At 65.9% G+C, this 42053-nt stretch carries 33 protein-coding genes (1 of these 33 only partly in view); 25 read left to right on the plus strand and 8 right to left on the minus strand.

The features are described from left to right. The 4 genes from QYL93_RS18840 to QYL93_RS18855 form a co-directional block, all read left to right on the plus strand. Positions 1-1472 carry the 3' portion of a class I SAM-dependent methyltransferase gene (locus tag QYL93_RS18840; protein ID WP_305745075.1) on the plus strand. 64 nt of this gene lie to the left of the window's left edge, so only the last 1472 of its 1536 coding nucleotides appear in the window; the start codon falls outside the window, past its left edge; its stop codon occupies positions 1470-1472. 256 nt (positions 1473-1728) lie between these two features. Then, positions 1729-3291: a hypothetical protein gene (locus QYL93_RS18845; protein WP_305745076.1), complete on the plus strand. Its 1563-nt coding sequence runs from the start codon at positions 1729-1731 to the stop codon at positions 3289-3291. Between the two features lie 273 nt (positions 3292-3564). Then, a complete protein-coding gene (locus QYL93_RS18850; protein WP_305745077.1) occupies positions 3565-5235 on the plus strand; it encodes a bluetail domain-containing putative surface protein in 1671 nt (556 codons plus the stop codon). Between the two features lie 129 nt (positions 5236-5364). Next, positions 5365-5910 carry a hypothetical protein gene (locus QYL93_RS18855; RefSeq protein ID WP_305745078.1) on the plus strand — a complete coding sequence of 182 codons (546 nt, stop codon included), beginning with the start codon at positions 5365-5367 and terminating at the stop codon, positions 5908-5910. Between the two features lie 55 nt (positions 5911-5965). On the opposite strand, the gene QYL93_RS18860 is transcribed toward QYL93_RS18855, so the two are convergent. The 8 genes from QYL93_RS18860 to QYL93_RS18895 are packed head-to-tail and all read right to left on the minus strand — an operon-like array spanning position 5966 to position 15347. Next, on the minus strand, positions 5966-6856 hold the full coding sequence (locus QYL93_RS18860; RefSeq protein ID WP_305745079.1) for a 3-keto-5-aminohexanoate cleavage protein: 891 nt from the start codon (positions 6854-6856) through the stop codon (positions 5966-5968). Between the two features lie 13 nt (positions 6857-6869). Continuing rightward, on the minus strand, positions 6870-8042 hold the full coding sequence (locus tag QYL93_RS18865; RefSeq protein ID WP_305745080.1) for an acyl-CoA dehydrogenase family protein: 1173 nt from the start codon (positions 8040-8042) through the stop codon (positions 6870-6872). A gap of 4 nt (positions 8043-8046) precedes the next feature. Beyond that, positions 8047-10032 (minus strand): biotin carboxylase N-terminal domain-containing protein, encoded by a 1986-nt coding sequence (locus QYL93_RS18870; RefSeq protein ID WP_305745081.1) that lies wholly within the window; start codon positions 10030-10032, stop codon positions 8047-8049. Beyond that, positions 10029-10844, minus strand: a complete 816-nt coding sequence (locus tag QYL93_RS18875) for an enoyl-CoA hydratase/isomerase family protein (protein ID WP_305745082.1) — start codon at positions 10842-10844, stop codon at positions 10029-10031. Before QYL93_RS18875 ends, QYL93_RS18870 begins: the two co-directional genes overlap by 4 nt. Before the next feature lie 14 nt (positions 10845-10858). After that, positions 10859-12040 (minus strand): acyl-CoA dehydrogenase family protein, encoded by a 1182-nt coding sequence (locus QYL93_RS18880; protein WP_305745083.1) that lies wholly within the window; start codon positions 12038-12040, stop codon positions 10859-10861. A gap of 53 nt (positions 12041-12093) precedes the next feature. Then, entirely contained in the window at positions 12094-13707 is a 1614-nt protein-coding gene (locus QYL93_RS18885) for an acyl-CoA carboxylase subunit beta (RefSeq protein ID WP_305745084.1), read from the minus strand. After that, positions 13704-14615: an SDR family oxidoreductase gene (locus QYL93_RS18890; RefSeq protein ID WP_305745085.1), complete on the minus strand. Its 912-nt coding sequence runs from the start codon at positions 14613-14615 to the stop codon at positions 13704-13706. The genes QYL93_RS18885 and QYL93_RS18890 overlap by 4 nt, the downstream gene beginning before the upstream one ends. A 3-nt stretch (positions 14616-14618) precedes the next feature. Beyond that, the gene (locus QYL93_RS18895; protein WP_305745086.1) at positions 14619-15347 is read right to left on the minus strand and encodes a TetR family transcriptional regulator; all 729 of its coding nucleotides are present in this window, start codon (positions 15345-15347) and stop codon (positions 14619-14621) included. A gap of 313 nt (positions 15348-15660) precedes the next feature. Between QYL93_RS18895 and QYL93_RS18900 the strand changes: the two genes are divergently transcribed. The 21 genes from QYL93_RS18900 to QYL93_RS19000 all read left to right on the plus strand — a co-directional run bounded on the left by QYL93_RS18900 (position 15661) and on the right by QYL93_RS19000 (position 41822). Next, positions 15661-16770: a carboxypeptidase regulatory-like domain-containing protein gene (locus tag QYL93_RS18900; protein ID WP_305745087.1), complete on the plus strand. Its 1110-nt coding sequence runs from the start codon at positions 15661-15663 to the stop codon at positions 16768-16770. Positions 16771-17509: 739 nt separating this feature from the next. Beyond that, the gene (locus QYL93_RS18905) at positions 17510-18826 is read left to right on the plus strand and encodes a M12 family metallo-peptidase (RefSeq protein WP_305745088.1); all 1317 of its coding nucleotides are present in this window, start codon (positions 17510-17512) and stop codon (positions 18824-18826) included. 165 nt (positions 18827-18991) lie between these two features. Beyond that, a complete protein-coding gene (locus tag QYL93_RS18910; protein WP_305745089.1) occupies positions 18992-19600 on the plus strand; it encodes a hypothetical protein in 609 nt (202 codons plus the stop codon). Further along, positions 19597-21369 carry a type I secretion system permease/ATPase gene (locus QYL93_RS18915; RefSeq protein ID WP_305745090.1) on the plus strand — a complete coding sequence of 591 codons (1773 nt, stop codon included), beginning with the start codon at positions 19597-19599 and terminating at the stop codon, positions 21367-21369. Before QYL93_RS18910 ends, QYL93_RS18915 begins: the two co-directional genes overlap by 4 nt. Before the next feature lie 19 nt (positions 21370-21388). Next, the gene (locus QYL93_RS18920) at positions 21389-23143 is read left to right on the plus strand and encodes a type I secretion system permease/ATPase (protein ID WP_305745091.1); all 1755 of its coding nucleotides are present in this window, start codon (positions 21389-21391) and stop codon (positions 23141-23143) included. 57 nt (positions 23144-23200) lie between these two features. Beyond that, positions 23201-24562 carry an HlyD family type I secretion periplasmic adaptor subunit gene (locus tag QYL93_RS18925; protein WP_305745092.1) on the plus strand — a complete coding sequence of 454 codons (1362 nt, stop codon included), beginning with the start codon at positions 23201-23203 and terminating at the stop codon, positions 24560-24562. Between the two features lie 4 nt (positions 24563-24566). Continuing rightward, complete coding sequence (locus tag QYL93_RS18930) at positions 24567-25952, plus strand: TolC family outer membrane protein (RefSeq protein WP_305745093.1); 1386 nt, start codon at positions 24567-24569, stop codon at positions 25950-25952. 196 nt (positions 25953-26148) lie between these two features. Continuing rightward, positions 26149-27249, plus strand: a complete 1101-nt coding sequence (locus QYL93_RS18935) for a glycosyltransferase (RefSeq protein ID WP_305745094.1) — start codon at positions 26149-26151, stop codon at positions 27247-27249. 318 nt (positions 27250-27567) lie between these two features. After that, positions 27568-28458 carry an acetylglutamate kinase gene (gene argB / locus QYL93_RS18940; protein ID WP_057200069.1) on the plus strand — a complete coding sequence of 297 codons (891 nt, stop codon included), beginning with the start codon at positions 27568-27570 and terminating at the stop codon, positions 28456-28458. Positions 28459-28474: 16 nt separating this feature from the next. Continuing rightward, the gene (locus QYL93_RS18945; RefSeq protein ID WP_057200070.1) at positions 28475-29167 is read left to right on the plus strand and encodes a response regulator transcription factor; all 693 of its coding nucleotides are present in this window, start codon (positions 28475-28477) and stop codon (positions 29165-29167) included. A gap of 74 nt (positions 29168-29241) precedes the next feature. Beyond that, positions 29242-30693 (plus strand): sensor histidine kinase, encoded by a 1452-nt coding sequence (locus QYL93_RS18950; protein ID WP_305745095.1) that lies wholly within the window; start codon positions 29242-29244, stop codon positions 30691-30693. A gap of 178 nt (positions 30694-30871) precedes the next feature. After that, the gene (gene slmA, locus QYL93_RS18955) at positions 30872-31540 is read left to right on the plus strand and encodes a nucleoid occlusion factor SlmA (RefSeq protein WP_305745096.1); all 669 of its coding nucleotides are present in this window, start codon (positions 30872-30874) and stop codon (positions 31538-31540) included. A 136-nt stretch (positions 31541-31676) separates the two neighbouring features. After that, entirely contained in the window at positions 31677-32411 is a 735-nt protein-coding gene (locus QYL93_RS18960) for a TetR/AcrR family transcriptional regulator (protein ID WP_305745097.1), read from the plus strand. A gap of 5 nt (positions 32412-32416) precedes the next feature. Continuing rightward, the gene (locus QYL93_RS18965) at positions 32417-34213 is read left to right on the plus strand and encodes an acyl-CoA dehydrogenase C-terminal domain-containing protein (protein WP_305745098.1); all 1797 of its coding nucleotides are present in this window, start codon (positions 32417-32419) and stop codon (positions 34211-34213) included. 47 nt (positions 34214-34260) lie between these two features. After that, positions 34261-34701: a DUF2147 domain-containing protein gene (locus QYL93_RS18970; protein WP_305745099.1), complete on the plus strand. Its 441-nt coding sequence runs from the start codon at positions 34261-34263 to the stop codon at positions 34699-34701. 90 nt (positions 34702-34791) lie between these two features. Then, complete coding sequence (locus QYL93_RS18975; protein WP_305745100.1) at positions 34792-37212, plus strand: 3-hydroxyacyl-CoA dehydrogenase/enoyl-CoA hydratase family protein; 2421 nt, start codon at positions 34792-34794, stop codon at positions 37210-37212. A 12-nt stretch (positions 37213-37224) separates the two neighbouring features. After that, positions 37225-37743 (plus strand): DUF4442 domain-containing protein, encoded by a 519-nt coding sequence (locus QYL93_RS18980; RefSeq protein ID WP_305745101.1) that lies wholly within the window; start codon positions 37225-37227, stop codon positions 37741-37743. A 15-nt stretch (positions 37744-37758) separates the two neighbouring features. After that, entirely contained in the window at positions 37759-38958 is a 1200-nt protein-coding gene (locus tag QYL93_RS18985; RefSeq protein WP_305745102.1) for an acetyl-CoA C-acyltransferase, read from the plus strand. Positions 38959-39162: 204 nt separating this feature from the next. Then, positions 39163-40047, plus strand: a complete 885-nt coding sequence (locus QYL93_RS18990; protein WP_305745103.1) for an alpha/beta fold hydrolase — start codon at positions 39163-39165, stop codon at positions 40045-40047. Between the two features lie 27 nt (positions 40048-40074). After that, positions 40075-40956: an acyl-CoA thioesterase II gene (locus QYL93_RS18995; RefSeq protein ID WP_305745104.1), complete on the plus strand. Its 882-nt coding sequence runs from the start codon at positions 40075-40077 to the stop codon at positions 40954-40956. A gap of 89 nt (positions 40957-41045) precedes the next feature. Beyond that, positions 41046-41822: an enoyl-CoA hydratase gene (locus QYL93_RS19000; RefSeq protein ID WP_305745105.1), complete on the plus strand. Its 777-nt coding sequence runs from the start codon at positions 41046-41048 to the stop codon at positions 41820-41822. Positions 41823-42053 lie beyond the last annotated feature (231 nt).

Consider the following 42053-nt stretch of genomic DNA (forward strand, 5'->3'; position numbering starts at 1 on the left):
TCAACCCGCTGCGGGTCAAACTGGCATTTCTGAACCAGGGCCTGGTGTTTCCCGAAGTGGGCACAGCCTGCGAGCTCGGCTTTGGCCAGGGCCTGAGCGTGGCGATGCATGCGGCGGCCAGCGTGGTCGAGTGGCATGGCACGGACTTCAACCCCGCGCAAGCCGGTTATGCCCAGCAGCTGGCCGCCGTGTCCGGCTCGGGGCCGCGCCTGTACGACCAGGCCTTTGACGAATTTGCTCGCCGCACCGACCTGCCGCAGTTCGATTACATCGGCCTGCACGGCATCTGGAGCTGGATCAGCGACGAGAACCGGGCCGTGATCGTGGAGTTCATCCGCACGCGGCTCAAGGTGGGCGGTGTGCTGTACATCAGCTACAACACCTTGCCCGGCTGGGCGGCCTTTGCACCCATGCGCCACCTGCTGTCGCAGCATGCGGCCGTGATGGGTGCCGAGGGCAATGGCACCCTGAACCGCATCGACGGCGCAGTGGATTTTGCCGAGAAGCTGCTGGCCACCAACCCGCTCTACAGCCGGGTGAATACGAGCATCGCAGACCGCATGACCCGTCTGAAGACCATGCCCAAGCAGTACCTTGCGCATGAGTATTTCAACCGCGACTGGGTGCCCATGCACTTTGCCACCATGGCCGAGTGGCTGGAACCCGCCAAGCTGCAATTTGCCTGCACGGCCCACCCGTCGGAGCAGGTCGACGCGCTCAACCTTAACGCCGAGCAGCAGCAGTTTTTGAAGAGTATTCCCGATGCCAACCTGCGCGAGAGCACGCGGGATTTCATCGTCAACCAGCAGTTTCGGCGTGACTACTGGGTCAAGGGCGCGCGCAAGCTCAATGCCATTGACCAGGCCGAAGCGCTTCGCCTGATCAAGGTGGTGCTGGTGGCCTACCGCCCGGATGTGTCCCTCAAGATGACCGGCGGGGTGGGCGAGGTCACGCTGACTGAAGTGATCTATGCCCCCCTGCTCGACCTGCTGGCCGACCACAAGCCGCGCACGCTGGGGCAAATTGAGCAGGCGCTGCAGGGCAAGGGCATCAGTTTTGCGCAAATTCAGCAGGGCGTGACGGTGCTGGCCGGCGCCGGGCATCTGGCCCCCGCGCAGGACGACGCGGTGGCGCCCAAGCTGCGCAAGGCCACCGACAAGCTCAACACCTGGCTGGCCAACCAGTCGCGGGGCAGCAACGATGTGGGCTTTCTGGCCAGCCCGGTGACGGGCGGTGGCATTGCGGTCAGCCGCACGCACCAGTTCTTTTTGCTCGCGCTGGCCCAGGGCAAGAAGCAACCGGCCGAGTGGGCCCAACTGGCGTGGCAGATTCTGAGCCTGCAAGGGCAGAAGTTGGTCAAGTCCGGCCAGGCGCTGGAAACCCCGGAAGAAAACCTGGCCGAGCTGACGGAAATGGCCAATGCCTTCGCACAGAAGCAGGTGCCCATGCTGAAGGCTCTGCAGGTGATCTGACCGAGACGCGGTGGCAGGGGGTAGCCGACCCGGGGGCGATCACCTAGGCCACCGCATCATCGGCGCAGCATGGAGCACGCCCAGAGGGGCGTCGGCGCGGCTACGCGTCTGCCACGCATGGCGTTTAGAAAAATCGCGCCTTGGGCCCGGTGCCGCATATATGCCCCTCCTTTCACCGCAACGCGCCGTCGCGGACATTGCCTTACGGGCGGTGTGCCCGGATTGCGGGCAATGCCCTGGAAAGGAAATGTGCAGCATGGGACGTCATCTCGTATCGGGTGTGGATGCGCAAAGCCAGGTGGTAACGGTCATGGCCGAAACGGCAGTGGCCGCCGGCGACTATGCCAAGCTGGGATCGGGTGGGTTTGTGCGGCGCGCCGCCGACGGTGTGCCGCTGGCCTTGCAAAACTCTGCCAGCGGCGTGACTGCGCTGGTGCCACCAGCGGCTGTGGAGGCCAGCGGCACCGCATGGGGGCGCAGCGGTTTCAACGCGCAGATATTCCGCTCGATAGTCGCCCTGGACAATGGCAATTTCGCGGTGGCATATAGTGGAAATGGCACCCAGTCGGACACGGGGGTGAACCTGCGTATCTACGGCCCCCTCCGTGTGCCTTTGTCATCTCGGGTGGTGGTCGCGGCGGCGACTGGGGTGGTGGGAACTCGCTTGGCGCGAGCAGGCGCCGACAATTTGGCCGTGGTGTGGGTCGAGGGTGCAACGCTCAAGCTGGCAATCCATTCGGCGGCCACCGGTGCAGTCGTGGCACCCGAGGTGACTGTCGCCGCTCTGGCGAGCAGCGATATATCCACTTGGAACCTTGCCACCTTGACCGGGGGTGACGTCGTGGTGGCCTATGGCAAGAACGGGGCCAATGATTTCGCTTTCAAACGCTTCAACGCGGCAGGTGTGTTGCATGGCGCTGAGGTCGTTGTGGAAGCGGGGTCATCACCCATGTACATCGGTGTGCTGGCGCTGGCATCGGGCGGCTTTGTGCTGCACTACTACCGGTACACAGCCGCGACTGCCTACAAGTTTGCACGCTTTGCGGCCAATGGCACGCAGCAAGGGATGTTGATCACCCTGGCAACGGGTATCGCCAATCGTTCCGTGAGTCCCGCCGAGCGCAATGCCATGGAACTGAGCAACGGCAATCTGGTCTTTGTTGATCCAGCCAGCAATACCAGCGCTGCCGTACGTTTGTACGACGCTGCAGGCAACTTTATCTCTGCGGTGTTGGCTGCAACAGGCGCTGCGGGGATGCCAAATACCGTGTGTATCTGTCCGCGCCAGCTTGGCGGTTTCTGGCTGACGGTGGCGGGCCAGCTCTATGAATACGACAATGCGGGCAGCGGCCTGCGGCAGTCTTCAGTGCCCGGTAACACACCCTTCATGCTCTTTGACAGAGCGGGCACCGGGCCGCTGATGGCAGTGTATCTGGCGGGCGCGTTCACTATCCATTTGATTGCCTGGAACACGGAGTTGACGGTGGCGGAGGGCATCACTGTTGACTCGCTCGGCTATGCCTTGTCCTATGCGTGGTTTGAGGTTCTTTCCAACGGTCTGGTTGTTGGGGTCAATATGGGCAACTCTTCGTTTGGAGCAGCGCGTCTTTTCGTCTCTACGCCCCAGGCGTATTCCATCCTGGGTATCGCGCAAGAGCCTGCGGTGCCCGGTGCCCTGGTGCGTGTAGCGACGGCCGGAAAGTTCGTATCGACACAGTCGTTCAGCGGCCCGGCCTTCGACCGGCGCAACGCCACCCCTCCAGGCACCCGGGGTGTGGCGGTGGGCAATACCGTTGTCTTGGGCGGACTGGCGGGGTAGGTTCTGGCGATGTGGCGCGCGCATGGCGCTTTGGCATGCGGCACCCACCGGTGCTGCCTTCGCCCTGACCCAGGTCTCTGCACGCTCCCCGGCAAAAGTTAGGGTCTGGGCGCCAGGTGCTTCACCGCGTGAACCGCGTGTACCTGCATTCCTGGGGCTGTGTCAGGTCTAAGGCATGGCAGGTAGCAAAATGTTTTTTTGTGACGACCGGCACAAAGGCCTGCGGGCATGGCGCCTACCCTTGGCGCATCTACGCAGCACCCAGAGGTCTTGATGCCCGCAACCGTGTTCCAGCCGATCCAAGTCACGATGTTGAACCGCGCGTTCAACGACCAGTCACCCGCTTACAGCGTGTTCAGCAACCAGGTGGCCCAGGCCGTAGCGGTCGGCTTCGTTGAATTCGCGAGGGCATTTGGTGCACTTTATGTCAGCTTGAGCGAAGACCAACTGTCGACCAAGCTGTTGGGCAATCTGGGCGTGCTGCCCAATGCAGTGTTGCAAGCTGCATTGAAGAATTACCTTGTCGAGGTGGGCAAGGAGAATGTGGGCATCGTTGCCTTGCAACTGGGGGAGATACTGTCCACCCTGGAGAACGCCGCCGGTGACCAAGCGGTCTACAAGGCGGCTGCCGTGGCGTGGAACAACGAGGTCGAGACATCTTTCGCATATTCCACCGACCCGGCCAATACCAGCTCGGTCCCCATCGGTATCGGGCCTATCGGGCCTGGCGGTATTACCTTGTCGCTCACATCGGCTGATGATGTGCTGTCGCCCACGGCTGCAGAAGCCAAATTCAAGACAACGGCCTACAACGACACCATCCTAGCAATCACCGCTGGTTTCCTGTCTGCCACCGACTTGGTTGATGGTGGCGGCGGCGTGGACACGCTGAAAGCCACCCTTGCTGCGGGTGCCACGGTCGCCCCGGCGCTGCAAGGCATTGAAAGAGTCTTCATCACTGCGGGTGTCGGAGCCGGTTTCAATGCCGGTGGCAACAGCAGTCTGCAGCAAGTGTGGGTTGATTCTGCTGTGGGTGCAGCTGAATTCACTGGTGTGAACATGGCAACCACCGTGGGTATCCAGAACTCCAGCGCAGGCGGAGCCCTGACCGTGGGGTTTACTGGTGCCACCGGCGCTGCGGACACGGCCAGCCTGGTATTTGCCGATGCCACTGGCGCCGACGAAGTGATCGTGACCTCCATTGAAAACCTGAACGTGAACAGCACGGCAGGTACCGTGGCAGCCACCAAAGCCAACCAGGTAAAAATCACTGCTGACCTGGCAGAAACCATCGTGATCACCGGCGACCAGGGGCTGAGCACTACCGTGCAGGGCGCCCATATCGCTAGCATTGATGCGTCGGCGCTGGGCAAGTCGTTGAACCTCACGATGGGGGCTTCCAGTGCTGCTACCGTGGTCGTCCTCGGTGGGGTAGGCGCCGACACGTTCAGCATCGCAGAATCATCGGGCGCCCGGCTGGTGTTGAGTGCCGGAGGTGGTGAGGACACCATTCACCTCAATGCACGGGCGGCCCATAGCGTCACCACGGGTGCAGGCGCCGATGTGGTGAATGTGACCTTCGCTGCTGCCCAGGACAAGGCCCTTGATGTCTCGACGGCCGAGGGCCCTGCTGCCAGCGCCATCGTGGTCAGCGACTTTGCGGTCGGTGTCGATGTGCTGGCCGTAAAGGGCACGGGCCTGGGCAAGGTGGCGCTGACCGGATCACAGTTTGCCGAGGTGGCGGCCTCTTCGTCGCTGCTGACCGCCGCACAGCTTGCCGCATCCTCGGCGGCTGCCAAGGGTTCCATCGTGTTCCGTTATGGCGCCGACACCTATGTGCTGGTGAACGATGGCACGACGGCCAATGCGCTGGATGCGGCAGATTCGCTGATCAAGCTCACCGGCGTGGCTGTATTGGCGGATGCGTCGTGGACTGCTGCATAAGGCCCGGCTTGAACAGCCTGGGCTGCAGCCCCAGCCGGTAGTGTGTTGCGCGCATTGCGCAATGTTTTCTTGTAGCCGCCAGCACATAGGCTCTATGCTCTGCACATTTCCCTATTTTTGGAGCTTTTTGTGGCCGTTGTCCTCTCTGCCGAACTCGAAGTCAGCATTCTGAACCGTGCGTTCAACGACCAGTCCCCTTCGAGCACGACTTTCTACCAGCAGAAGATGGCTGCTGGTGCCACCCCACAAAGTTGGGAGGCCTATGCCTTCCAGTTCGGTGCCAACTACCAGCACCTGTCGTCGGGGGCCCTGGCGTTGAAGATCGTGACCAATATGGGCATGGGGTACGACATTGGCCTGCAAGGCGCACTGGTCTCGTACCTCGACGCTGTGGGCAAGGAGAATGTGGGCATCGTGGCCGTACAACTGGGCCATGCCCTGCTGGGCCTGGAAAACGCCACCGGCGACCTGGCGGTCTACAACGCCCCCGCTGCGGCCTGGGCCAAGGAGATCGCAGAGGCGTACATGTATTCGACCAACTCGGCCAACGGCACCCCTTCGCCCAAGGGCGCCCCTGCAGGCGCTGCAGCCTGGAGTTCGGCGGCGGAGCACCAGCCGATCGACGCTGCAATCGTGCAGTTGGTGGGCGTCGACGCCGGTGCTTTGCTGGTCTGAGGGCGGCACATCGCTGCCGGAACGCTGGCGTAAGGCCGTGGGCAGCCCGCCCTCGTCAAGCAGCGGTCGTCGCTTGCAAGCCCAGTAGCTCCCGCGCCTCCTGCGGCGACGCCACGCTGCGCCCCGCACCGCGCGCCATCTGGGCCAGTTGCTCAATCAGCGGCCCGTTCGAGGTGGCCTTGCTGCCATCGGGCAAATAGAACGTGTCCTCCAGCCCCGTGCGCAAGTGGCCGCCCAGCTCGGCCACGCGCTGGTGCACCGGCCATATCTCCTGCCGGCCGATCACGGTGGCCTGCCAGGGCGCATGCGGGATCTTGAGCTTGAGCAAAATGGGCAGCAGGTCCGGGTCGGCCGGCATGCCCGATTCGACCCCCATCACGAAGTTGTATTCGGGCAGGCGCTCGGTGTACATGCCGGTCTGTACATACATCTCCACGCAGCGCACGATGCCCACGTCGAAGCATTCGAACTCGGGCAGGGTGTTGGTCTCCAGCATCACATCGATGAAGTCCTTCACCTTGGCAGGCTGGTTGTCGAACAGCATGGGCGGCCAGGCCCAGGTGCCGTTGCTTCGCACCTTGAGGTAGTTGAGCGAGCCGGCGTTGCAGGCGGCCATCTCGGGCCGGGTGGCGCGCAGGCAGTCCAGCGGGCCCTGGTAGTGCGGGCCCACCACGCCGGTGGTCTGGTTGATGACGAGGCCGGGGCATTCCTCGCGCATGGCCTGCACGCAGTCGCGGGCCACCTCTGGGTCCCACGAGGGCAGGTGGCCCTTGCCGGCCTCTTGCTGGCGAAAGTGCACATGCACCACGGCGGCGCCGGCGTCCACGGCGCGGCGGGCTTCGCGCGCCAATTGTTCGGGCGTCACGGGCACGTGGTGCTGCGTCGGGTCGGTCAGCACGCCGGTGATGGCGCAGGTGATGATGGCTTTGTCTGTGGTCGTCGTCATGGCGATGTCTCTTTCAGATACCCAGTTGCCGGGCCGCCAGGTCCTTCATGATTTCTTCGGCGCCGCCGCCGATCATCATGACCTTGACCTCGCGGTAGATGCGTTCGCTGACGGTGCCGCGCATGTAGCCCATGCCGCCCAAAATCTGCACGGCCTGGTCGGCGCAGAACTGCATGGTCTGCGTGGCGTGGTTCTTGAGTAGGCAGACCTGGGCCACCCATTCGGCGCCCGTGGGGCCTGCATCGGCTTGTGCGGCCACCGATTCGAGCCAGGCAGCGGTCGAGTGGATGCGCATCTGCATGTCCACCAGCTTGTGGCGTATCACCTGGTGCGCCACCAGCGGCGCGCCAAAGGTTTTGCGCTGGCGCGCCCAGGCCAGGGCTTCGTCGTAGCAAGCCTCGGCAAAGCCCAGGGCCGATGCGGCCAAGCCAAAGCGCTCGGCATTGAAGTTGCCCATGATCATGCGAAACCCGTCGCCCTCGGCCCCCAGCAGGTAGCGCGCGGGCACGCGCACGTTGTCAAAGCGCAGGTGCGCCGTGTCCGAGCACAGCCAGCCCATCTTGGCCAGTGCGCTGCGCGACAGGCCTGCGCTGTCGCCCGGTACCAGCAGCATCGACAGGCCGCCACTGCCCCGGCTGCCGGCCTCGCCCGTGCGCACGGCCACGGTGATCCAGTCGGCACGCATGCCCGAGGTGATGAACACCTTTTCGCCGTTGACCACGTAATCGTCTCCCTCGCGCCGCGCGGTGGTCGCCAATTGCGCCACGTCGGAGCCGCCGCCAGGTTCGGTGATCGCCAGCGCGGCAATGCGCTCGCCCGCCAGCACCGGCGGGATCACCTCGTTGCGCACGGCATCGCTGCCATGCGCCAACACGGGTGGCAACCCAATGTTGTGCGACAGCAGGCTGGCCAGCACGCCCCCGCTGGTGCCATAGCGGCACAGGGCCTGCCACAGCGGCAGGCGCAGTGCATAGCTGGCGGGCGTGCCGCCGTACTGCTCGGGGTAGCCCAGGCCCAGCAGGCCGAGGTCGCCCGCGCGGCGGTACAGGGTGCGGGGGAATTCACCCGCCGCATCCCAGGCGTCCACATGCGGGGCGATCTCGGTGCGGGCAAAGCGCGTGACCGTGTCGGTCAGCGCCGCCCGGTCCGCGCGCGCTTCGTCAGCCTTTGGCAGGTGGATGTTCATGGGCTCATGCCTCCTTCACCTCAAAGCGCGCCAGCACCTGGCCTGGCGCCACCTGCTGGCCCAGCGCCACGAGCAGCTCGACCACCGTGGTGGCGGTCGGGCAGGCCAGGCTGTGTTCGAGCTTCATGGATTCGAGCACCACCACCGTGGCACCTGCCTGCAAGGCCTCGCCAGCGGACACGGGCACTGCCACCACGCGCCCGTTGAAGGGGGCTCGCAGCTCGTTGGCACCGCCTGCCGCGCCTGCGCGTGCGGCGGGTTCGCACGAGGCGTCTTCCACCCAACCATCCACGCCGCCGGCTTGCCAGTGCCATCGTTGCGGGCCCACTGCCGCCGTGCGCACGGCGTGTGTCACGCCCTCCACGGCGCATTGCACGCGCCCGTCGGGCAGCGGCGTGAGGTGCATGCCGACGGATTCAGGCTCGCCACCTTGTTGTTCAACGCGCAGCTGTCCAGGGCCCAGCTCCCGCACGGCCAGCGGCAGCACATCGCCCTGGTGGCGCAGCCGCATGGGGCGCGCAAAGCTGCAGGGCAGGGAGGTGGTGCGGGGCGAGAACAAGGCGGCCATGGCACTGGGCAGCAAAGCTGCCTGTTCTTGCAGGCGCAGTGCGGCGCGCAGTGCATCGCCCTCGTGCGCGAGGAGGGGCACGCGTGCCTGCCCGGCGCGGAACTGCGGGTGGCCCAGGCAGGCTGCCAGAAAGGCGCGGTTGCTGGGCAACCCGAGCAGGGTTGTCCCCTCCAACGCACGCACCAGTGCATCGATTGCCTCGCCGCGCGTGGCGGCATGCACGATGAGCTTGCCCAGCATGGCGTCGTAGTGGGTTGTGACCTCGGTGCCTTGCTCCAGCGCATGGTCAAAGCGCAACCTGCCCAGGGCGGCGCGCTCAAATGCCGTCGCCGGGGGCGCGGCGAAGTACAGCACCTGCCCTGTGTGCGGCGTGAATTGCGCGTCTTCCGCACACAGCCGCACCTCGATGGCATGGCCTTGCAGTGCCACCTGGTGCTGCGCCAGCGGCAACGGCTCGCCACGCGCCACGCGGATCTGCCACTCCACCAGGTCCAGGCCCGTGAGCGCCTCGGTCACCGGGTGCTCCACCTGGAGCCGGGTGTTCATTTCCATGAGGAAGAAGTCTCCGGGCTGATTCGGGGTTCCTTCGTCGAGCAGAAATTCCACGGTCCCCGCGCCCACGTACCCTGCCGCTTGAGCGAGTGCCACGGCGCAGGCACCCATGCGTTCGCGCAGCGCGGCATCCACGGCGGGGCTCGGCGATTCCTCAATGAGTTTCTGGTGGCGCCGTTGCACCGAGCAATCGCGCTCGCCCAGGTGGATGCAGTGGCCATGCGCATCGGCGAACACCTGCACCTCCACATGGCGCGGGTTGAGCAGTGCGCGCTCGATCAGCAGGTCGCCATTGCCGAAGCCCGCCAGCGCTTCGGAGCGGGCACTGACCAATGCGGCGGGCAGTTGAACGGCATCGGTCACCAGCCGCATGCCTCGCCCGCCGCCGCCGGCCACGGCCTTCACCATCAGGGGAAAGCCGATGCGCTCAGCCTCTGCCCCAAAGCGCTCGTCACTTTGGTCGCTGCCCGCGTAGCCGGGCAGGCAGGGTACGCCCTGCGCCTGGGCCAGGGCCTTGGCGCCGGCCTTGCTGCCCAGTGTGCGGATGGCTGCGGGCGGTGGGCCGATCCAGGTGAGTCCCGCATCCACCACGGCCTGCGCAAACCCGGCGTTCTCGCTGAGAAATCCATAGCCTGGGTGCACCGCATCGGCGCCGGTGGCACGCGCGGCTGCGATCAGCTTGTCGATACGCAGGTAGCTGTCGGCGCTGGCACTGCCGCCCAGCGCCACGGCCTGGGTGGCCTCGCGCACGTGCAAAGCCTGGGCATCGGGGTCGGAGTACACGGCCACGGTGGCGATGCCCATGGCGTGTGCTGTGTGCACGATGCGCCTGGCAATCTCTCCGCGATTGGCAATCAGTATTTTTTTCATGCCGCAGGGCTCCAGGGCGGTGCCTTGCGGGCCGTGAAGGCGGCAAGGCCTTCTGGCGCCTCCGGTCCGCGCAAGGCGCGGGCAAACAGGTGGGCGGCATCGTCGAGCAGGGCGGGCAGCGGCAGGGCGCTCTGCACCTGCAGCAACAGGTGTTTGGTGGCCGCAATAGCCTGGGGTGCGGTAGTGGCCATGCGCTGCACGGCGGCCTGCACAGCGTCATCCATCGCGCCCTCGATGACTTCATCTACCAGCCCCGCCTGCAGCGCGGCAGCCGCCCCACTGCGCGCGCCCGACAGCAGCCAGCGCCGGGCCGCTGCCGGCCCAAGCCGCCGCACCACGAACGGCGCAATCTGCGCGGGCACCAGCCCCAGCGTGACCTCGGGCGCGCCGAAATGGGCGCCCGCATCCGCCAGCACCAGGTCGCCGCAGCAGGCGAGGCCCAGGCCGCCGCCCATGGCCGCGCCTTCCACGGCCACCACCAGCCACTGGGGCAGGCCGCACAGCGCTTGCAGCAAGGCGCCGAAGCGGCGGTTCAACGGCACCAGCGGGTCGGGCACGCTGGCATCGAGCGGCTGGCCGATGGCCTTGGCAAAGCCGCCCAGGCTGCCACCCGCGCAGAAGTGCCCGCCCGCACCACGCAGCACCACGCCGCGCAGCGCGGCATCGCTCTGGGCGCGCGTGCAGGCGTTCAGCAGCGCGTCCACCAGGGCATCGGTCAGCGCATTGCGGCGGGCCGGGTCGTTCAGGGTCCAGGTCTCGCAAAAAAGGCCGGCACCCAGCGGCGCGCGGTCGATCAGCAGGGCGTCGTGCATGCTCGGGCCTGCTTTCAGTGAGCCGAGGGCCGCTTGGCAATGCCCATTGTCTTGGCCAGAATGCCCAGCATCACCTCGTCGGCCCCGCCGCCGATGGAGGCCAGGCGCCCGTCGCGGTACATCCGCGAGACCTTGTTTTCCAGCGTGAAGCCCATGCCGCCCCAGAACTGCAGGCAGGTATCGGGCACCTCGCGGTTCAGGCGGCCGGCCTTGAGCTTGGCCATGGAGGCCAGCTCCAGCACGTCCTGCCCGCCCACATAGAGCTCGCAGGCGCGGTAGGTGAGGGCGCGCAGGGCCTCCACCTCGGTCTTGAGCTCGGCCAGCTTGAACTGCACCCACTGCTGGTCGGCCAGCGCGCCGCCAAAGAGCTTGCGCTCCTGCGCCCACTCGATCGTCCAGCCGATGCAGTTGTTCAGCGCCTCCAGCGTGCTGGAAGCGCACCACAGCCGCTCTTCCTGGAACTGCTGCATCTGGTAGATGAAGCCCTGGCCTTCGGCACCAATGCGGTAGCGCTGCGGCACACGCACCTCGTCGAAGTAGAGCAGGCCCGTGTCGCTGCTGTGCATGCCGATCTTGCGGATCTTCTGCGCCACCTCCACGCCCTTGGTGAGCTGGCCGCCGGGGCCGTCGCGCAGGGGCACCATCACCAGGCTCTTGTTGCGGTGCACGGGGCCTTCGCCGGTGTTGACCAGCATGCACATCCAGTCGGCCTGCAGGCTGTTGGTGATCCACATCTTCTGGCCGCTGATCACATAGTCGTCGCCATCCTTGCGCGCGGTGGTCTTGATGCCCGATACATCGCTGCCCGCGGCAGGTTCGCTCACGCCGATACAGCCCACCATATCGCCTGCGATGGCCGGGGCCAGGAAGTCGCGCTTGAGCTCCTCGCTGCCATGGCGCGCGAGCGCCGGGGTGCACATGTCCGTCTGCACGCCGATGGCCATGGGCACGCCGCCGCAATGCACATGCCCCAGCGTCTCGGCCATGGCCACCGAATAGGAGTAGTCCAGGCCCGAGCCCCCGTATTCCTCGGGCTTGCACAGGCCCAGCAGACCGAGCTTGCCCATCTTCTTGAAGACCTCGTGCGCGGGGAAGATCTCGGCCGCCTCCCACTCGTCCACATGGGGGTTGATCTCCTCGTCGATGAAGCGTTTTAGCGTCTTCTGGATCTCGCGGTGCTCGTGCGTGAACTGCATGGTTTGTCTCCGTTGATTTTTGTGTGGACCAGTGCAAGGGGAAAGGAGGGGGCCTACATGCGCGCTACCCCGAACTGCATGGGGTGAAGGCTGCGCGCCTGTGCATCGGCGCAGGTGGCCAGGCACAGGGCCAGCACGGCGCGGGTGTCGCGCGGGTCGATCACGCCGTCGTCCAGCAGCAGGCCGCTGGTGTAGAAGGCATCGGCCTGGGCCTCGAATATGGCCACGATCTTGTCGAACTGGGCCTGCGACTCGGCCGGATCGGGCGTGATGCCTTTGCGCGCCAGCGCTGCCTCGGTCACGATCTGCATGGTGCGTGCGGCCTGCTCGCCGCCCATCACGGCCGTCTTGGCACCGGGCCAACTGAACAGAAAACGCGGCGCATAGCCGCGCCCGCACATGCCGTAGTTGCCCGCGCCAAAGCTGGCGCCGCACTGGATGGTGATCTGCGGCACCGTGGCGTTGGCCACGGCCTGGATCATCTTGCTGCCGTGCTTGATCATGCCGCCCTGCTCGCTGTCCTTGCCCACCATGTAGCCCGTGGTGTTCTGCAGGTAGACGATGGGGTGGCCCAACTGGCACATCCACTGGATGAAGTGCGCCGCCTTGTTGGCACCCGCCACGTCGATGGGCCCGTTGTTGGTGATGAAGCCCACGGGGCGGCCATCGATGCGCGCCTGCGCGCAGACGGTGGCCATGCCGTAGCGCGCCTTGAATTCGAGCAGATCGGAGCCATCGACGATGCGCGCGACCACCTCGCGCATGTCCACGGGCTGGCGCAGGTCGTCGGGCATCAGGGCCAGCAGGTCATCTGCGCCCAGGGTCGGGCCTGGAGCCGCTGACGTTGAAGCAGGGTTTGCCCATCCTGATGCCTCGACGATGGCGCGCGCCATGCCGATGGCCTCGCGGTCATCCAGTGCCAGGTACTCGCCCAGGCCCGAGACGCTGGTGTGCATCTCGGCGCCGCCCAGTTCCTCCTCGGTGGCGATCTCTCCCGTTGCAGCCTTGAGCAAGGGCGGCCCCGCCAGGAAGGCACGCGAGCGGCCCTGCACCATGATCACCACGTCCGACAGGCCGGGCATGTAAGCCCCGCCGGCCGTGCCCGAGCCATGCTGCACGGTGATCACAGGAATGCCGGCCGCCGACAGCCGCGCCAGGTTGCGGAACAGGCTGCCGCCATGCACGAAGCCCTCGACCCGGTAGCGCATGAGGTTGGCGCCCGCGCTTTCGACCAGGTGCACGAAAGGCAGGCGATTCTGCAACGCGATCTCCTGCACGCGCAGGATCTTGTCCAGGCCCATGGGCTGGATGGCGCCCGCCTCGATGCCCGAGTCGCTGGCCACCACCATGCAGCGCACGCCCGACACCATGCCGATGCCGGCGAGGATGCCACCCCCCGGGACTGATCTGGCCGGGTCTTTCGTGTCCTGCAGGTAGCCCGCCAGGGTGGCCAGTGGCAGCCAGGGCGTGCCGGCATCGAGCAGCAGCGCCACGCGCTGGCGCGGCAGCAACTGGCCGCGCTTGTCGAACTGCGGCTGCGAGCGGGCCGAGGCAGCCGCGGCGCGGTCTTCGAGTGCGCGCAGGGCGTCCAGCCGAGCCAGTTGGGTGCTGCGCCGCCGCTGTACGTCGGGTGCGGAGGCATTGAACCGCGAGGCGAAAGCCGTCATGGCGCTGCCTCCGGTAGCTGTTGCTGCTGCTCTGCAAACACGCGCGGCACCTGCGCGCGGTGAAAGCCCTCGAATGGCCGCACGGCAGGCCGCTGCTGGGTGGGCGCATCGGGCACCTGCATGGGCCAGCCCAGGCGCGCCTGGGGGCGTGCGCCATCGACGCGCATGGTGGTGCCGCTGATGAAGCTGGCCGCGGGGCTGAGCAAAAAGATGATGGCCGCAGAGACTTCGGCCTCGGTGCCAAAGCGCCCCTGGGGCACCGTGTGGCGCATGGCACGCAGCATGTCGGCGGCGGCGGGTGGGTAGTTGTCCATGCCGCTCGATGCGATGTAGCCGGGCGCCACCGCGTTCACGCGCACGCCGCTGCCGGCCCATTCGAGCGCAGCGGTTTCGGTGAAGCTGACCATGCCGGCGCGCGCGGCGCCGCTGTGCCCCATGCCCGGCATGGAGCCCCACATGTCGGCCACGATGTTGACGATGCTGCCGCCCTGGGCCTGCATCCACTGCCGGTGGCACTCGCGCGCCATCAAAAAACCGCCGGTGAGGTTGGTGTTCAGCACCGCCTCCCAGCCCTTGGCGGAGATGCTGGCCAGCGGTGCCATGAACTGGCCGCCCGCGTTGTTCACCAGCGCGTCGATGCGTCCGTGCTCGGCCAGGGCCTGCTGCACCACAATGGCCACGGCCTCTTCGGAGCGGATGTCGCAGGCATGCCAGGAGGCCTGCCCGCCGTCGGCCGCGATCTCGGCCTGCACCGCCTGCAGCTTGTCAGCCTTGCGCCCGACCAGCACCACCTGCGCACCCAGCCGGGCCAGCTCGTGCGCCGTGCAGCGGCCTATGCCCGACCCGCCGCCGGTGACGATCACCACCTTCCCCGCGAACAGGCCGGGTGCGAACACGCTCTGGTACATGGCTCAGGCCTCCCGTATGAACAGTGCCAGCGCCTCGCCGGTCAGCTCGTCCAGCGACTTGCCACCCTTGGGGGCAAACCACTGCACGGCCCAGTTCAGTGCGCCGAAAAGAAACAGGCGGGCCACGCCTGGGGTGGCCTGCAGTGCGCCCTGCCGTGACAGGGCGTCGAGCGTGGGCATCCAGGCGGCCTCGTAAGCGTCCTTGACGCGGGCGATCCCCTTGCGCTGCGCGGGCGTCAGCGAGCGCCATTCGTACAGCATCACCGGGATGAAACCGCTGCGTGGGCCGAGCAGTATCTCGAAATGGTGGCGAATCAGCACCCGCAGCTGTTCATGTGGCGTGGCACCCGCGGGCAGGGCGGCCATCGCCTGCTGCTGGCTTTGCAGGGCCATGACCATGCCTTCGTTCATGACCGCGTGGAGCAGGGCGCCCTTGCTTTCGAAGTGGTAGAAGGGCGAGCCGCTGTGCATGCCCGCCGCCGCAGCGATGTCGCGTGTGGTGGTGGCCGCAAAGCCCTTGGTCAGGAATAGCTTGGCCGCGCCGTCCATGAGCTTGCGGCGACGGTTGCCGTCATCCACTTCTTCGGCGGTCTTGCGCGGGCGGCCGCGTGGGCGCCGTGGTTCTTCTGCCGCCGCGACGGCGGTTTTGCGGATGCGGGCGGCAGGCGTGGGAGGGGCTTCAGGGGGGCGGGGGAGCGGGGGACGTTTGCGCCGGACAACGGGGGTTTCCATGCTTCGCACGATAGCAAAACGCTTTATTTTTAGCAAGCAAGTGCTTTGTAAAAATAGCGGCGCAGGTTTTTGGCGTTCGTAGTTCCGGTTTTTTGGAGGGGGGCTCGGACGACGCCCACAAAATTGTTCCCAATCGTTGATTCATCCATCAAGTTGAAACAGGCCGCGCTGCAAAAATGGCGGTTTGCGCGAAATTTTTCACGCTTTGTCGGTTTAATGCTCGTAAAAGTGTTCTTTTGCGCATTGATGGTGATTTGGCGCGGCGGCGGTTATCCCCTACGCTCCGCGGTCCATTCAACGAGAGGCAGGTTTCATGAACACCTACGGCATTGCCCGTTGGGCGCGTTGCGCCGTCGTCACCGCGTCCGCAGTCCTGGCGCTTGGCGCTCAGGCGCAGGTCATCGATTTCTCCGGCACCCGCGGCGCGGGCGTCAATCAGACGGATGTACTGCTTGAGAATCTGCGCCTCCTGGTGCCGGTGCCCAATCCGCAGCAGCCGGGCACCACGACCACGGTGGAGTCCAACTACAACATCCTGTTCCGCTTCGACCCTGCCACCTTGCACCTGGTGCCGGTGGGTCTGCAGCAGACCGGCGGGTCGGGCTCGGTGCAGTGCGCCACGGCCCAGGTGACGGTGTTCGACGCGCTGCGGGGCGCGAACCAGCCCCTGGCGAATGCGTCGGTGACCCTGGGCACGCGCTCGGCCACCACCAATGCGCAGGGCGTGGCCTCTTTCGCGGGGCTGGCGCAAGGCTTCTTCACCGTGACCACGACGGCGCCCAACTACTCGCCCGCCAACCAGACGGTGCTGCTCAACTGTTCCGCCCCCAACCAGGTGGCGGTGGCCCTTTCGCCAGCCAGCGGCAGCGCGGGCGGACTGGCCGCCGGCCAGTTCCGCACCATCCTGACCTGGGGTGAGAACCCGCGCGACCTGGATTCGCATCTGACGGGCCCTGCTGCCAGCGCCAACTCGCGCTGGCATGTGTACTTTGGCGCCAAGACATCCGGCGACATGTGCGCGCTCGATGTGGATGACATCTCGTCCTATGGCCCGGAGACGGTGACCTGCCCGCCCACGGCCAGCGCGGCCACCGCGCTGCGCCCGGGCGTGTACCGCTATTCGGTGCACCACTATTCGGGCTCGGGCAACCTGGGTACGTCGAATGCCAATGTGCGGCTGGAGCTTTCCAATGGGCAGGCCTATACCTTCACGCCCCCGGCTGCACCCTATACCGGCACCAACAATGTCTGGACGGTGTATGAGCTGACGGTGCTGGCCGATGGGTCGGTGGGCGTGGCGCCGGTCAATTCGGTGATGGCGAACGTATCGTCGAGCAGCGTGGCCCGCGAACTGCCGATCGCCGAAGGCACCGGCCTGGGCCAGGCCGAGAGCCCTTCAGTGTTCCGTAATCTGGTGAAATAGCCGGGGCGGGCAGGCGCCGCAAGGTGTTTGAAATGTCCGTACCCTGCCCAATTCGAGCCCTGGCGCCCAAGGTGCCGGGGCTTTTTGCATTGCGTCGCGATTGTCTGAGGGGTGACAGATTGTTCTTCGCAACCATGTGGTTTTTCGCCAGGTTTGCAATGCTTTTGATAGCGATTGGGGTAATGTCGGCGAAGTTTTCAAGGAATTCGGCCCTGCTTTTTTTGCCCCGTGTACGAGCCTGGCTCACGCGCCGCAGTGCCTTTTTAGCAGAGACATTTGCAGGGTTAATGCGGCAGCACCGCTGGTGCCGGTGATAACGTAAGCGCATGAACACACCGAACCAAACCCCTACGCCTTCGCCCTCCGGTCTTGATCCTCAAAAGGTACGCGCAGATCTGGAGAACCTGTTTCGCCAGGCTGTGCCGCAGCCGGGCAAGCCTTCTGCCGACAAGCCCGCTGGCAAGTAAGGCACCGAAAACCGCATTCACGCCGCCCATCCGCCTTGCGGATGGGCGGCGTTTGCTTTGGTGGTCTGCACTCCGGTGGGTGATAACTTCGCTGCACCATCGGATGGTGATCATTGGTTTTCTGTATCAACGGCGTGTGGGCGCCGGTGATACAGTGGTGCAGCGATTCACCCTGCGGCCAGATCCTGCCTTTCCCCACTGACTTGCGACCTGCTTCACGGCGGGCTGGGGCGGTTTTGGAAGGAGATGGCCGCCCGCAAGAAAGCCCCGCCATGGCCACCGTCTCCGATCTCCAGCGCATCGTGTACTCAGGCAACCCGCAGGCCGATGCCCTGCTGGACAACCCGTCGCCGTGGAACTTTTTCCCCGATGGCCGCAAGGTGCTGTACTACACGTTTGACGCGAGTCCCGGCAGCGTGGCGGCTTCCGATGCGGGGCGCTCGATCACAGCATTCAACACAGCGCAGCAGCAGGCCACCCGGCAGATACTGCAGCATGCGGCGGCGGTCACGGGCATCGTGTTCACAGAGGTGGGCAGCTCGGCCCAGGCGGACCTCCATTTCGTGGCCACGAATATCCCGGGTGCATCGACGGCGGGATTGGCATCGACGTTCTACAACTACAGCTACAACGGCAGCCAGACGTTGACCCAGCTGAATGCGGAGTCGGTGGTGTACCTGGACAACGTGGAGCATGCCGGCATCAACAACCAGCCCACGGCGGGCGGTGCCGGCTACGAGGTGCTGCTGCACGAGGTAGGGCATGCGCTGGGGCTGGCGCACCCGTTCGACTCCTCGCGGCCGCTGCCATCGGCGCAGGACAACACCAACAACACCGTCATGTCGTATACGCATGCCGGCCCCTACAAGACCACGTTCCAGGCGTTCGATCTGCTGGCGCTGGACTGGATCTACGGGCGCGACGGCCTGGGCGGTGCCTGGGGCATGAATTCCACGAACGGCCCGACGCTGACCTTCGCCAGCCAGCCCAGCGGCACTGCGGGGCCGGACGTGTTCACCAGCACGCAGGCCAGCGAGACATTCAACGGTGCGGGAGGTGTGGACACCTTGGTGGCCCACGGCGCTCGCAGCGGCTACTCGCTCGCCCGCAAGGATGGTGGCTGGCAACTGGTGGATGGCACTGCGGGCCGCGACGGTACCGACACCTTGCTGCAGATCGAGCGCGTGCGCTTTTCGGACCGCTCGGTGGCGCTGGACCTTGATGGTGCGGCGGGCACGACGGCGCGCCTGCTGGGGGCGCTGGTCGGTCCGGCAGGGTTGGGCAGCCGCGAACTTGTGGGGGCAGTGCTCAGTGTGGTGGATTCGGGCACGTCGCAGCTGCAACTTGCGCAGCTGGGCCTGAATGCGGTGCTGGGTGCTTCGGCAACGCCGGAGCAGGTAGCGGCGCTGCTGTTCGGCAACGTGGTGGGGGCGTCGGCAGACGCCGCCACGGTGCAGTCGCTTGCCGGCCTGATCAGATCGGGTGCCTACACCAATGCGTCGTTCACGGTGGCCGTCGCCAACCTGGACATCAATGCAGCCCATATCGACCTGGTGGGGCTGAGCACACGGGGGCTCGACTACGTCTGACCACGCCGGTCGCTCGATGCCCTGACGCTGGGTTTTCTTCGCCCAGGGTGGCGTGTGCCTGGGCTGCATCTTCTACTGCCTGTGATTCAGGTCACTCCGGCACGGCGAGTGCCTTTGGTTTGGGGAGAAAAATTCATATAGGAACTGCTACACTCCGCTTCCTATATGAATTCCCTCCTGCGCATTCCGCTCAACGCCACGCCCGACCAGGTGGGGCGGCTGCGTGCATTGCAGACGGGATTTGCCAACGTCTGCAATGCGCTGGCACCGGTCGTGCAGCAGACGCGGGTGTGGAACCGGGTGGCGCTGCATCACCTGACGTACAGGCAGTTGCGCGAGCAGTTTCCCGAGATGGGTTCGCAAATGGTGTGCAACGCCATCTATTCGGTGTCCCGCACCGGGCGCCTGATTTTTCAGCACCCTGCCAGTCCTTTCAATCTTGCGCGGCTGGGCGACAAGCCGCTGCCCCTGCTGCAATTCGCAGACACCTGCCCGGTGTATTTCGACCGCCACACCTTGAGCGTCAAGGGCGGGCAGCTGTCCATGTTCACGCTGGATGGGCGCATGCGCTTCGAGTTGGCGCTGCGTCCGGAGGACGAGGCGAGCTTTCACGAACGCAAGCTGCGCGAGATCGTCCTGTCGCAGCGGGCCGACGGCGTCTATGAACTGTCCTTTTTGCTGGGCAGCGAGTCCGACGGCGCTGCACCAGCGCCCGACCAGGCCATGCCCGACGGCGAGATCCCCGAATACATCATGGTCCACGAGACAGTATGAAACCCAACCTCCCTCCCTCTGAACTGCGTCAGGCGATTTCCTCGCTGAGGCCCTTTTTCGTGCGCTCCGGCTGGTTCAGCGTCTTCTCCAGTCTGCTGGTGCTGGCGCCTTCCGTGTACATGCTGGAAGTCTATGACCGGGTGGTGAACACGCGCAACCACCTTACGCTGGTGATGCTCACGCTGCTGGTGCTGGGGGCCTACGTGCTGATGGAGGTGCTGGAATGGGCGCGCAGTGAGGTGATGCGCTCTGCCAGCGTAGAGCTTGATCACCGCATGAGCGGGCGTGTCTTCGGCGCCATCTTCGAAGCCAGCCTCAAGCGCCTGCCCGGGGGGTCCCAGCAGCCGCTGAATGACTTCCGGATGGTGCGCGACTTTCTGTACTCCCCAGCACTGCTGGCCGTCATGGAGGCCCCCATCGCACTGGTGATGATGGTGCTCCTGTTCATGATCAGCCCGGTGTTGGGCTGGGCAGCGCTCGCCTTCGGGGTATTGCAGGTGATCGTGGCTTGGTTCAACGAACGTGCCACCAAGCCGCCGCTGATGCAGGCCAATGGCAGCTCGATTGCTGCGCAGCAGTATGCCGACGGCGCCCTGCGCAATGCCGAGGTGATCGAGTCCATGGGCATGCTGCGCGACACGCACAAGCGCTGGCAGAACAAGCAGCGCGATTTCCTGCGCCTGCAGGCGCTGGCATCCGAGCGCGCAGGCGGTTTTCAGGCGCTCTCCAAGTTCGTGCAGAACACCTTGAGTTCGCTGCTGCTGGGGCTGGGTGCCTGGCTGCTTTTGCGCAACGAACTCAATGGCGGCGCGGGGATGATGATCGTCGCGTCCATCCTGGGCGGGCGCATGCTGGCCCCTTTGGTCCAGGTGGTGACGCAGTGGCAGACGGTTGTGAACGTGCGGGATGCCTGGATGCGGTTGGACCAGTTGCTGACAGCCCTGCCTGCTGCTTCGGTGAACATGGCCCTGCCTGCACCGCGGGGCGCGCTCCAGGTCGAGCAACTGATTGCATCGGCGCCTGGCAACCCTGCCCATATCCTGCGCGGAGTGGCTTTCGCATTGAATCCCGGCGAAGTTCTGGTGGTGGTGGGGCCATCGGCCTCGGGCAAGACCACACTGGCCCGCTTGCTGGTGGGCTTGTGGCCTGCGGCCGGGGGCAAGGTGCGGCTCGACGGCGCTGACGTGTACACCTGGAACAAGGCGGAACTGGGCCCGTACATGGGCTATCTGCCCCAAGGCGTGGAACTGTTCGAGGGCACGTTGGCCGAGAACATCGCCCGGTTTGGCAAGGTCGATATGGTCAAGGTGGAAGCTGCAGCCCGCGCGGTCGGCCTGCACGAGTTCATCCTGTCCCTGCCGCACGGCTACGACAACCCCGTGGGCTCCGATGGTGCCCGGCTATCGGGTGGCCAGCGCCAGCGTGTGGGGCTGGCCCGCGCACTGTACGACGACCCGGTGTTCGTGGTGCTGGACGAACCCAATTCCAGTCTCGACGAACAGGGCGATGCGGCGCTGGCGCATGCCATCCAGGCGGCCAAGGCGCGCGGCACCACCTTCGTCATCATGACCCACCGCACCAGCGTGCTGGCCGTGGCCGACAAGATGCTGGTGCTGCGCGACGGGCTGCAGCAGGTCTTCGGACCGCGCGACGAGGTCATTGCTGCCTTGAACCAGGCTGCACAACAGCAGGCCCAGGCACAGGCCCAGTCGGCACAAGCACGGCAGGCAACGCCGCAAGGTTCGGCGCCTGCGCTGGCTGCATCCTGATATCCACGCGAGTCCATTCATGAAGAAAACTGGTTTTTTCCACCGCAGCGAGCTCACCGAGGCGCTGTGGACCTTCCGGCGGGAGTTCATCGTGGTCGGCATCTTCAGCATGGTGGCCAATGTGCTCATGCTGGCGCCCACCATGTACATGCTGCAGGTCTTTGACCGCGTCATGTCCAGCCGCAGCGAGCTGACCCTGATCGTCATGTCGCTCATCACGCTGTTCTTTTTCATCGTGATGGCGTTTGCCGAGTGGATGCGATCGCGCGTGCTCGTGCATGCCGGCCTGCGCCTGGATGGGGTGCTCAGCACCCGTGTCTTCAACGCCAGTTTCGAGGCCCGCCTGAGCCAGACCGGGGCCTCGGTGGTGCGCGCATTCACCGACCTCATCCAGATCCGCCAGTTCCTCACGGGCAATGGCATTTTGGCGTTTTTCGACATTCCGTGGGCTCCTATCTACCTGGCCGTGCTGTTCTTTCTGCACCCCGTGCTGGGCTATGCGGCGCTGGTCTTCGCCGCAATCCAGGGTGCGTTGGCATGGTTTGGCCACCGCCATACCGTAGCGCCATCGGAAGCCGCATCCAAGGCCACATCGGAATCGGGTGCCTATCTGCAAAGCAAGCTGCGCAATGCGGAGGCGCTGGAGTCCATGGGCATGGTGCACAACCTGCGCCCCCACTGGGCCAAGCGCCATGCAAAGGCCCTGGAGCTGCATGGCCAGGCCCAGGCGCTCACGCACCGTATCAGTGCCTGGAGCAAGCTCATCCGCTACAGCCAGCAGTCGCTGGCACTCGGTATTGGCGCTTTGCTGGTGATCGACGGCCAGCTGTCGCCAGGGGGCATGATTGCCGCCAACGTGCTCATGGGGCGTGCACTGGCGCCCATCGACATGCTGGTCGGCACCTGGCGCAGCTTTATCGGTGCACGCAGCGCTTTCGAGCGCCTGGAGGATCTGCTGCGCACACACCCCGAACGTGATACGGCACTTTCCCGCGTTGCTCCCAAGGGGGATGTTGTGGTGCGCGGGCTGGTGGCAACGGCTCCCGGTCGGCCGCTGCCCATTCTCAAGGGCGTGAGTACGGCAGCCCCAGCGGGAACGGTGACCGTGGTCCTGGGCCCTTCGGGGTCGGGCAAGTCCACCCTGGCGCGCTGCCTGATGGGCATCTGGCCCGGTGCGTCGGGCGAGGTGCTGCTCGATGGTTTGCCCATCGATGGCTGGGACCGCATGGAGCTGGGTCCGTACCTGGGTTACCTGCCGCAGGACATCGAGCTCTTCGAGGGATCCATTGCCGAGAACATTGCGCGCTTCGGGCAGGTCGATCCCGAAAAAGTCATTGCCGCAGCGCGCAGCGCGGGCCTGCACGAAATGATCCTGCGCTTTCCCAAGGGCTATGACACGCCCATCGGCGAGGCGGGCAATCTCCTCTCCGGCGGCCAGCGCCAACGCGTGGGCCTGGCGCGTGCCATGTATGGCGATCCGGTGATGGTGGTGCTTGATGAACCCAACGCCAACCTGGACGACGTGGGCGAAGCCGCCCTGGTTCGCGCGGTGCAGGAACTCAAGTCCAAGGGGTGCACGGTATTCCTGATCACGCACCGGCCCGGGATCCTGGCCGTTGCAGACCGGCTGCTGGTCCTTCAGGACGGCGCGGTGGTGGCCGACGGGCCGCGTGACGCGGTGCTGGACGCCCTGCGCGCGGGCCATGCCGCCGCTGCTGCGCAGTCTTCGCCTCCGGCTGCGACCTCGGGCGGGCTGCAGCCCGTGCCCGCATGAGCGCGGCGCCAACGCTGCACTTCGTTTTATTGATGCCTCTTTCTGTCGGGTACTGACATGGTCAAATCATTGTTTCCTTTGAATAAGAAGCCGGATCCATCGCTGGACGGCAACGACGCCGTGGCGCTTCCCGCAGCCGGGGACTCCGGCCGTGCCGGGCGCATGGGCTTGTGGGCGCTGGCCATCGGTTTTGGCGGGTTCCTGCTGTGGGCGTCTCTGGCACCGCTGGACGAAGGGGTGCCGGCTGCCGGTATCGTTGCCATCGATACCAAGCGCAAGGCGGTACAGCACCTGAGTGGCGGCATCGTCAAGGAGGTGCTGGTGCGCGAAGGCGATGAGGTGAAGGAAGGCCAGTTGCTGATCCGCCTGGACTCGGCCGTGGCACGGGCCAACTACGAGTCCGTGCGCCAACGCTACCTGGGGCTGCGGGCCATGCAGGGGCGCCTGCTGGCCGAGCAGGGCGGCCTGGCCAGTATCAGCTTCCATGCCGACCTGCAGGCCGCAGGCTCCGACCCGCTGATCCGCCAGCAGATGCAGAACCAGGAGCAGCTGTTCATGACGCGGCGCAGCCTGTTGCGCTCCGACCTGCAATCCATCGAGGAAAGCATCCAGGGCCAGGAAGGCCTGCTGCAGGCCTATGACGGCATGCTGGCCAGCCGCAAGAGCCAGTTGTCGCTGATCAATGAAGAGTTGGGCAATCTGCGTGGTCTGGTCAAGGAAGGCTATGCACCACGCAACCGCCAGCTGGAGATGGAGCGCATGGTCGCCGACTCCACGACGGGGATTGCCGATCTTCAGGGCAATACCATCCGTGCGCGCCGTACCATTGGTGAGTTGCGCCAGCGCGCCCTGTCGCGCCAGCAGGAATACCGCAAAGAGGTGGAAACCCAGTTGGCCGAGGTCAGCCGCGAAGTGCTGTCGGACAACGAAAAACTGCATGCCGTCACCGACGACCTGGGCCGCACCGAGATCAAGGCGCCAGCCTCTGGCCAAGTGGTGAGTCTGGCCATCCAGACCGTGGGCGGTGTGATTGCACCCGGGCAAAAGCTCATGGACATCGTGCCCAAGGATGCCTCGCTGCTGCTGGAGGCGCATGTGGCCCCGCACCTGATCGACCGTGTGCATTCCGAGCTGCCGGTGGATGTGCGGTTCTCTTCCTTCGCCCACTCGCCCCAGTTGGTGGTGGACGGCAAGGTGGTGTCCATCTCCGCCGACCTGCTGGTCGAGCCGCAGACCAATGTGAGCTACTACCTGGCGCGCATCCAGGTGACGCCGGAAGGCATGAAGAAGTTGGGCAAGCGCCAGTTGCAACCGGGCATGCCCGTGGAAGTCATCTTCAAGACCGGCGAACGCTCGATGCTGACCTACCTGCTGCACCCGCTGACCAAGCGGCTGGCGGCGTCCATGACCGAGGAGTGATGCAATGACTTTGCAATATGCCATCCTGCCTGCGGGCAGCGCCCGGCGCGGATATGCATCCCGCCTGACCTGCATGGCCGCTGCCGTGGCCGGGCTGCTGGCGGCCGCGCCCGCCTGGTCCATCGACCTTCGCCAGGCCTATGAAGCCGCGCTGGCCAATGATGCGACCATCCGCTCCTCGCGTGCCGCGGCCGATGCCAACCGCGAGCAACTGCCCCAGGCAAAAGCGCAGCGGCTACCCAACGTCTCTTTCTCAGCGGGTCGCAACAAGAACGACCTCACCAGCGATACCCAGAACGTTCTGGGTCAACCCGTCACCACGGAGAACAAGTACTACAGCGGCAACCAGGGGCTGACCATTCGCCAGCCGCTGTACCGCCCGTTCATCGGCGCGCTGGTCAAGCAGGCCGAGGCGCTGGTGAAGGATGCGGATGCCACGCTGGAAAGCGCGGAGCAGAGCCTCGTGGTGCGTGTGGGCGAAGCCTACTTCGAAGCCCTGCTGGCCGAGGAGCAACTCGCTCTTGTCAGCTCGCAGAAGAGCACCTACACCACCCAGCTCGATGCGGCCAAGAAGGGCTTTGCGGCCGGTAGTGGCACGCGCACCGACATCGACGAGGCCCAGGCCCGGCTGGACCTGACCTATGCGCAGGAGCTCGAAGTCCAGCAGAACGTGGAATTCACCCGTCGCAAGCTGGAGACCATCACGGGGCAGCCTTTGGGCACCCTCGCGCGGCTGGATCTGGCGCGTTTCACCCCCGGGGCGCCTACCCCCAGCCTGGTGGAAGACTGGATTGCCCGTGCCGAGCAGGCCAGCCCTGACGTGAAGGCCCTGCGCGCCCGGCTGGAGGCCTCGACCTTCGAGATAGACAAGGCCAAGGCCGGGCACAAGCCTACGCTGGATGCGGTGGCGCAGTGGTCGCGCAACAGCAGCGACAGCGTGACCAACGTGAATTCGCGCTATGACAACAAGTCCATAGGCCTGCAACTGACCGTTCCGATCTATGCCGGTGGCTATGTCAACTCCACCGTGCGCCAGGCCGTCGCCAGTGCCGAGCGGGCCCGTGAGCTGCTGGAGGCCACGCGCCTGGACCTGAGCGTACGGGTGCACCGCGAGTTTCGCGGCATGACCGAGGGCGTGCTGCGCATCAGCGCCCTGGAGCAGGCCGTGCGCTCGGCCGAGCAGGCCGTGCTGTCCAACCAGATGTCGTTCAAGGCCGGCGCCCGCACCACGCTCGACGTGTTGAACGCCGAGCAGCAAAAGACCACGGCGCTGCGCGATCTGGCCCAGGCCCGCTATCTGTACGTGGCCTCCCGCCTGCGCCTGCAATCCCTGGCGGGGGACGAGCGTGCGGCCAGCGTATCGGAAATCAATGCCTGGCTGGCCCTCTGACCCGCAGCCGTAGCCCCGCAAATGCCTCGCTTGCCTGCCTTCCCTGGCGAGTGAGCGAGGTCGTTCGCGGCGTGCCTCATTGGAAGCGAGACGCATTTCTATTGTGTGATGCCCGGACGGATTGTGTGACCGGCGGCACGCCGGGGTACATGAGGTTACGCAACGACACGGTCCCTGCAGTTACGATTGGCGCCTCATGATCTGGTTGTCTGTGGTGGGTTTTCTGGTGGCGGCGATGGCTGCAGGGTTCGTCGTACGCTGGGTGCGGGGTCATGCATCTGCGTACGGCAATGGCATGCCCCAGCGCTTTCACATGGGGGACGTACCGCGGTTGGGGGGCGCAGCCTTGCTGCTGGGCTTGGCAAGCGCCTGGGGCCTGGGCATGCTGCAGTCTTTCCTGGGCGACCCCGGTTCCCTGCGGCTCGGTTGGTGGGTTGGCAGCTGGTTGCTGGTGCTCTTGCCCGCCGTGCTCGGCGGCATTGCCGAGGACATGACCCAGCGGCTGGCCGTGCGCTACCGCCTGGCGCTGACTGGCGCCTCGGGGGTCCTGGCCATCTTCCTGCTGGATCTTTCCGTTCCCCGCATCGGCCTGCCCTGGGTCGACATGCTGCTGTCGGCCTGCCCCTGGCTGGGCCTGGCCATTGTGGTGCTGGCCGTGGCGGGCCTGCCCCACGCCTTCAACATCATCGACGGCTACAACGGCCTGGCCGGCATGGTCGCCATCATTGTCTGCCTGGCCCTGGCCCACGTGGCCCTGCAGGTGGGGGACCGCTCCCTGGCGGCGCTGCTGGTCACGACCGCAGCCGCCACGGGGGGCTTTCTGGTGTGGAACTACCCGCGAGGCATGCTGTTTGCCGGCGATGGCGGGGCCTATGTATGGGGCGTCGTCATTGCCCTGGCCAGTATCTCCCTGGTACAGCGCAATGCCGATGTCTCTCCCTGGTTCCCCATGCTGCTCTTGATCTACCCGGTCTGGGAGACCGTGTTCTCGATCTACCGCAAGGCGGTGCGCGGCGTCTCGCCCGGGGTGGCCGACGCCCTGCATTTCCATCAGCTGATCTACCGGCGCATTGTGCGCGGCGTTTTCCACGACGACGAGTCGCGCCGCGTGCTCATGCGCAACAACCGCACCTCGCCCTACCTGTGGGGCTTCACGCTGCTCACCGTGGTGCCCGCCATCCTGTTCTGGAACAACACATTGGTGCTGATGGGTTTCTGCTGGCTTTTCGTCATCAGCTACGTGGTGGCGTACCTGGCCATCGTGCGCTTCAAGGTACCTGACTGGTTACGCAGGTGAGCACCCCCTGAGTCGCTTCGCACCTCGGTGTCACCGCCAGAGACGGTGGCTCTTCGGGCACGTCCAAACCTGCGCAGGCAGGCTTGGAGCCGCGGCCCTCAGCCCCTCTCTCGCATTGCTGCGCAATGCGGGAGGGGGACGCTCCCAGCGCGGCGGGGCGGCCCTTGCGCGGGAGCACTGGCTCGGGACATGCCAGTTTCAAAGGCTGTGACGGTGGACTACGCATTGGACAACGGAATCCGCGGGTAATGCTTGCAAGACCTGCCCGCGAATGCGGCACAATTTGCGCATCCTCGTTTTCTCTTGATGGCACGCCCCATGACCGATCTTCTCTCGATTGCGCCCCGCGACAAGGCTGAAATACTGGCCCAGGCGCTGCCCTATATCCGCAAGTTCCATGGCAAGACCATTGTCATCAAGTACGGCGGCAACGCCATGACCGACCCGGCCCTGCAGGCCGACTTCGCCGAAGACGTGGTGCTGCTCAAGCTCGTGGGCATGAACCCTGTGGTGGTGCACGGTGGCGGCCCACAGATCGAGACGGCCCTGAACCGCCTGGGCAAGAAGGGCGAGTTCATCCAGGGCATGCGCGTGACCGACGCCGAAACCATGGAAGTGGTGGAGTGGGTGCTGGCCGGCGAAGTGCAGCAGGACATCGTGGGCCTTATCAACCAGGCCGGCGGCAAGGCCGTGGGTCTCACGGGGCGCGATGGAGGCATGATCCGCGCACAGAAGCTCAAACTGCTCGATACCAAGGACCCGAGCATCGAGCATGACGTGGGCCAGGTGGGCGACATCCTCTCCATCGACCCCAGCGTGGTCAAGGCGCTGCAGGACGATGCTTTCATCCCCGTGATCAGCCCCATCGGCTTCGGCGAAAACAACGAGAGCTACAACATCAATGCCGACGTGGTCGCCAGCAAGCTGGCCACCGTGCTCCAGGCCGAGAAGCTGATGCTCCTGACCAACACCCCCGGTGTGCTGGACAAGCAGGGCAAGCTGCTCACCGACCTGACGGCGCGCGAGATCGATGCCCTGTTTGCCGATGGCACCATCTCCGGCGGCATGCTGCCCAAGATCGCCGGCGCGCTGGACGCGGCCAAGGCGGGTGTTCACGCCGTGCACATCATCGACGGTCGCGTACCCCATGCCATGCTGCTCGAAATCCTGACTGACCAGGCCTACGGCACGATGATCCGCAGCCATTGATGATCCTGGTGACGGCATGAGACTGCTGCTGGTCGAAGACGACGTGATGGTGGCCAGCGGCATCAAGCTGGGGCTGTCCGATGCCGGCTATGCGGTCGATTGGGTTGGCAGCGGCGAGCGCGCCGAAGAGGTGCTGCGCGTCGAATCCTTCGATGCCGCCATCATCGACATCGGCCTGCCGGCCATGGACGGGCTTGAGCTCACGCGGCGCCTGCGCCGCCCGGACATGGCCAGTCCGTCGATGCCGGTGCTGATACTCACTGCGCGCGATGCCTTGCATGACCGCGTACAGGGCCTGGACCTGGGGGCCGACGACTACATGGTCAAGCCCTTCGAACTGCCCGAGCTGCTGGCGCGGCTGCGGGCCCTGCTGCGCCGTTCGCAGGCTGCCACCACCGCCGTGCTCAGCTTCGGGCCCCTGGAGCTCGACACGGCAGGCCGGCGTGCCAGCATTCGATCCGATACCGGTGAGCAGGTGATCGAACTCGGTCCGCGCGAATGGACGGTGCTCGAATACCTGCTCATCAATGCGCCCAAGCCTGCCAGCAAGGACAAGCTGCTGCAGGCGCTCACCGGCTGGGACAAGGAGATCACGCCCAACGCGGTCGAGGTGTATGTATCCCGCCTGCGCGGCAAGCTGGAGCCGCATGGCGTGGCGCTGCGCTCCATCCGGGGGTTCGGTTACCGGCTCGAACTCCAGGCCGGCTGAACCCTTTTTTTCTTGGCGCTGCCCTGACCATGGAACCCCGGACCCCACCTGCGCGACGGCCCGGGCTGCGTGCCATGACCTCAGACCTGCGCAACCGCTTGCTGCTGCTGCTGGTGCTGCCCCTGTGCGTGCTGGCGACCATTGGCGTCTGGCTGGACTACCGGTCGGCGGACGAGGCTGCCGGCCAGCACGACCAGCGCCTGCTGCGCCTGTTGCCCGCCCTGTCCGATTCGGTGCTGGCCCCGGCCATCCGCGACAACGATCCGCCCCTGCTGCTGCTGGCCCCGCCGCTGGAGGACTTCCTGCGCCAGAACGCCGGCTTCTCGGGCTACAGCGTGCGCGACCCTTCGGGCAAGCTGCTGCTGGGCGACGACTGGGTGCACAGCGCCGTGCCGACCACCCTGGCGCCCGAGTTCCACAGCATGGAGTACGGCGGCGTGACCTACCGGGTGGCCGTGCAGCGCGGGCGCACGGGTGCCGGCGAGATGGTGGTGGCCCTGGCCGATGGTTCCGACCCGCGCCAGCAGTGGGCCCAGCAGTTGCTGCTGCGCGTGCTGCTGCCCAATCTGGTGCTGGTGGCCGCCGCCGCGCTGGCCATCCACTGGGCCGTGCGCCAGGCCTTCAAGCCGCTGGTGGACCTGGCCGAAGCCGTGGAGCACCGCTCGCCGCGCGACCTGAGCCCCATCGACGAAGCCTCGTCGCCGTCCGAGGTGCGGCCACTCGTGCACTCGCTCAATCGCTTGTTCGCGCTGGTCAATGCCCAGGCCGAAGGGCAGCGCCGCTTCGTTGCCGACGCAGCACACCAGCTGCGCACGCCGCTCGCAGGCCTACAGGCCCAGGTCGAGGCCTGGGCCATGATGGCCAAGGCGGCTGCGCCCCAGCGGCAGCCGTCTTCCGGCCTGGACAAGAAAGGCCCCGTTTCCACCGATGGCCGCACCCAGGGCGCCATCGTGCTGGGCGTGGACCAGATCGAGAAGCTGCGCAACGCCACGCGCCGCACCTCGCAGCTGGCGCACCAGTTGCTCGCCCTGTCGCGTGCCGACGCGCGCAGCCTCGACGCCCAGCAGCCCCAGCGCGTGGACCTCAAGGACCTGTGCGAGACCCTGCTCGAAACCTTTCTCGACCCCGCCACCGGCAAAGGGCTGGACCTGGGGATCGAGGTCCAGCCCGTGCATGTCACGGGCCACGGCTGGCTGCTGCGCGAGCTGCTGTCCAACCTGGTGGACAACGCCATCAAGTACACCCCGCCCTCGGGCATCGTCACGATCCGCTGCGGCATGCGCCAGGGCAAGAGCGGGCCGCCGCGCGTTTTCCTGCAGGTGGAGGACGATGGCCCCGGCGTGCCCGATGCCGAGCGCACCCGGGTGATGCAGCGTTTTTACCGGGTGCCGGGTACGGTGGGGGAGGGCACGGGCCTGGGCCTGGCGATCGCCGACGAGATTGCCCGCGTACACCGCGCCTCGCTGACCCTGAGCACCGGCGCGCAGGGCCGTGGCCTGGTGGTGACTGTGGTGTTTCCGCTCTAGCGGGGCTGCTTGCCTGGGGCTCCCCAGGGGCTGTGCGAGAATCATTTCCACACATGATTTACGCCCTGCCGCAGACTGGGCATGCTGTTACCCCGGCATGCGTTCCAGGTGGTGGGGACCACAGGCCCCAGGGCTCTGGGGCTGCCAGCCCCGGGGCGTACTCACTCCCTCTTTGCGCATGTCCGATCTTTTCACGCCTCCCGAGCCAGCCAGCACCGCCGATGCAGGGGACAGCCCTGCCGCGCGCAAGCGGCCCAAGCCCGGCGAGCGCCGGGTGCAGATCCTGCAAATGCTGGCCACCATGCTGGAGCAGCCAGGGGCGGAGCGCATCACCACCGCCGCACTGGCGGCACGCCTGTCCGTCAGCGAGGCCGCGCTGTACCGCCATTTCGCCAGCAAGGCGCAGATGTTCGAAGGACTGATCGATTTCATCGAGCAGTCCGTGTTCACGCTCGTGCAGCAGATCACGGGTCGCGACGTGCCCGATCCGGACCAGCCGGCCGAAGTGGGCCTGCGCCAGACGGCCCGTATCGTCGCGGTGATTTTGCAGTTCGGCGAGCGCAATCCGGGCATGGTGCGCGTGATGGTGGGCGATGCCCTGGTGTTCGAGCACGAGCGCCTGCAGCAGCGCATGAACCAGTTCTTCGACCGCATTGAGTCCACGCTGCGCCAGTGCCTGCGGCCGGCCAGCGCAGCATCCGCCACGCCCACAGTCGATGCCCAGGTGGCCGCCAGCGTGCTCACCGCATTTGCGCTGGGGCGCCTGCAGCGCTATGCACGCTCGGGCTTTCGCCGCATGCCCACCGAACACCTGGACGCCAGCCTGGCGCTGATGATCCAGAAGTAAGCGCCAGTGGCGCAGCACCCGCAGGTCGCTGCGGTGCAACAGAGTTTTGGTGCGGTCTCCCTATTTTTGGAGAGGCTTTTGGCGGTGGGGCGAATTTGCTGCAGAATAGTACGAACGTTCGTTTTTATTTGCACGCATGCCCGCCACCTCCGACTCTCCTGCGGTCACCCGCATCCCCCGCGCTCGCAGCGGTACGGGGCGCGCCCTGCAAAAAGGCCAGCATACCAAGGCGGTAATCGTCGAGGCAGCGCTGGGTCTGGCCACGCACATCGGGCTTGAAGGGCTGTCGATTGGCGCCCTTGCCGACGTGACGGGCATGAGCAAGTCGGGCGTGTTCGCCCACTTCGGCTCGCGCGAGGAGTTGCAGATCTCCGTCATCCGCGAATACCACACGCGCTTCGAGCAGGAAGTGTTCTACCCCGCCATGTCGGCGCCGCGCGGCGTGGCGCGCCTGAGTGCATTGTTCGACAACTGGATGAAGCGCACCTCGATCGAGATCGATTCGGGCTGCATCTACATCAGCGGTGCGGTCGAGTTCGATGACCGCAACGGCCCCGTGCGCGACGCGCTGGCCAGCTCGGTCCTCACCTGGCTGGCCGCCATGCGCCGGGCCATCGAACAGTGCAAGGAGTGCGGTGAACTGCGCTCCGAGACCAATGAGGAGCAGATGCTCTTCGAGATCCACGGCCTGATCCTCGCGCTGCACTACGAGGCGCGCTTTCTGCGAACCCCCGGCTCCATGGCGCGCTCCGTCACGGGCTTTCGCAACATCCTGGCGCGCTACAGCGCGCAGGCATCCGCACCTGTGGCCGCAGCACCCGCTGCGGCACGCCGCAAAGTTTCCAACCAAACCACCATATCCAAGGAGTAACCCCCATGCCCAGCTATACGCCGCCCCTGCGCGACATGCAATTCGTCATGCACGAAGTGCTCAAGGTCAGTGACGAACTGAAGGCCCTGCCGGCCCATGCCGAGGTGGATGTGGACACCATCAATGCCGTGATCGAAGAAGCCGGCAAGTTCGCTGCCGAGGTAATCTTCCCGCTCAACATCAGTGGCGACACCGAAGGCTGCGTGCTGGACAAGGCCACGCATGAGGTGAAGACCCCTACGGGCTTCAAGGACGCCTACGCCAAGTACGTCGAAGGCGGCTGGGCGGCTCTTTCCTGCGACCCCGCCTACAGCGGCCAGGGCCTGCCCTTCGTGCTCAACCAGTGCCTGTACGAGATGATGAACTCGGCCAACCAGGCCTGGACCATGTACCCGGGCCTGTCGCACGGCGCCTATGAGGCACTGCACGCGCATGGCACCGACGCGCAAAAGGCCCTGTACCTGCCCAAGCTCACCAGCGGCGAGTGGACCGGCACCATGTGCCTGACCGAACCCCACTGCGGTACCGACCTGGGCCTGCTGCGCACCAAGGCCGAACCCCTGGCCGACGGCAGCTACAAGATCACCGGCAACAAGATCTTCATCTCGGCCGGCGAGCACGACATGGCCGCCAACATCGTCCACCTGGTGCTGGCCCGCCTGCCCGATGCGCCCAAGGGCAGCAAGGGCATCAGCCTGTTCGTGGTGCCCAAGTTCAACATCAATGCCGATGGCTCGCTGGGCGAGCGCAACCCGATCTTCTGCACCGGCCTGGAGCACAAGATGGGCATCCACGGCAACGCCACGGCGCAGATCGCCATCGATGGCGCCGTCGGTACCCTGGTGGGCCAGCCCAACAAGGGCCTGGCCGCCATGTTCGTGATGATGAACGCCGCCCGCCTGGGCGTGGGCAACCAGTCGCTGGGCCTGACCGAAGTGGCCTACCAAAACGCGCTGGCCTACGCCAAGGACCGCATCCAGATGCGCAGCCTGTCGGGCACCAAGGCCAAGGACAAGGACGCCGACCCGATCATCGTGCACCCCGACGTGCGCAAGATGCTGCTCACTGCCAAGGCCTATGCCGAAGGTGGCCGTGCGCTGCAGATCTTCTGCACGCTGCTGCTGGACAAGGCCCATGGCCACGCCGACGAGAAGGTGCGCAAGGACTCCGAGGAACTCGTGGCCCTGCTCACGCCTATCGTCAAAGCCTTCATCACCGACAACGGCCACATCGCCACCAATGCGTGCATGCAGGTCTTCGGCGGCCATGGCTTCATCAAGGAATGGGGCATGGAGCAGTACGTGCGCGACAACCGCATCAACATGATCTATGAAGGCACCAACACCATCCAGTCGCTGGACCTGCTGGGTCGCAAGATCCTGGGCAACAATGGTGCCACGCTGCGCAAGTTCGGCAAGCTCGTCGGCGCCCTGGTGGAAGAAGAGGGTGTCAACGAGAAGATGGCGGAGTTCATCAACCCGGTCGCCTACCTGGCCGACCAGATGACCAAGTTCACCACCGAGATCGGCTTCAAGGGCCTGCAGAACCCCGACGAAGTGGGCGCCGCCGCCGTGGACTACCTGCGCGTAGCCGGCCACCTGGTCTTCGGCTACCTGTTCGCCCGCATGGCCCAGGTCGCCCTGCGCGAGATCGCGGCCGGCAACACCGACCCGTTCTACCAGGCCAAGCTGCAGACCGCGCGCTTCTACTTCGCCAAGCTCTTCCCCGAGACGGCGACGCTGATGCGCACGGCCCGCGCCGGCAGCAAGGTGTTGATGGACACCGACCTGGCCCTGGCCTGAGCCGCTGGCTTGCGGATCCCGACCCCTTGAACCACGGAGCAGCGTCCATGTACAAAGCAGCAACAGCCGCCCTTGCATTCGTCGCCCTTGCAGCACCGGCCTGGGCGCAGATGACGCCCGAAGGCCTGTGGCGCAACGTTGACGACAAAACCGGCGAGGCCAAGGCCGAGATCCGCATCCGCGATGGGGGTGGCGGTGCCCTGACCGGCGTGCTCGAAAAGCGCCTGGCCAAGGACGCCAAGCCCGACGAGGTGTGCGCGGAGTGCAGCGATGACCGCAAGGGCAAGCCGCTGCTGGGCCTGGAGCTGATTCGCGGCGCGAAGAAGGCCGAGGGTAAGGACGTGTGGGAGGGCGGCAAGATTCTCGACCCCGAGAACGGCCGCAACTACACGCTGCGCATGGCGCCTATCGAGGGCGGCAAGAAGCTCGAGGTGCGCGGCTCCATCGGCCCCTTCGGCCGCACGCAGACCTGGGTGCGGGTCCAGTAAGCAAAGAAAGAAAACCGCACGTACCGGCTCCTGCCGGCGTGTGCAACAACGGAGGCGCCACGACGCTGCCGCCCTCCAGGAGAAATACCGATGTCAAGATTCCAAGTGAAGAAAGTCGCCGTGCTGGGCGCGGGCGTGATGGGCGCGCAGATCGCTGCGCACCTGGTCAACGTCAAGGTGCCTGTGGTGCTGTTCGACCTGCCGGCCAAGGAAGGCCCGAAGAACGGCATCGTCACCCGTGCCGTCGAAGGACTCAAGAAGCTCAAGCCCTCGCCCCTGGGCGTGACGGACGACGCCGCCCTGATCGGCCAGGCGAACTACGAAGAGCACCTGGAGCAACTGCGCGACTGTGACCTCATCATCGAGGCCATCGCCGAGCGCATGGACTGGAAGCTCGACCTGTACAAGAAGATCGCGCCCTTCGTCGCGCCGCATGCCATCGTGGCATCGAACACTTCGGGGCTATCGATCACCAAGCTGTCCGAAGCGCTGCCCGAGAGCATCAAGCCGCGCTTTTGCGGCATCCACTTCTTCAACCCACCGCGCTACATGGTGCTGGTGGAGCTGATCAACACGCCCACGACCTCTCCCGAAGTGCTCGACCAGCTCGAAGCCTTCGTCACCAGCGGCCTGGGCAAGGGCGTGGTGCGCGCCCACGACACGCCCAACTTCGTGGCCAACCGCGTGGGCATCGCCGGCATGCTGGCGACCATGAAAGAAGTCGAGAACTTCGGCCTGACCTACGACGTGGTGGACGACCTCACGGGCAAGAAGCTTGGCCGCGCGTCGAGCGGCACCTTCCGCACCGCCGACGTGGTGGGCCTCGACACCATGGCCCACGTCATCAAGACGCTGCAGGACAACCTGGACGACAAGAGCGACCCGTTCTACGCCAGCTTCGGCACGCCCGCCGTGCTCAAGAAGCTGCTCGAACTGGGAAACCTCGGCCAGAAGGCCAAGGCCGGCTTCTACAAGAAGGTCGGGCGCGATGTGTTGCGCTTTGACCTGGAGAGCGAAGAGTACGTGCCCGGCGGCCAGAAGGCCGACGAGGTGTACGGCCGCATGCTCAGGAAGCCCGCAGCCGAGCGCCTGCGCTTGCTGCGCAATGCCGAAGGCGCGCAGGGCCAGTTCCTCTGGGCCATCCTGCGCAACAGCTTCCACTACGCCGCCGTGCATCTTGGCACCATCGCCGACAATGCGCGCGACGTGGACCAGGCCATGCGCTGGGGCTTCGGCATGAAGCAAGGCCCCTTCGAGCTCTGGCAGGAAGCCGGCTGGCTCGACGTGGCGAAGATGATCCAGGAGGACATCGACGCCGGCAAGGCCCTGTCCAAGGCGCCGCTGCCCGAGTGGGTGTTCAAGGGCCCCGTGGCGGAGGCCGGTGGCGTGCACACCGCCCAGGGATCGTGGAGCGCATCGGCGAAGAAGTTCATCGCGCGCCGCGCGCTGCCGGTGTACGAGCGCCAGCACTTCCCCGAGAAGCTGCTCGGAGAAGCGTTGCCCGACTTCGCCACCACCGGCACCACGCTGCATGAGGACGACGCCATCCGCCTGTGGACGCTGGAAGGCGCCGACCGCGCGCCCGGTACCGGCATCGTGATCGCCAGCATCAAGACCAAGATGCATGCCATCAGCCCCGACGTGGCCGAAGGCCTGGCCCAGGCCGTGGACATCGCCGAGAAGGATTACGAAGGCGTGGTGATCTGGTCGGGCGACGAGCCCTTCAGCGCCGGTGCCGACTTGCAGGCCATGCTGCCCGCCTTCATGGTGGCCGGCGTGAGCGCCATCGAAGGCGCCGAAGCGGAACTGCAGAACACCATGCTGCGCATCCGCTACGCCAACGTGCCCGTTGTGGCCGCCGTGCGCGGCCTGGCGCTGGGCGGTGGCTGTGAGCTGGCCGTGCATTCGGCCCGCCGCGTGGTGCACATGGAAAGCTACATCGGCCTGGTCGAAGTCGGCGTGGGCCTGGTGCCCGGCGCTGGCGGCCTGACCTACATCGCCCGCCGCGCGGCCGAGAACGCCGCCACCTCCACGGGCAAGGACATCCTGCCCTTCCTGACCGAAGGCTTCACGGCTGCGGCCATGGCCAAGGTGGGCACCAGCGCGCTCGAATCGCGCAAGCTCGGCTACCTGCTCGACAGCGACGTGATCGTGCCGCACAAGGACGAGCTGCTGTTCGTGGCCATCAACGAGGCCAAGTCCCTGGCCAAGGGCGGCTGGCGTGCGCCCGCCAAGCGCTTGTTCCCGGTGGTCGGCCGCAGCGGCATCGCCACCATCAAGGGCTCGCTGGTCAACATGCGCGACGGCGGCTTCATCAGCCAGCACGACTTCCATATCGCCGGCCTGATCGCCGAAGTGGTCTGCGGCGGCGACGTGGATGCCGGCACCCTGGTGAGCGAGGAGTACCTGATGACCCTGGAGCGCAAGGCGTTCTGCGCGCTCATCGAGCACCCCAAGACGCAGGAGCGCATCCTCGGGATGCTGTCCACAGGCAAGCCCGTGCGCAACTGACCGGCCGTCTCCATGAACGACGCTACCCGCCCCCCGAATAAGCTGCAGCGCTCGCTGATGCGGCTGGACGAAGCCCCGGCCTTCATGCGCGGTTTCGTGCAGAACATCATCCTGCGCCGCGCAGTGCCCTTCACGGGTACGGCCGGGGTGAAGTTCGTGTCGCTCACGCCCGAACGGGTCGAGGTGCACCTGGCCAACGATCACCGGGTGCAGAACCACATCGGTGGCGTGCATGCCTCGGCCATGAACCTGCTGGCCGAGACGGCCACCGGCATGGTCGTGGGCATGAACGTGCGCGACGACTGCATCCCGCTGGCCAAGGAGCTCCGCATGGCCTTTCGCAAGCGCGCCACGGGCGGCCTCAAGGCCGTGGCCGTGCTCACGGCAGAGCAGCGTGCTGCGATGCAGGCCAGCGACAAGGGCGAGGTTCAGGTCACCGTCACCGTGACCGATGAGGCCGGCGCCGAGCCGGTCGAATGTGCATTTACCTGGGCCTGGATTCCATCCTCCAGCCGCCCAGCCAAGAATTGAAGGAGTTTCACCACCATGGCCAAACAAGTCCAGGAAGCCTATATCGTTGCTGCCACGCGCACGCCCATCGGGCGTTCGCACCGCGGTTTCTTCCGCAACACCCGGCCTGATGACCTGCTGGCGACCACGCTCAAGGCAGCGCTGGCAGCAGTGCCCGGCCTTGATCCCAAGGCCATCGAGGACATCATCTGCGGCTGCGCGATCCCCGAAGCCCAGCAGGGGCTGAACGTCGCGCGCATCGGCGCCGTGCTGGCCGGCCTGCCCACCAGCGTGGGCGGTATCACCGTCAACCGCTTTTGCGCATCGGGCCTGTCGGCCGTGCAGATGGCGGCAGACCGCATCCGCGTGGGCGAGGCCGACGTGATGATCGCGGCCGGCGTGGAAAGCATGAGCATGGTGCCCATGATGGGCAACTCGCCCTCGCTGTCGCCCTCGATCTTCGAGCGCGAAGGCGACGTTGGCATTGCCTATGGCATGGGCCTCACGGCCGAAAAGGTCGCCCAGCAGTGGAAGGTCGGCCGCGACGCGCAGGACGAATTCGCGCTGCAGTCGCACCTGAAGGCCCTGGCCGCGCAGAAAGCGGGCTACTTCGCCGACGAAATCACGCCCATCGAAGTGACCGACCGCACGGCCAACCTCGAAACCGGCGAGTCGATTGCCAAGAGCCGCACCGTGAGCCTGGACGAGGGCGCCCGCCCCGACACCACGCTCGAAGGCCTGGCCAAGCTGAAGACGGTGTTCGCCGCGCGCGGCTCCGTAACCGCCGGCAACAGCTCGCAGACCAGCGACGGCGCCGGTGCGCTGATCCTGGCCAGCGAGGCCGCCGTCAAGCGCTTCGGCCTGACGCCGCTGGCGCGCTTCGTGAGCTATGCCGCCAAGGGCGTGCCGCCGCACATCATGGGCATCGGCCCGATCGAGGCGATTCCTGCGGCGCTGCGCTACGCCGGCCTCAAGCACGAGGACATCGACTGGTTCGAACTGAACGAAGCCTTTGCGGCGCAGTCGCTGGCGGTGATGAACACGCTGGGGCTCGATGCATCGAAGGTCAACCCGATGGGGGGCGCGATTGCGCTGGGCCATCCGCTGGGGGCGACGGGTGCGATCCGGTCGGCCACGGTGGTGCATGCGCTCAAGCGCAACAAGCTCAAGTACGGCATGGTGACCATGTGCGTAGGCATGGGACAAGGCGCCGCCGGCATCTTCGAATCCGTTTGATGGTTGGCTGGCTACCGAGCGGCCTTCATGCGTCGTTGGGCGGTGCTCGCAATCCTCACGTACCGCAAGTACGTTCCGGTTGCTGTGCTCCGTCCGCCTAGCCTGAAGACCGCTCGCTACGCCCTTGAGGGCGGGGTTGAAGAGCACGTTGTTTGAAGTGTTTTCCATTGAACCGGCGCAGATCGGTCCTCACAGGAGACAGGCATGGACAAGCAGACTTTGCAGGTGGTTGGCGGGGTGCCGTTGGCGCTGCGCGTGTACGAGCCTGAGGGCAGTGTTGCCGTTCGCGCCAGCGTCGTGATTGGCGGGGCCATGGGGGTGCGGCAGGGGTTTTATGAAGCGTTTGCGCGCTGGTTGGCGCAGCAGGGGTTTCGGGTCACGACGTTCGACTACCGGGGGCATGGGGATTCGCTGCAGGGTCCCATGCGGGCCGTGAAGGCGGATCTGTTCGACTGGGCGCAGGACTACGAGGCCGTGATTTCGGCTGCCAAGGCGGCGCTGCCTGCGTCGCCGCTGTACCTGCTGGGGCACAGCCTGGGGGCGCAGTTGCCAGGGTTGCTGCGCAACCCGGGGCAGGTCGATGGGCTGCTGAGCGTGGCGGCGGGCAGTGGGTACTGGCGCGACAATGCGCCGCAGCTCAAGCGCATCGTTCCGTATTTCTGGTGGGTGCTGGTGCCGCTGGCCACGCGGCTGTGCGGTTATTTTCCGGGTCGCACGCTCAAGAAGGTCGGCGACCTGCCGGCCGGCGTGATCCTGCAATGGCGCCGCTGGTGCCTGCACCCGGCCTACAGTGTGGGGGCCGAAGGTACTGCCGTGGCACAGAGCTACGGGGCCGTGCGCTTTCCGGTGCTGGCCCTGTCGATGAGCGACGACGAACTCATGACGCTGCGCGGCACGCACAACCTGGTCAACCTGTATGCCAACACCGAACGCCGGGTGGAGAGCATCACCCCGGCGGATCTGCAGGTGCGCCGCATCGGGCATTTCGGTTTCTTTCGCGACCAGTTTAGCAGCAGCCTGTGGCCGCGCGCGGCGGCGGCCTTGCTGGCGGGGCTGGGTGCGGCCACAGTCACCGGCACGACGGTGTAGTCCCGTAATTCGCGGCACACTCAGCGCATGACCAGCACCAAGACCCCGCACGTCAGCGACGACGCTTCGGCAACACCCGCCGACCAACACCGCCACCCGCTCGACGAAGCGCTGCAGCTGTCCACCAGCGGTGATGCCCCGGGGCAGTACCAGGGTCAGACCCACCCCGGTTACTGGAACATGGTCGGTCCGTTTGGCGGCATCACGGCGGCCAGCCTGCTCAAGGCCATCCTGCTGCACCCGGACCGGCTGGGCGATCCCCTGTCGCTCACGGTCAACTACGCGGGGGCCTTGGTGGAGGGCGCCTTCACCATCCAGGCCGTGCCCGTGCGCACCAACCGCTCCACCCAGCACTGGACACTGTCCATCCTGCAAGCCGATGCCGAGGGTGCGCTGGTGGTCACCACCACCGGCACGGCGGTGACAGCCGTGCGCCGCGAGACCTGGAGCGTGGGCGATCTGCCCATGCCCGAGGTGACGCCGCCCGGCGAGCTGGCGCCCATTGCCCGGCAAGGGGTGGAGTGGATCAATCGCTATGAAATGCGCCCGTTGAAAGGTCCCATCCCCAACACCTGGGATGGCAGCGGCGATCACAGCACCACGCAGCTGTGGATGCGTGATGCGCCACCGCGGCCGCTTGATTTTCTGTCGCTCGCCGCCCTGGCCGATGTGTTCTACCCGCGCGTCTGGCTGCGCCGCGCACGCCGCGTGCCGGCGGGCACGGTGTCCATCACCGTGTATTTCCACGCCAGTTCGGAGCAATTGCAAGCCACCGGCACCGGCCACCTGCTGGGCCAGGCGCGCGGCCAGGAGTTCCGCAACGGCTTCTTCGACCAGACCGCCCAGCTGTGGAACGAGGCCGGCACCATGCTGGCCACGAGCCACCAGATCGTTTACTACAAGGAATGATGGATGCAAGGCGGGCAGGGGGCGTTAGCATCCTGCGCCCGCATCCGTCCTTCGATGCCCCATTCATCCCAAACCCCGAGATTCCCGCCATGACTGCATCCACCCAAGACATCCTCGTCCACACCGAAGCCGGTGTCACCACCATCACCTTCAACCGGGTGGACAAGAAAAACTCCATCACCACCACCATGTACGCGGCCATGGCCGATGCGCTGGTTGCGGCCGAAGCGGACGCCGCCGTGCGCGTGGTGGTGTTCCAGGGCGATGTGGCGATCTTCAGCGCGGGCAACGACATCGGCGACTTCTTGCAACAGCCGCCGGCCACGCAGGATTCGCCGGTGTTCCGCTTCCTGCATGGCATTGCCGCGTTCCCCAAGCCCGTCATCGCATCCGTCTGCGGTCCGGCCGTGGGCATCGGCACGACCATGTTGTTCCATTGCGACCTGGTCTATGCAGGTGACAACGCCGCGTTCTCCATGCCCTTCGTGAACCTTGGCCTGTGCCCCGAAGCGGCGTCGAGCCTGCTGGTGCCGCAGATGATGGGTTACCACCGTGCGGCCGAGGCGTTGCTGCTGGGCGAGCCCTTCATGGCCGAGGCTGCGCTGGAAGTGGGTCTGGTGAACCGCGTGGTGCCGCCTACGGAGTGCAATGGCATCGCGCAGGCGCAGGCGAAGAAGCTGGCTGCCAAGCCCTTGTCGGCCTTGATCGAGACCAAGCGGTTGATGAAGAAGGGGCAGATTCAGCCGGTGCTGGAGCGCATGGCGGAAGAGGGCGCCAGCTTTGGGCGCATGCTGCGCGAGCCTGCTGCGCGGGAGGCGTTTTCGGCGTTCATGGAAAAGCGCAAGCCTGACTTCAGCAAGGCCTGATGTTGTGATGGTGGTTGCTTCTGTGCTTTTCTGAGGGCGGAGGCCGGGTCTCGGCCCGGCGGCCGAGGTACCTTTCTTTGAGTCGCCAAAGAAAGGTACCCCAAAGAAAGGCGACCCCGCTGCCCGTGTCCCCACTCGCCCTGGCGGGCGAGTGGGGCAGCCTGCGATGCTCGGTCCTGGGGTGACGCCGAAGAACTAACTGCGCACCCTCTTCGAGGCAGCTCCGGTCAA

Origin of the sequence: Acidovorax sp. A1169 (genome assembly GCF_030704685.1) — a bacterium.
In the GTDB taxonomy this organism is placed as follows: Bacteria; Pseudomonadota; Gammaproteobacteria; order Burkholderiales; family Burkholderiaceae_C; genus Acidovorax.

Coding starts and splice junctions, on each gene's coding strand:
- QYL93_RS18845 (WP_305745076.1), top strand. CDS start 1,729: ATGGGACGTCATCTCGTATCGGGTGTGGATGCGCAAAGCCAGGTGGTA.
- QYL93_RS18850 (WP_305745077.1), top strand. CDS start 3,565: ATGCCCGCAACCGTGTTCCAGCCGATCCAAGTCACGATGTTGAACCGC.
- QYL93_RS18860 (WP_305745079.1), bottom strand. CDS start 6,856: ATGACGACGACCACAGACAAAGCCATCATCACCTGCGCCATCACCGGC.
- QYL93_RS18865 (WP_305745080.1), bottom strand. CDS start 8,042: ATGAACATCCACCTGCCAAAGGCTGACGAAGCGCGCGCGGACCGGGCG.
- QYL93_RS18870 (WP_305745081.1), bottom strand. CDS start 10,032: ATGAAAAAAATACTGATTGCCAATCGCGGAGAGATTGCCAGGCGCATC.
- QYL93_RS18875 (WP_305745082.1), bottom strand. CDS start 10,844: ATGCACGACGCCCTGCTGATCGACCGCGCGCCGCTGGGTGCCGGCCTT.
- QYL93_RS18880 (WP_305745083.1), bottom strand. CDS start 12,040: ATGCAGTTCACGCACGAGCACCGCGAGATCCAGAAGACGCTAAAACGC.
- QYL93_RS18885 (WP_305745084.1), bottom strand. CDS start 13,707: ATGACGGCTTTCGCCTCGCGGTTCAATGCCTCCGCACCCGACGTACAG.
- QYL93_RS18890 (WP_305745085.1), bottom strand. CDS start 14,615: ATGTACCAGAGCGTGTTCGCACCCGGCCTGTTCGCGGGGAAGGTGGTG.
- QYL93_RS18895 (WP_305745086.1), bottom strand. CDS start 15,347: ATGGAAACCCCCGTTGTCCGGCGCAAACGTCCCCCGCTCCCCCGCCCC.
- QYL93_RS18900 (WP_305745087.1), top strand. CDS start 15,661: ATGAACACCTACGGCATTGCCCGTTGGGCGCGTTGCGCCGTCGTCACC.
- QYL93_RS18905 (WP_305745088.1), top strand. CDS start 17,510: ATGGCCACCGTCTCCGATCTCCAGCGCATCGTGTACTCAGGCAACCCG.
- QYL93_RS18910 (WP_305745089.1), top strand. CDS start 18,992: ATGAATTCCCTCCTGCGCATTCCGCTCAACGCCACGCCCGACCAGGTG.
- QYL93_RS18915 (WP_305745090.1), top strand. CDS start 19,597: ATGAAACCCAACCTCCCTCCCTCTGAACTGCGTCAGGCGATTTCCTCG.
- QYL93_RS18920 (WP_305745091.1), top strand. CDS start 21,389: ATGAAGAAAACTGGTTTTTTCCACCGCAGCGAGCTCACCGAGGCGCTG.
- QYL93_RS18925 (WP_305745092.1), top strand. CDS start 23,201: ATGGTCAAATCATTGTTTCCTTTGAATAAGAAGCCGGATCCATCGCTG.
- QYL93_RS18930 (WP_305745093.1), top strand. CDS start 24,567: ATGACTTTGCAATATGCCATCCTGCCTGCGGGCAGCGCCCGGCGCGGA.
- QYL93_RS18935 (WP_305745094.1), top strand. CDS start 26,149: ATGATCTGGTTGTCTGTGGTGGGTTTTCTGGTGGCGGCGATGGCTGCA.
- argB (WP_057200069.1), top strand. CDS start 27,568: ATGACCGATCTTCTCTCGATTGCGCCCCGCGACAAGGCTGAAATACTG.
- QYL93_RS18945 (WP_057200070.1), top strand. CDS start 28,475: ATGAGACTGCTGCTGGTCGAAGACGACGTGATGGTGGCCAGCGGCATC.
- QYL93_RS18950 (WP_305745095.1), top strand. CDS start 29,242: ATGACCTCAGACCTGCGCAACCGCTTGCTGCTGCTGCTGGTGCTGCCC.
- slmA (WP_305745096.1), top strand. CDS start 30,872: ATGTCCGATCTTTTCACGCCTCCCGAGCCAGCCAGCACCGCCGATGCA.
- QYL93_RS18960 (WP_305745097.1), top strand. CDS start 31,677: ATGCCCGCCACCTCCGACTCTCCTGCGGTCACCCGCATCCCCCGCGCT.
- QYL93_RS18965 (WP_305745098.1), top strand. CDS start 32,417: ATGCCCAGCTATACGCCGCCCCTGCGCGACATGCAATTCGTCATGCAC.
- QYL93_RS18970 (WP_305745099.1), top strand. CDS start 34,261: ATGTACAAAGCAGCAACAGCCGCCCTTGCATTCGTCGCCCTTGCAGCA.
- QYL93_RS18975 (WP_305745100.1), top strand. CDS start 34,792: ATGTCAAGATTCCAAGTGAAGAAAGTCGCCGTGCTGGGCGCGGGCGTG.
- QYL93_RS18980 (WP_305745101.1), top strand. CDS start 37,225: ATGAACGACGCTACCCGCCCCCCGAATAAGCTGCAGCGCTCGCTGATG.
- QYL93_RS18985 (WP_305745102.1), top strand. CDS start 37,759: ATGGCCAAACAAGTCCAGGAAGCCTATATCGTTGCTGCCACGCGCACG.
- QYL93_RS18990 (WP_305745103.1), top strand. CDS start 39,163: ATGGACAAGCAGACTTTGCAGGTGGTTGGCGGGGTGCCGTTGGCGCTG.
- QYL93_RS18995 (WP_305745104.1), top strand. CDS start 40,075: ATGACCAGCACCAAGACCCCGCACGTCAGCGACGACGCTTCGGCAACA.
- QYL93_RS19000 (WP_305745105.1), top strand. CDS start 41,046: ATGACTGCATCCACCCAAGACATCCTCGTCCACACCGAAGCCGGTGTC.